Source organism: Hydrogenophaga sp. LT287 (assembly GCF_055702805.1).
In genome coordinates this window covers 1-57,053 of record NZ_JBVPZC010000021.1, presented here as the reverse complement: position 1 = coordinate 57,053, position 57,053 = coordinate 1, and the positions used below count along the sequence as shown (strand labels likewise).

47 protein-coding genes and 1 pseudogene (1 of these 48 running past the window's edge) are annotated in these 57,053 nt (G+C 65.3%); 29 read left to right on the top strand and 19 right to left on the bottom strand.

The features are described from left to right. Positions 1-1,186: the 5' portion of an aminotransferase-like domain-containing protein gene (locus tag AC0GNR_RS14535; protein WP_472901634.1), read on the bottom strand. Its footprint begins 299 nt before the window's first position; the window shows 1,186 of its 1,485 coding nt (coding positions 1-1,186); the start codon lies at positions 1,184-1,186; its stop codon lies off the left edge, out of view. A gap of 159 nt (positions 1,187-1,345) precedes the next feature. Between AC0GNR_RS14535 and AC0GNR_RS14530 the strand changes: the two genes are divergently transcribed. Genes AC0GNR_RS14530 through AC0GNR_RS14505 form a run of 6 tightly spaced genes read left to right on the top strand, consistent with a single transcriptional unit; the run spans position 1,346 to position 6,807 of the window. After that, positions 1,346-2,008 (top strand): LysE family translocator, encoded by a 663-nt coding sequence (locus AC0GNR_RS14530; RefSeq protein WP_472901633.1) that lies wholly within the window; start codon positions 1,346-1,348, stop codon positions 2,006-2,008. Further along, positions 2,005-2,970 (top strand): DMT family transporter, encoded by a 966-nt coding sequence (locus AC0GNR_RS14525; protein ID WP_472901632.1) that lies wholly within the window; start codon positions 2,005-2,007, stop codon positions 2,968-2,970. Before AC0GNR_RS14530 ends, AC0GNR_RS14525 begins: the two co-directional genes overlap by 4 nt. Beyond that, positions 2,967-4,232: an aminotransferase-like domain-containing protein gene (locus tag AC0GNR_RS14520; protein ID WP_472901631.1), complete on the top strand. Its 1,266-nt coding sequence runs from the start codon at positions 2,967-2,969 to the stop codon at positions 4,230-4,232. Before AC0GNR_RS14525 ends, AC0GNR_RS14520 begins: the two co-directional genes overlap by 4 nt. 31 nt (positions 4,233-4,263) lie before the next feature. Next, on the top strand, positions 4,264-5,121 hold the full coding sequence (locus AC0GNR_RS14515; RefSeq protein ID WP_472901630.1) for a PhzF family phenazine biosynthesis protein: 858 nt from the start codon (positions 4,264-4,266) through the stop codon (positions 5,119-5,121). Further along, the gene (locus tag AC0GNR_RS14510) at positions 5,118-5,813 is read left to right on the top strand and encodes a VOC family protein (protein WP_472901629.1); all 696 of its coding nucleotides are present in this window, start codon (positions 5,118-5,120) and stop codon (positions 5,811-5,813) included. Before AC0GNR_RS14515 ends, AC0GNR_RS14510 begins: the two co-directional genes overlap by 4 nt. Before the next feature lie 16 nt (positions 5,814-5,829). Continuing rightward, entirely contained in the window at positions 5,830-6,807 is a 978-nt protein-coding gene (locus AC0GNR_RS14505) for a threonine dehydratase (RefSeq protein ID WP_472901628.1), read from the top strand. 50 nt (positions 6,808-6,857) lie between these two features. Here AC0GNR_RS14505 and AC0GNR_RS14500 read toward each other — a convergent pair whose 3' ends face one another. Beyond that, positions 6,858-9,197 (bottom strand): hybrid sensor histidine kinase/response regulator, encoded by a 2,340-nt coding sequence (locus tag AC0GNR_RS14500; RefSeq protein ID WP_472901627.1) that lies wholly within the window; start codon positions 9,195-9,197, stop codon positions 6,858-6,860. Positions 9,198-9,398: 201 nt separating this feature from the next. On the opposite strand from AC0GNR_RS14500, the gene AC0GNR_RS14495 reads away from it, so the two are divergent. Further along, on the top strand, positions 9,399-10,070 hold the full coding sequence (locus AC0GNR_RS14495) for a histidine phosphatase family protein (protein ID WP_472901626.1): 672 nt from the start codon (positions 9,399-9,401) through the stop codon (positions 10,068-10,070). A 236-nt stretch (positions 10,071-10,306) separates the two neighbouring features. Here the strand turns inward: AC0GNR_RS14495 and AC0GNR_RS14490 are convergent, their stop codons facing one another. Further along, the gene (locus tag AC0GNR_RS14490) at positions 10,307-11,149 is read right to left on the bottom strand and encodes a creatininase family protein (RefSeq protein ID WP_472901625.1); all 843 of its coding nucleotides are present in this window, start codon (positions 11,147-11,149) and stop codon (positions 10,307-10,309) included. A 133-nt stretch (positions 11,150-11,282) separates the two neighbouring features. Between AC0GNR_RS14490 and AC0GNR_RS14485 the strand changes: the two genes are divergently transcribed. Further along, complete coding sequence (locus tag AC0GNR_RS14485; protein WP_472901624.1) at positions 11,283-13,544, top strand: xanthine dehydrogenase family protein molybdopterin-binding subunit; 2,262 nt, start codon at positions 11,283-11,285, stop codon at positions 13,542-13,544. 28 nt (positions 13,545-13,572) lie between these two features. Further along, positions 13,573-14,028, top strand: coding sequence for a (2Fe-2S)-binding protein (locus tag AC0GNR_RS14480; RefSeq protein WP_472901623.1), 456 nt, complete (start codon positions 13,573-13,575; stop codon positions 14,026-14,028). A gap of 6 nt (positions 14,029-14,034) precedes the next feature. Here the strand turns inward: AC0GNR_RS14480 and purT are convergent, their stop codons facing one another. Together purT and asd are read right to left on the bottom strand one after the other, a co-directional pair. Next, positions 14,035-15,261 carry a formate-dependent phosphoribosylglycinamide formyltransferase gene (gene purT, locus AC0GNR_RS14475; protein ID WP_472901622.1) on the bottom strand — a complete coding sequence of 409 codons (1,227 nt, stop codon included), beginning with the start codon at positions 15,259-15,261 and terminating at the stop codon, positions 14,035-14,037. Positions 15,262-15,287: 26 nt separating this feature from the next. Further along, positions 15,288-16,169, bottom strand: a complete 882-nt coding sequence (asd, locus tag AC0GNR_RS14470) for an archaetidylserine decarboxylase (RefSeq protein ID WP_472901621.1) — start codon at positions 16,167-16,169, stop codon at positions 15,288-15,290. A gap of 102 nt (positions 16,170-16,271) precedes the next feature. Between asd and AC0GNR_RS14465 the strand changes: the two genes are divergently transcribed. Continuing rightward, a complete protein-coding gene (locus AC0GNR_RS14465) occupies positions 16,272-17,210 on the top strand; it encodes an ATP-binding cassette domain-containing protein (protein WP_472901620.1) in 939 nt (312 codons plus the stop codon). Between the two features lies 1 nt (position 17,211). Beyond that, positions 17,212-18,042: an ABC transporter permease gene (locus AC0GNR_RS14460; RefSeq protein ID WP_472901619.1), complete on the top strand. Its 831-nt coding sequence runs from the start codon at positions 17,212-17,214 to the stop codon at positions 18,040-18,042. 113 nt (positions 18,043-18,155) lie between these two features. Here AC0GNR_RS14460 and AC0GNR_RS14455 read toward each other — a convergent pair whose 3' ends face one another. The 5 genes from AC0GNR_RS14455 to AC0GNR_RS14435 form a co-directional block, all read right to left on the bottom strand. Beyond that, positions 18,156-18,332, bottom strand: coding sequence for a hypothetical protein (locus AC0GNR_RS14455; protein ID WP_472901618.1), 177 nt, complete (start codon positions 18,330-18,332; stop codon positions 18,156-18,158). A gap of 262 nt (positions 18,333-18,594) precedes the next feature. Beyond that, entirely contained in the window at positions 18,595-19,722 is a 1,128-nt protein-coding gene (locus tag AC0GNR_RS14450) for a YbdK family carboxylate-amine ligase (protein ID WP_472901617.1), read from the bottom strand. 3 nt (positions 19,723-19,725) lie between these two features. Next, a complete protein-coding gene (locus AC0GNR_RS14445) occupies positions 19,726-20,916 on the bottom strand; it encodes a cation:proton antiporter (RefSeq protein WP_472901616.1) in 1,191 nt (396 codons plus the stop codon). A gap of 187 nt (positions 20,917-21,103) precedes the next feature. Further along, a complete protein-coding gene (locus AC0GNR_RS14440) occupies positions 21,104-21,958 on the bottom strand; it encodes a class I SAM-dependent methyltransferase (RefSeq protein WP_472901615.1) in 855 nt (284 codons plus the stop codon). A 14-nt stretch (positions 21,959-21,972) separates the two neighbouring features. Beyond that, entirely contained in the window at positions 21,973-22,404 is a 432-nt protein-coding gene (locus tag AC0GNR_RS14435; protein ID WP_472901614.1) for a potassium channel family protein, read from the bottom strand. 40 nt (positions 22,405-22,444) lie between these two features. On the opposite strand from AC0GNR_RS14435, the gene AC0GNR_RS14430 reads away from it, so the two are divergent. From AC0GNR_RS14430 to AC0GNR_RS14420, 3 genes are all read left to right on the top strand, one after another. Beyond that, positions 22,445-23,488 (top strand): serine/threonine protein kinase, encoded by a 1,044-nt coding sequence (locus tag AC0GNR_RS14430; RefSeq protein WP_472901613.1) that lies wholly within the window; start codon positions 22,445-22,447, stop codon positions 23,486-23,488. Positions 23,489-23,578: 90 nt separating this feature from the next. After that, positions 23,579-24,040, top strand: coding sequence for a MarR family winged helix-turn-helix transcriptional regulator (locus tag AC0GNR_RS14425; protein ID WP_472901612.1), 462 nt, complete (start codon positions 23,579-23,581; stop codon positions 24,038-24,040). 50 nt (positions 24,041-24,090) lie between these two features. After that, positions 24,091-24,507 (top strand): organic hydroperoxide resistance protein, encoded by a 417-nt coding sequence (locus AC0GNR_RS14420; protein WP_472901611.1) that lies wholly within the window; start codon positions 24,091-24,093, stop codon positions 24,505-24,507. 86 nt (positions 24,508-24,593) lie between these two features. Here AC0GNR_RS14420 and AC0GNR_RS14415 read toward each other — a convergent pair. The 5 genes and pseudogenes from AC0GNR_RS14415 to AC0GNR_RS14395 all read right to left on the bottom strand — a co-directional run. Continuing rightward, positions 24,594-24,908, bottom strand: a pseudogene (locus AC0GNR_RS14415) (hypothetical protein); the annotation flags it as partial. A 103-nt stretch (positions 24,909-25,011) separates the two neighbouring features. Beyond that, a complete protein-coding gene (gene htpG / locus AC0GNR_RS14410; RefSeq protein ID WP_472901610.1) occupies positions 25,012-26,961 on the bottom strand; it encodes a molecular chaperone HtpG in 1,950 nt (649 codons plus the stop codon). An 85-nt stretch (positions 26,962-27,046) separates the two neighbouring features. Next, positions 27,047-28,336: an esterase/lipase family protein gene (locus AC0GNR_RS14405; RefSeq protein WP_472901609.1), complete on the bottom strand. Its 1,290-nt coding sequence runs from the start codon at positions 28,334-28,336 to the stop codon at positions 27,047-27,049. A gap of 88 nt (positions 28,337-28,424) precedes the next feature. Further along, entirely contained in the window at positions 28,425-29,738 is a 1,314-nt protein-coding gene (locus tag AC0GNR_RS14400; RefSeq protein WP_472901608.1) for a pseudouridine synthase, read from the bottom strand. A gap of 60 nt (positions 29,739-29,798) precedes the next feature. Beyond that, positions 29,799-30,533, bottom strand: a complete 735-nt coding sequence (locus tag AC0GNR_RS14395) for a Crp/Fnr family transcriptional regulator (RefSeq protein ID WP_472901607.1) — start codon at positions 30,531-30,533, stop codon at positions 29,799-29,801. 189 nt (positions 30,534-30,722) lie between these two features. Between AC0GNR_RS14395 and AC0GNR_RS14390 the strand changes: the two genes are divergently transcribed. The 9 genes from AC0GNR_RS14390 (at position 30,723) to AC0GNR_RS14350 (ending at position 41,779) form a co-directional block, all read left to right on the top strand. Continuing rightward, the gene (locus AC0GNR_RS14390; protein ID WP_472901606.1) at positions 30,723-32,669 is read left to right on the top strand and encodes an AMP-dependent synthetase/ligase; all 1,947 of its coding nucleotides are present in this window, start codon (positions 30,723-30,725) and stop codon (positions 32,667-32,669) included. A 79-nt stretch (positions 32,670-32,748) separates the two neighbouring features. Beyond that, entirely contained in the window at positions 32,749-33,531 is a 783-nt protein-coding gene (locus tag AC0GNR_RS14385) for an ABC transporter ATP-binding protein (RefSeq protein WP_305659599.1), read from the top strand. 16 nt (positions 33,532-33,547) lie between these two features. Further along, positions 33,548-34,477 carry a branched-chain amino acid ABC transporter permease gene (locus tag AC0GNR_RS14380; RefSeq protein WP_472901605.1) on the top strand — a complete coding sequence of 310 codons (930 nt, stop codon included), beginning with the start codon at positions 33,548-33,550 and terminating at the stop codon, positions 34,475-34,477. A 33-nt stretch (positions 34,478-34,510) separates the two neighbouring features. Continuing rightward, positions 34,511-35,587 (top strand): branched-chain amino acid ABC transporter permease, encoded by a 1,077-nt coding sequence (locus tag AC0GNR_RS14375; protein WP_304834907.1) that lies wholly within the window; start codon positions 34,511-34,513, stop codon positions 35,585-35,587. 140 nt (positions 35,588-35,727) lie between these two features. Continuing rightward, positions 35,728-37,065: an ABC transporter substrate-binding protein gene (locus AC0GNR_RS14370; RefSeq protein WP_304834908.1), complete on the top strand. Its 1,338-nt coding sequence runs from the start codon at positions 35,728-35,730 to the stop codon at positions 37,063-37,065. Between the two features lie 103 nt (positions 37,066-37,168). Beyond that, positions 37,169-37,978, top strand: a complete 810-nt coding sequence (locus tag AC0GNR_RS14365; protein WP_304834910.1) for an ABC transporter ATP-binding protein — start codon at positions 37,169-37,171, stop codon at positions 37,976-37,978. A 169-nt stretch (positions 37,979-38,147) separates the two neighbouring features. Beyond that, positions 38,148-39,401: a phenylacetate--CoA ligase family protein gene (locus tag AC0GNR_RS14360; RefSeq protein ID WP_472901604.1), complete on the top strand. Its 1,254-nt coding sequence runs from the start codon at positions 38,148-38,150 to the stop codon at positions 39,399-39,401. Positions 39,402-39,532: 131 nt separating this feature from the next. Then, the gene (locus tag AC0GNR_RS14355) at positions 39,533-40,516 is read left to right on the top strand and encodes a tripartite tricarboxylate transporter substrate-binding protein (protein WP_472901603.1); all 984 of its coding nucleotides are present in this window, start codon (positions 39,533-39,535) and stop codon (positions 40,514-40,516) included. 240 nt (positions 40,517-40,756) lie between these two features. After that, the gene (locus AC0GNR_RS14350; protein ID WP_472901602.1) at positions 40,757-41,779 is read left to right on the top strand and encodes a Bug family tripartite tricarboxylate transporter substrate binding protein; all 1,023 of its coding nucleotides are present in this window, start codon (positions 40,757-40,759) and stop codon (positions 41,777-41,779) included. 21 nt (positions 41,780-41,800) lie between these two features. Here AC0GNR_RS14350 and AC0GNR_RS14345 read toward each other — a convergent pair whose 3' ends face one another. Continuing rightward, positions 41,801-42,127: a DUF1840 domain-containing protein gene (locus AC0GNR_RS14345; protein ID WP_472901601.1), complete on the bottom strand. Its 327-nt coding sequence runs from the start codon at positions 42,125-42,127 to the stop codon at positions 41,801-41,803. Between the two features lie 180 nt (positions 42,128-42,307). Here AC0GNR_RS14345 and AC0GNR_RS14340 point away from each other — a divergent pair, with 180 nt between their 5' ends. From AC0GNR_RS14340 to AC0GNR_RS14315, 6 genes are all read left to right on the top strand, one after another. Next, positions 42,308-44,692 (top strand): bifunctional salicylyl-CoA 5-hydroxylase/oxidoreductase, encoded by a 2,385-nt coding sequence (locus tag AC0GNR_RS14340; protein ID WP_472901600.1) that lies wholly within the window; start codon positions 42,308-42,310, stop codon positions 44,690-44,692. Continuing rightward, positions 44,689-45,183, top strand: a complete 495-nt coding sequence (locus AC0GNR_RS14335) for a MarR family winged helix-turn-helix transcriptional regulator (protein WP_472901599.1) — start codon at positions 44,689-44,691, stop codon at positions 45,181-45,183. Before AC0GNR_RS14340 ends, AC0GNR_RS14335 begins: the two co-directional genes overlap by 4 nt. A 100-nt stretch (positions 45,184-45,283) precedes the next feature. Then, positions 45,284-46,138 (top strand): enoyl-CoA hydratase family protein, encoded by an 855-nt coding sequence (locus tag AC0GNR_RS14330; RefSeq protein ID WP_472901598.1) that lies wholly within the window; start codon positions 45,284-45,286, stop codon positions 46,136-46,138. Position 46,139: 1 nt separating this feature from the next. Further along, a complete protein-coding gene (locus tag AC0GNR_RS14325; protein ID WP_472901597.1) occupies positions 46,140-47,345 on the top strand; it encodes an acyl-CoA dehydrogenase family protein in 1,206 nt (401 codons plus the stop codon). 13 nt (positions 47,346-47,358) lie between these two features. Continuing rightward, complete coding sequence (locus tag AC0GNR_RS14320; protein ID WP_472901596.1) at positions 47,359-49,023, top strand: AMP-binding protein; 1,665 nt, start codon at positions 47,359-47,361, stop codon at positions 49,021-49,023. 6 nt (positions 49,024-49,029) lie between these two features. After that, positions 49,030-49,422 (top strand): RidA family protein, encoded by a 393-nt coding sequence (locus AC0GNR_RS14315; protein ID WP_472901595.1) that lies wholly within the window; start codon positions 49,030-49,032, stop codon positions 49,420-49,422. 100 nt (positions 49,423-49,522) lie between these two features. On the opposite strand, the gene AC0GNR_RS14310 is transcribed toward AC0GNR_RS14315, so the two are convergent. The 3 genes from AC0GNR_RS14310 to AC0GNR_RS14300 all read right to left on the bottom strand — a co-directional run. Then, positions 49,523-50,587, bottom strand: coding sequence for an OmpA family protein (locus tag AC0GNR_RS14310; RefSeq protein WP_472901594.1), 1,065 nt, complete (start codon positions 50,585-50,587; stop codon positions 49,523-49,525). A gap of 92 nt (positions 50,588-50,679) precedes the next feature. Next, positions 50,680-53,967 carry an outer membrane protein gene (locus tag AC0GNR_RS14305; RefSeq protein ID WP_472901593.1) on the bottom strand — a complete coding sequence of 1,096 codons (3,288 nt, stop codon included), beginning with the start codon at positions 53,965-53,967 and terminating at the stop codon, positions 50,680-50,682. Continuing rightward, on the bottom strand, positions 53,964-57,053 hold a 3,090-nt coding region (locus AC0GNR_RS14300), incomplete at its 5' end, for an SdrD B-like domain-containing protein (protein WP_472901592.1). The genes AC0GNR_RS14300 and AC0GNR_RS14305, both read right to left, overlap by 4 nt.

The following is a 57,053-nucleotide window of genomic DNA, read 5'->3' as shown; positions in this document are numbered from 1 at the left end:
GCAGCTGGCCTTGCTCGATGCAGTGCGCCAGCGCGCGCTCCAGCAGGCTGGGCGTGGTGAGCGTGGTCAGCAGCTTGGTGTCCAGCAGGCGTTCCACCCATTCGGCGGGCGCGGCCAGGTAGCCCACCCGCCAGTTGGGCGCCAGGATCTTGGCAAAGCCGCTCACGTAGATGGTGCGCTGCAAACCGTCGAGCACGCTCATGCGGGTGGCGTGCTCGGGGGCAATGTGGCCGTAGGTGTCGTCTTCCACCACGTAAAAGTCGTGCTGCTGGGCCAGCTGCAACACGCGGTGGGCGCTGGCCGGCGACAGGCTGTAACCGGTGGGGTTGTGCAACACACTCACGCTCACAAACAGCTTGGGCGCATGGGCCTCGCAGTAGCGCGCCATCACCGCCAGGTCGGGCCCGGCCGGGCCGCGCGGCACCGGCAGTATGCGCATGCCCATGGCCGCCAGCCGGGCAAATTCCACCGCCCAGCCGGGCTCTTCCACCATCACGCAATCGCCCGGTTTCAGCAGGGTGCGGCTAACAATGTCCAGCGCGTGGGTGGCGCCCACCGAGGTGATGATCTGCTGCGGGCCCACCGGCAGCCCCATACTTTGCAGCCGGTCGGCCAGCACGCGGCGCAGGTGGCCGTCGCCCAGCGGCTCGCCGTAGCGCAGCGAACTGTCGGCCAGCGCCTGCGGGGTGGTGACGCGGCGCACCGCGGCTTGCAGGAAGGTGGACGCCATCCAGTCGGGCGGAAAGGCGCCCATGCCGGGTTGCGGCCGTGAGCCCGCCGGGTGAAACATGCCGCGAATGAGGGCGGCCGCGTTCACAGGGGCCGCCATGCGCACGGGGGGGTCGGCCGCGCCCGCTGCAGCCGCAAGGGCGCCAGATCGCGCGGCGGGGCTCTCGCGCAGCGGCGCTCGGTCGCGCACAAAAAAACCCCGGTTGCGCTGCGCCAGCACCAGGCCCTGGGCCAGCAAGAGGTCGTAGGCCGCCACCACGGTGGACGGGTTCAACCCGTGCTGGGCGGCACACTGGCGCACGCTGGGCAAACGGGCGCCGGGGGCCAGTAGGCGGTCGCGGATGCGGTCGGCAAAGCGGGCCGCCAACTGCTCAGCCAGCGTTTGGGCCGCCGTGCGCGTGAGGGCGGGCGCACTGGCCAAGGCATCGGACGGGGTTGTTTCGGTGTCAGAAAACATGGCGTTGGCGGTGCGGGTGTATGAGCAAAGCAGCTCACACAGTTTATGAACTGAACCCCTGAACTGTATGGCTTGTGTATGGTTTTGAAAGGATAGAGTGTCTGCCATGCGCACACAAGCTTTTTCTACCGTCGAACCGACGCCCGTGCAGGGCCTGGCATGAACGCCGCCGAATTCAGCGCACTGCTGGTGCTGGCCACGGCCACCAGCTTCACACCCGGGCCCAACACCACGCTGTCCACCGCGCTGGCGGCCAACTTCGGACTTCGCCGCGCCATGCGTTTTGTGTGCGCCGTGCCGGTGGGCTGGGGCCTGCTGTTTGCCCTGTGCGCGGGCGGCGTGGGCGCTCTGGTGGTGGCGCTGCCGCTGTTGCGCTGGAGCATTTTGCTCGGCGGCGTTGGCTATTTGCTGTGGCTGGCCTGGCGGCTTTCCGGCAGCCGCAGCCTGAGCGCGGTAAACGCGGCGCGGCTGAACGTGACCTTCACCCAGGGCGTGATGCTGCAATTTTTAAACATCAAGGCCTGGATGCTGGCGCTGTCCATCGTCGCGGGCTGGGTGGCGGGCCGGCCCGACGCGGCCGAGCGCTTCGTGCAGGTGCTGCCGGTGTTGCTGGCCTACGCATTTTTCAGCAACCTCACCTACGCCACGGTGGGCTCGCTGCTGCGCCACTGGCTGGCCGGGCCGGTGGTGGACGGGCAGCCCACCGGCGGGCGGCTGCTGGTGTTCAACCGCTGTATGGCGCTGGCCCTGGTGCTCACCGCGGCCTGGATGCTGAGCACCGGACTGGGCCTGGCAGGCAGCGCCGCTGGAGACTTGCAATGACCACCGGCGTGAGCCTGCTGTCGGTGCAAGACCAGCGCGACCAAACCCTGGGCCTGTGGCTGGGCCTGGTGGGTGTGGTGGTGTTCGCGCTCACCCTGCCCATGACGCGGCTGGCCACCGGCACCGCTGACGCGCCGCAGCTTTCGCCCTGGTTTGTCACCTGGGGCCGCGCGGCACTGGCCGGGGGCTTGTCCATCATCTACTTGCTGGCCACGCGCTCGCCCCTGCCGGCACCGCAGCACCGCAAGCCGCTGGCGCTCTCGCTGCTGGGCAACGCCATTGGCTACCCGCTGCTGCTGGGATGGGCGCTGCGCTACGTCACCGCGAGCCACGCTGCTGTGATCACCGCTTTGCTACCGCTGGCCACCGCTGCTGCTGCGGCTTGGCTGCTGCACCAGCGCGCGCGCCTGGGCTTCTGGCTGTTTGCCGGGCTGGGCAGCCTGCTGGTGGCCGCCTACAGCGTGTTGCGCGCTCTGCAACAAGGGCACGGATTTGGCCTGGCCTGGGCCGACCTGCTGCTGGTGGGCGCCGTGCTGGCGGCTTCGGTGGGTTACGTGGCGGGCGCCAAGGTCACGCCAGCACTGGGCGCCGAGCGGGTGATCAGCTGGGTCTGCGTGATGGCCCTGCCCATCACCGTGCCGGGCGCGCTGCTGACCTGGCCCGAGCAAGCCGTGAACACCTCGGCCTGGCTGGCGCTGGTCTATGTGGGCGTGTTTTCCATGTGGGCCGGTTTTTTTGCCTGGTTTCGCGGCCTGGCGCTGGGCGGCGCGCTGCGGGTGAGCCAGCTGCAGTTGCTGCAACCTTTCGTCAGCATCGTGGCCGCCGTGCCGCTGCTGGGAGAATCACTGGACCTCACCACCCTGGGCTTTGCCCTGGCCGTGGTGGCCACCGTTTTTATGGGGCGCCGCATGGCCGCGCCCGCCACTTCATCAACACCCCAACCCCACAAGGAAGCACCATGAGCCACAGCCCCTGGACCCTGGCCCAGCGCGCCCACAAAATGAACCCGTCGGTCATCCGCGAGATCCTGAAGGTGACCGAAAAGCCCGGCATCATCAGTTTTGCGGGCGGCTTGCCGTCCACCGAAACCTTTCCGGTGGACGCGTTTGCCGAGGCCTGCGAGCGGGTGCTGCACGGCCACGGCCTGGAAAGCGGGCGCGCCTCGCTGCAATACGCCGCCAGCGAGGGCTTTGCGCCGCTGCGCGAGTGGGTGGCGGCCAGCCTGCCTTGGGCGGTGGACCCGGCGCAGGTGCTCATCACCACCGGCAGCCAGCAAGGGCTGGACCTGGTGGGCAAAGTGCTGATTGACGCGGGCAGCCGCGTGCTGGTGGAAACGCCCACCTACCTCGGCGCGCTGCAGGCGTTTTCGCCCATGGAACCGGTCATAGAAGGCGTGGCCAGCGACGAGGGCGGCGTGGACGTGGCCGCGCTGCTGGAACAGCTGGGCGCAGGCGCTGACCACCCCGAAAGCCTGGAGCGCCGGCGCTTGCTGACGCTGGATCTGGACCCGGTGGCCAACCCGCAGGCCGCGCCGCGTTTTCTGTATGTGCTGCCCAACTTCCAGAACCCCACCGGTCGCAGCATGGACCTGGCCCGGCGCCAGGCCCTGGTGGACGCCGCCGCCCGGCTGGGCCTGCCGCTGGTGGAAGACAACCCCTACGGCGACCTGTGGTTTGACCAGCCCCCGCCCACACCGCTGACCGCACTGAACCCCGACGGCTGTATTTACCTGGGTTCGTTTTCCAAAATTCTGGCACCGGGTTTGCGCCTCGGTTTTCTGGTGGCGCCCGCCAGCGTTTACCCCAAGCTGCTGCAAGCCAAGCAAGCGGCCGATCTGCACAGCCCCAGCTTCAACCAGCGCGTGGTGGCCGAGGTCATCAAAGACGGTTTTCTGGAGCGCCACATACCCACCATCCGCGCGCTCAACAAGCGCCAGTGCCACGCCATGCTGGACGCCCTGAAGTCCGAAATGGCCGACCTGGACGTGCAGTGGAACGAGCCCGACGGCGGCATGTTTCTGTGGGTGCGCCTGCCCGAAGGCATGAACGCCATTGAGCTGCTGCCCAAGGCGGTGGAGCAGAACGTGGCCTTTGTGCCAGGCAGCGCGTTTTACGCCGACCACGCCGACCCGCGCACCCTGCGACTGAGCTTCGTCACCGCCAACGTGGAGCAGATTCGCACCGGCATTGCGGCGCTGGCCCGGGCCATCCGCTCCAGCCACTGACCGCAAACGCAACCGCAACTGCAAAACGCCCATGCCACCAACATCCAGACCCTTCAAACAGGTGGACGTGTTCACCGCCACACCCTACCGCGGCAATCCGCTGGCGGTGGTGCTCGGCGGCAGCGGACTCATCACCGAGGCCATGCAGCACTTCACCAACTGGACCAACCTGTCGGAGTGCACCTTTGTGTTGCCGCCCACTCCCGAAGGGCGCGCTGCGGGGGCCGACTACCGCGTCCGCATTTTCTGCCCCGGGCGCGAGCTGCCGTTTGCCGGCCACCCCACGCTGGGCACTTGCCACGCGTGGCTGGAAGCCGGCGGCGTGCCGCAGGCGAAACACGTGGTACAGGAATGCGGCGTGGGCCTGGTGAAGATCCAGCGCGAGGGCGAGCAGCTGGCCTTCGCGGCGCCACCGCTGATCAAAAGCGGCCCATTGGACGAAGCGGATGTGGCGCTGATCGCTCGCGGTCTGGGTGTGGCGCGCAGCGACATCGTGGCGCACAGCTGGTGCGACAACGGGCCGAACTGGCGCGGCGTGATGCTCAAGAGCGCCGAGCAGGTGCTGGCGCTCAAGCCCGATGGGGCGGTGCTGGCCGGGCTGGACATTGGCGTGGTGGGGCCACACCCTGCGGGGTGCGACGCAGCGTTTGAAGTGCGCGCCTTTTTCCCCGGCAACAACGGCTTGTGCGAAGACCCCGTCACCGGCAGCCTGAACGCCGCGCTGGCCCAGTGGCTGATCGGCGCCGGCCTGGCGCCCGAGCGCTACGTGGCCGCGCAGGGCACGGCGCTGGCGCGCGAAGGCCGGGTGTTCATCGAACGCGATGCCCACGGCACCGTCTGGGTCGGTGGCACCAGCGTGACCTGCATCGACGGCACGGTGCGCCTGTGACCGCGCCGCAGCCCCCACAGATCGACCACCTGGTGGTGGCCGCGCGCACGCTGGCTGAAGGCGTGGCCTGGTGCGAGGCCACGCTGGGCGTGGTGCCGGGTCCGGGTGGTGAGCACGCGCTGTTCGGCACCCACAACCGGCTGTTGCGGCTGGCCTGCGCCGAGGCCCCGCGCGCCTACCTGGAAATCATCGCCATCAACCCGCAGGCCACACCCACGCGCCCCGCCGGGCTCAAGCGGTGGTTCGACCTGGACGACCCGGCCCTGCAGGCGCGGCTGGCCGAGCACGGCCCGCAACTGGTGCACTGGGTGGCCAGCGTGCCCGACATTGATGCGGCCAGCGCCGCCCTGCTTGGCCTGGGCATTCACCGCGGCCCGGTGATCGGCGCGTCGCGCCCCACACCCGCCGGCCTGCTGCAATGGCGCATCAGCGTGCGCGACGACGGGCAGCGCCTGTTCGGCGGCGCGTTGCCCACGCTGATTCAGTGGGGCGACACCCACCCGGCCGACGCCATGCCCACCAGCGGGCTCGCGCTGCAAAGCATCACGCTCAGCCACCCCGATGCGACGGAGCTGCAACAGGCGCTTGGCGCCGTCGGGCTGGACACCTTCGCGGTGAAGTCCGGCCCGGCAGGGCTCACCGCGCGCCTCGAGACCCCCCAAGGCCCGCGCCTCCTAAGCTCGACCTTCTGACCCACCGGACCATTGCATGCCCCTCCAGCTGCCCAACCTGCAAGACATCGAAGCCGCCGCCCAGGTGGTCTACCAATCGTTTCAGGCCACACCGCAATACCGCTGGGGCACGCTCAGCCAGCGCCTGGGCACGGACTGCTGGGTGAAGCACGAAAACCACACGCCGGTGGGCGCGTTCAAGATCCGCGGCGGCCTGACGTATTTCGACCAGCTCCGACAACGCGGCGCGATGCCGCGCGAAGTGATCAGCGCCACCCGCGGCAACCACGGCCAAAGCATGGGCTGGGCGGCGCGCGCGCACGGTGTGGCGTGTTCCATCGTGGTACCGCAGGGCAATTCGGCCGAAAAGAACGACGCCATGCGCGCGCTCGGCGTGCAGCTGATCGAGCACGGTGAAGACTTCCAGGCCGCCCGCGAACACGCGATGCACCTGGCCGACGAGCGCGGCGCGCACATGGTGCCGAGCTATCACAAGGACCTGCTGCGCGGCGTGAGCACGTATTGGTGGGAGTTCTTCAAGGCCGTGCCGCAGCTCGATGTGGTTTACGTGCCCATCGGCCAGGGCTCGGGCGCGTGCTCGGCCATCGCAGCCAAGCGGGCGCTGGGGCACCCGGCGCGCATCGTCGGCGTGGTCAGCGCGCACGCCACCACCTACGCCGATTCGATCGCGGCGGGCCGCGTGGTCGAAGCGCCGGTCACCACCGCGCTGGCCGACGGCATGGCCTGCCGCGTGGCCGATGCGGCGGCGCTGGCCGTGCTGATGCCGCATCTGGACCATGTGGTGAAGGTCAGCGACACCGAAGTGGCTCAAGCCATGCGCTGGCTGTTTGCCGACACCCACAACGTGGCCGAGGGCGCTGGAGCCGCGAGTTTCGCGGCCGCGTGGCAGGAACGGGATCGCCTCAAAGGGCAGGTCGTCGGCACCACCCTGTGCGGCGGCAACGTGGACAGCAGCGTGTTCGCCGAGGTCTTGACGAACACGGGCCACCACTGAGGCTCTGAAACTGAAGAACATGACCCCGCCTGCGGTGCGGGGGTAAAAATTTACTTTGGGGCAGCGACCAGCCGCGCCACCACTTCACAAAAGGCTTCCACCGCATCGGTCTTGAACACCACCTCGCGCACGCCGGCGGCCAGGGCCTGGGACTGCAGTTCGTCGGTGATGTAACCCGAGGCCACGGCCACAGGCAGCGCGGGGCTGAGGGCAAGCACGGCCTTGGCCACGTCCAGGCCCGACATGCCGGGCATGTTGTAGTCCGTCATCAGCAGGTCAAAGCCTTCGGGGTTTTCGCGTACTGCGTCGATGGCCTGCGCCTGGTCGGTGAAGGCGGTGACGCGGTACCCGCGGCGCTCCAGCAGGCGGCGCACCAGAAAGACCAGGGTGTCGTCGTCGTCCAGGTACAGAATGTGTCGCGGCGCCGTCGTCGGGGCATCGGCCATGGTGGGGCTCTCCAGGTGGGCGGGTGCGTGAATAGGGGGGCTTGGGTCGATTGTGCCGTGAACCGCTGGGGCGCTGTCCAAAACCCTGGCAGGGTTGTCTTCCCGAGGTGCGTCCTCCACCACGAAAAACAGCGAAAACGTGGTGCCTAGACCCTCCGCACTCTGGACTTCAATGACGCCGCCCAGCGACTCGACAATGCCCAACACCACCGGCAAGCCCAAGCCCGTACCGCTGCCCATGGGCTTGGTGGTGAAAAACGGTTCAAACATGCGGCTGCTCACGGCCTTGCTCATGCCACTGCCGTTGTCCATTACCTGAATGCGCACGGCGCCTCTGCCTTGCTCGGCAGCCTTGAAGGCGAGCTCGGCGGGCAGTGCCGGGTGGCCAAGGGCCAGGGCGTCCACCCGAAATTCAATGCGTCCGGGTCGACCTTGCAGCGCATACACCGCGTTGGTGCCCAGGTTGAGCAGCACCTGCCCCAGCTGGGTGGCGTCTGCCATGACCGGACCTATGCCCGCCGCACAGCACTGCAACAGCTCCACCTGCGGCGGGATGGCGGCACGCAGCAAGCTGCACGACTCGGCCACCACGTCGGCCACTTGCACCGGCTGGCGCACCATGGGCTGCTGGCGGCTGAAGGCCAGAATCTGCCGCACCAGTTCGCGCCCGCGCCGGGCTGCGGTACTGATCTCGTGCAGGCTTTCGCGCGCGGGAGCGTCGGCCACCAGGTCTTGGCGCGCCAGGTCGGCGTTGCCCAGGATGGCGGCCAAAATATTGTTGAAGTCGTGCGCCACACCGCCGGCCAGCGTGCCGAGGGCTTCCATTTTTTGCGACTGCGAGAGCTGGCTTTGCAGCGCCTTTTGCTGCTCCTGCGCGGCGCGCAGGGAAGAAATGTCCACAAACGTGAGCACCACGTGGCGCAAGCCCCCATGGGCGTCGTTTTCAGGGTGGGCATTGCACAGCGCCCAGCGCACGGGCTCGCCCTCGCCCACCGAAATGCCCAGCACCACACCGCGCAACGGCTGGCCGGTGGCCAGCACCCGTTCAAACGGCATTTCGTGGCGGCGCATGGGCTGGCCGTCTTCGCCCACCATGGTCCAGCGCGGCCCAATGGGTTCGGGCAACGCCGGGTTGGCACCGCCCTCGCCCCAACCCAGAAAGCAGCGCGCCGCGCCGTTGATGTGGGACAGGGTGCTGTCGGGCCGGAACACCATGACACCCGCGCTGAGGTTTTCCACCAGAGCGCGGGAATCGGCCTCCCGGATCTGCAACTCCTGGCGGGCCTGGTCGCCGTCGCGCCGCAATCGGTACGCCACCAAGGCGCTGAACAGCACTGCACGCAACAGTTTGGAGAGCAACAACGCAAACAAAAAAGCGGGTGCAACGAGATTCAGGGAAACCCCTTGCGAGCGCAGCGCCATGACCACCACCGCCACCCCGAGTACACCGAGCAACACGCATTCCAGCGCAATCAACAGCTTGAGCATCTGCAGCTCGGGCACACGGCGCTGCGGGTCGCTGCGGGCGATGTCACGCACCGCCAGCAGGCCGACCGCGATCACTGTGACCGAAAACAGCACCTGGCGCCCGGCCACCGAATTCCACACGCTGAACAGCCACACGTTGGCCACGAGCAAGCCCGCCAGACCCGCGATCACCCAGCCCAGCGGCCTGGGCAGCCCCAGGTAACTTCGCAAACCCAGCCAGGTAAAGGCCGCCCCGGCGCACATCACCGTGTTGGCGACGCTGATTGAGAAGAGGTCGTGTCCGTCCGCCCGCAACCAGAGCCCCAAAGAACCCACCATGGTCAGCACCGCCGACGAGGCCCACCAACCCGGCCCACCAATGGCGGGGTAGCGGCGCATGAGCGCAAAGAACGCCACCGCAATCAGCAAGTCCACCGCCAGCCGAACGGCCAAGAGGGTCAGCAAATCAAGCGGCATGGGACAAAGTAACGGCGATCATGATCGTGCATTGAATCACAGGGCTTGGACCGATACCCGCACAAAAGCGCCACAAAGCCCCGCGAGTTCCGCCAACCGCACCCGGCAACGAAGCCTGCAGACGCCTGCGCGACTGCACCGGCGCACGCCAGTCGCTGCGGCGACAAAGCACCGCCACAGCCAGCCCACAGAATGCCGCCCATGGGAACCCTCTACCTTGTGCGCCACGGCCAGGCCTCGTTTGGTGCCGACGACTACGACCAGCTCAGCCCGCTGGGCCAGCGCCAGAGCCTGCAACTGGGCCGCTACTGGGCCGAGCGCGGCGTGCGGTTTGACGCCGTGATCACCGGCACCCTGCGCCGCCATGCCCAGACCTGGGCCGGCATTGCCGAGGGGCTGGGCCACAACACCGAGGCGCTGAGCTGGCCCGGTCTGAACGAATACGACAGCCACGCCGTGATCCACACCGTGCACCCGCACCCGCTGCAAAAGCCCGACACACCCGAGCTGTACCGGCACCACTTCCGGCTGCTGCGCGACGGCCTGGCGCAGTGGATGGCAGGCACCGTGAGCCCGCAAGGCATGCCCAGCTACACCGACTTCGTACACGGCATCACGAGCGCGCTGGACCATGTGCGCGCGCAGCACCACGACCACAAGGTGCTCATCGTGTCCAGCGGCGGGCCTATTGCCACGGCCGTGGGCCATGTGCTGGGGCTGAGCCCAGAGGGCACGATTGAGCTGAACATGCGCATCCGCAACAGCGCGGTGACCGAATTTCAGTTCAACCCCAAGCGCCACACGCTGCTGACCTACAACACTTTGCCGCACCTGGACGCGCCGGCCTTTGCCGACTGGGTCACTTATGCATGACCCCCTGCGCCGCTGACGCGGCTTCCCCCGAGGGGGACGCACCTGGTGGCCCGGCGAAGCCGGTTCCACGGGTGCCCTGGGTGGGGACACGCGCTCCGGTAGCGTATGCAAAGCCCCTGCGCCGCTGACGCGGCTTCCCCCAAGGGGGACGCACCTGGTGGCCCGGCGGAATCGGCTACACGGGTGCCCTGGGTGGATTCACACGGTCCGCAAGCGTGGCAGGTCTCTTTCGCCGCTCAGCTGAAGGCGGTTTTGTCGCTCAGCGTGTCCGGCGGCAGCTGGTCGATCTCGCTGAGCAACTGCGCCAGCGCGCGGCCGGCAGCGTCGAGCACGGCCCTGCCTTTCTCGGCCGTGGCGGCGGCGGCGTTGCCCACCGCGCCGTTGGCGTTGTAGTCTTGCATTTGCCAGCCCAGCTTGGCGCTTTTGCCGTTGCCCAAAATGGGGAAGCGCTCGGCCCGGTCTTGCGAGGTGGACCGAAAATACTCGGCCTGCGCCATGCGAACGCGCGCGGGCGCCAGCGCCAGCATCATCGACGTTTCAATGTCGCCCGCATGAATCCCAAACCGGTGCTCTTCGGCGCTGAACAGGGCGGTCACGTCTTGCCCGTCGGGGCTGCGCAGCGGCAGGTTGAACCAGTTCACGCTGTAGACCAGCATGCCCAGGCGGGCCCGCAGGTCGCGCGCCACCAGATCCATGGCGCCCACCTGGCCACCGTGGGCGTTGAACAGCACCAGTTTGTTCACCCCACTGGCGGCCACACACTCGCCCAACTCGGTCCACACGCGCAACACAGTTTCCGCCTTGAGCGTGAGGGTGCCAGCAAACCGGGCGTGTTCCGGGCTGAAACCCACCGCCTGGGTGGGCAAAAACAGCGCGGGCAGATCGGGTGCCAGATGCGGCAGCGCGGCAGCCATCACGCCGTTGACCAGGTCGGTGTCCACCGACAGCGGCAGGTGCGGGCCGTGCTGTTCGGTGGCGGCCACAGGCAGCACAGCAATGGCGCGGCGGGTGTCCAACGCCGAAAAATCGGCGGTGGTGAGATCGGACCAATAACGGGCTTGAGCGTGCATGGCTGGCATCTTACGCGCGAGGTTTCAGCGCACGCAGGTGGCAGCATCGCAACAATCCCTGTAGGCTCGTGGCCCAGCCGCCTTGGCAGGCACGACCGCCTGGCCCATGCGCCGCACCCACACCCCGCCCACACACCAACCCATGACCACCACCCGTAGAAAATTCATTTTGAGCAGCTTGGCGGCCACCGGCGCGCTGGTGCTGGGCTGGGCCGTGCTGCCACCGCGCCAGCGCCTGCTCACCGACGACCCCCTGCCGCTGCAAGAAGGGCAAGCGGCCTTCAATGGCTGGGTCAAGATCGCGGCGGATGGCACCGTCACGGTGATCATGAGCAAAAGCGAAATGGGCCAGGGCGTGCTGACCTCGCTGTCCATGCTGCTGGCCGACGAACTCGATGCCGACTGGATCCGCGTCACGACCGAGATGGCGCCCATCGACAAGATTTACAACAACATCAGCGCGGTGGTGGACGGCTTGCCGTTTCACCCCGACAGCCAGGGCTTGGTGCGCCGTGCAGCCAGCCACCTCACGGCCAAGGTGGTGAGCCATGTGGGCGTGATGATGACGGGCGGCTCGTCCAGCGTGAAAGACCTCTGGCTGCCCATGCGAGAAGCCGGCGCTGCTGCACGCCAGATGCTGCTGGCAGCGGCGGCGCAGCAGTGGGGCGTGGCGCTGGCCGACTGCCGCACCGAGCGCGGCCAGGTGCTCGGCCCCAGCGGCCAAATTGCGGACTACGGCTCGCTCGTGGCTGCGGCCGCGTTGGTTCCTGTGCCGTCCAGCATCCGGCTGAAAACGCCCGCTGAATTCAAACTCATTGGCCAGCCCATGCACCGGCTGGACAGCCAGGCCAAGATCACGGGCAGCGGGCAATTTGGCATGGACGTGCTACCAGCCGGCCTGCTGTATGCCGCCGTCACCATGTGCCCCACGCTGGGTGGGCGTGTGGCCCGGTTTGACGCTGCCGCCGCCAGCGCAGCGCCCGGCGTGCGCCAGGTGCTGGCGGTGGAGCCGCTGCACGGCGGCACCGGCGGTGTGGCGGTGATCGCCGGCCGGCCGTGGCAGGCCCAGCGCGCACTGGCCGCGGTCGACATCACCTGGGAGCACGGCGCCCTGGCCGGTTTCAACAGCGCCGACGTGATGACCCAGCTGGCCCAGACGCTGGACAGCGGTGCCAAGGGCTTCAGCTACTTCAGCACCGGGGACGTGGACGCGGCACTGCAAGGAGCGGCCCGCACCGTGAGCGCCGAGTACCGCGCGCCCTACCTGGCGCACGCCACCATGGAGCCCATGAACTGCACCGTGCTGCTCAAAGACGGCCAGGCCACGGTGTGGGTGTCCACGCAGGTGCCCAGCATGGCCCGCGACGCGGTGGCGAGCGTGCTGGGCCTGAAACCCGAAGCCGTGACGGTCAACGTGATGCTGCTCGGCGGTGGCTTCGGCCGCCGGCTGGAAGTGGACTTCATTGCCCAGGCCGCGGCCATCGCGCGCGCAGCCGAGGGCTCGCCGGTGCAAACCGTGTGGTCGCGCGAACAGGACATGCAGCACGACTTTTACCGCCCGGCCTGCGTGTCGCGCTTCACCGCCGGGCTGAGCGCCCAAGACCAGTTGCTGGCCTGGAAAAACACCTCGGCGGGCCAGGCCATCATGCCGCAGGTGCTCAAGCGCCAGTTTGGTCTGCCCGGTGGCGGCCCCGACAAAACCAGCGCCGAAGGCGCCTTTGACCAGCCCTACGAATGGCCCGCCGCGCGCATTGCCCACGAGGCGGTGGACCTGCCGCTGCAAGTGGGTTTCTGGCGTGCCGTGGGGCATTCGCACCAGGCGTTTTTCAAAGAGTGCTTTCTGGACGAAGTGGCCCACGCCGCCCAAGCCGACCCGGTGGCCTTTCGGGCCAGCTTGCTGCAGCAGCATCCGCGCCACCTGGCGGTGCTGCAAAAGGTGGCCAGCCTGAGCGGCTGGGGCCAGCCCGCCGCGCCAGGGCGCGCGCGCGGTGTGGCGCTGCACGAGTCGTTTGGCTCGGTGGTGGCGCAAGTGGCCGAGGTGTCCGTGCGGGCCGACAACAGCATCCAGGTGCACCGCGTGTGGTGCGCCATCGACTGCGGCACGCCGGTGAACCCGCAGCTGATCGTGCAGCAACTGGAAAGCGCCATCGTCTTTGGTCTCTCTGCTGCGCTGTACGGGCAGATCGACATCGTCAACGGCCAGGCGCAAGCCAGCAACTTCCACGACCAGGCCGCGCTGCGCATGCACGAATGCCCAGCCGTGGCATGCGCGGTGATGCCCAGCACCGAACCACCCGAGGGCGTGGGCGAGCCGGGCCTGCCGCCGATTGCGCCCGCCGTGGCCAACGCCCTGTTTGCCCTCACCGGCCAGCGCCTTCGCAGCCTGCCGCTGCGGCTGGCCTGAACACTCACCCGCACACCAGAACCCCACCATGACCCCCATTGAACTCAACGGCCAGCCCACCCAGGTGGATGTGGAACCCGACGCACCTTTGCTGTGGGTGCTGCGCGCCGAACTGCAACTCACCGGCACCAAATTTGGCTGCGGCATGGCGCTGTGCGGCGCCTGCACCGTGCACCTGGACGGCGTGCCCACCCGCTCGTGCGTGACGCCGCTGGGCAGCGCGGCGGGCAAGTCGGTCACCACCATTGAAGGGCTGCAAGGCCCGGTGGCCGACGCGCTGCGCGCAGCCTGGACCGCGCTGGACGTGGTGCAGTGCGGCTACTGCCAGAGCGGCCAACTGATGCAAGCCCACGCCTTGCTCACCACCCACCCGCAACCCACCGACGAGCAGATTGACGACGCCATGAGCGGCATCATCTGCCGCTGCGGCACCTACCCGCGCGTGCGGGCGGCCATCCACCAGGCGGCGGGGCGCAAGGCCTGAGTCGCGTCAGGCCGTGCGCGGCTTGACTTTGCTGGCCGCCAGCTTGGCCTGTGTCCGCGCCACGTCCACGTCGGCGTCGTGCACCAGCGCCACACCCATGCGGCGCTTGGTGAAACTCTCGGGTTTGCCAAACAGGCGCACCTCGCTGTTGGGCACGCGCAAGGCGTCGTCCACGCCGTCAAACACGATGCCGTGCGCGTCCACCCCGCCGTAAATGACGGCGCTGGCGCCCGGGCTCTTCAGCGCCGTGCTCACCGGCAAGCCCAAAATGGCGCGGGCGTGCAGCTCAAATTCGTTTTGCCACTGGGTGATCATGGTCACCATGCCGGTGTCGTGCGGGCGCGGGCTCACCTCGCTGAACCACACCCGGTCGCCCTTCACGAACAGCTCCACCCCATACAAGCCCAAGCCCGAGGGCTGGCCATCGTGGCCCACGCCGAGGTTGTCGGTAATGGCCTTGGCCACCCGGCGCGACTCGGCCAGCGCGGCCGGTGTCATGGGGTGCGGCTGCCAGCTTTCCACGTAGTCACCGCTCACCTGCACATGGCCAATGGGGTCGCAAAAATGCGTTTCAATTTCGCCGTTGGCCCCCATGGCACGCACGGTCAGCTGGGTGATTTCGTAATCGAAATCCACAAAGCCTTCCACGATGATGCGGCCCGGCCCCACCCGGCCGCCGGCCATGGCGTAGTCCCAGGCCTTTTGCACATCGGCCGGTCCGTCGATCTTGCTCTGGCCTTTTCCGCTGCTGCTCATGACCGGCTTGACGATGCAGGGGTAGCCAATACCCGCGTCAATGGCCGCCTGCAGCTCTGGCAGAGAATCGCAAAACTGGTACGGGCTGGTGGGCAAACCCAGCGTTTCAGCGGCCAGGCGGCGAATGCCCTCGCGGTCCATCGTCAGGCGGGCCGCCCGTGCGGTGGGCACCACGCGCACCACGCCCGCCGCCTCCAGCGCTTGCAGCACCGGCGTGGCAATGGCCTCAATTTCGGGCACCACCAGGTGCGGGCGCTCGGCTTCAATCAGCGCTTGCAGTTGCGCCGGGTCGCTCATGGTGATGGTGCGCGCATGGTGGGCCACCTGCTGGCCGGGCGCGTGGTCGTAACGGTCGACCGCGATGGTCTCCACACCCAGGCGCTGCAGGGCAATCAACACTTCTTTGCCCAGCTCGCCCGAGCCCAGCAGCATGACCCGGGTGGCCGAAGGTGACAGAGGGGTTCCGATGGTGGTCATGGCCATTCCTTGAAGCTAAAAAAATATCAATTCGCTGGTGTGGCTTGCAGCGCCCGGCCCATGGCCTCGCCCATGCGCACACCCTGCCCCGCCATCCACTGCGGGTTGAAGTCGATGGTGTCTTTGGGCCACAGCATGACAACCGTGGAGCCCAGCAAAAAGGTACCCATTTCTTCGCCACGGTGCAGGCGGAACACCTGGTCGTCGTAAGTCCATTCGCGCACCTTGCCCGGGCGCGGCGGGTTCACCACGCCATGCCACACCGTGGCCATGCTGCCCACAATGGTGGCACCCACCAGCGCCAGCACAAACGGCCGGGTGTCCTGGCTGCCGCGGCCACCGTGCGGCACGTCAAACACACACACCACGCGCTCGTTGCGCGCAAACAGCCCCGGCACGCCGCGCGCCGTGGCCGGGTTCACCGAAAACAGCTCGCCGGGCACATGGATCATGCGCCGCAGCCGCGCTTCAGCCGGCATGTGAATGCGGTGGTAGTCCTTAGGGCTCAGGTAAATGGTGGCAAATGCGCCGTCGTCAAACTGCGCCGCCAGTTCGGCATCGCCACCCACCAGCGCCTGCGTGCTGTAGTGGTGGCCCTTGGCCTGAAAGATCTGGTCACGCTGAATCGGCCCGTACTGGCTGATCGCGCCATCCACCGGACACACAAAGTCGGCCCGAGCCAAAGGGCGCACGCCGGGCTTGAGCGAGCGGGTGAAAAATTCGTTGAACGTGGCGTAGCTGCGCGGGTCCGAATTGGCCGCCTCGGCCATGTTCACCCCATAGCGCCGGATGAACCAGGGAATGACATTGCGCACCCACCACGAAGCCCGCGAATTGGCGCACCAGCCGGCAAACACGGTCAGCGCGCGTTTGGGCAGCAGGTATTGGAGAAAAACAGCGAAAGACATGGGCAGAGGCCAGGGCCAAAACAAGAGATGCCGCATTATCCCAGCCATCGAAGAGCGACGCACTGGCCATAATCGGACCACCCAAACCGCCCTCAAAGCCCCGTGACAACCCCTCTTTTCACCTGCCAGCACCTCGTCAAACGCTACGGCAACGCCACGGTGGTGGACGATCTGTCGTTTGACATTGAACCGGGCGAGTGCCTGGGCGTGATCGGACCCAATGGTGCCGGCAAAACCACCACCATCCGCATGTGTCTGGGGCTGACGGCGCCCGACGCTGGACAGATCACCGCCTTTGGTGGCCTGGACATGCCGCGCGATGCGCTGGCCATCAAGGCGCAGCTGGGCGTGGTGAGCCAGATGGACACGCTGGACCCGGACTTCAGCTGTGCGGAGAACCTGCTGGTTTATGGCCGCTATTTCGGCATGAGTGCCGCGCAGATTCGCCCGCGCATCCCGGAGCTGCTCGAATTCGCCGCCCTGGCGCACAAGGCCGACGCCAAGCCCGGCGAGCTGTCAGGCGGCATGAAACGCCGGCTGAGTCTGGCGCGGGCGCTGGTGAACGACCCGCGCCTGCTGATGCTGGACGAGCCCACCACCGGACTGGACCCGCAGGCCCGCCACCTGATGTGGGAGCGGCTGCAGTTGCTGTTGCAACAGGGCAAGAGCATTTTGCTCACCACGCACTTCATGGACGAGGCCGAGCGCCTGTGCTCGCGCTTGCTGGTGCTGGACCACGGCCGCAAGATTGCCGAGGGGCGCCCGCGCGAGCTGATTGCGCAGCACCTGGAGCCCGACGTGGTGGAGGTGTATGGCAACGGGGCGCTGGCGCTGGCCCGCGACGAGGCGCACGCCAGCTTGCGCGGCCTGGCCGCGCGGGTCGAGGTGAGCGGTGAAACCGTGTTTTTCTACACCGCCCAAGCGCTGCCGCTGCTGGCGGCGCTGGGTGCCCGCCCCCAGCTGCGCACCCTGCACCGCCCGGCCAACCTGGAGGACCTGTTTTTGAAATTGACCGGCCGCCAGATCCGAGAGGAAGGCTGATATGAACAACCCTGTGGCGTCTGCCCCCTTGTCTCACTGGGCGCTGCCGCGCCTCTCGGCGCGCTGGTGGCCGGTGTTTCTGCGCAATTTGCTGGTGTGGAAAAAGCTCGCCATCCCCAGCCTGGTGGGCAACATTGCCGAGCCGCTGATGTGGCTGGTGGCGTTTGGCTACGGCATGGGGGCGCTGGTGGGGCAAGTCACCATCAACACACCGCAGGGCGCGGTGGCCGTGCCTTACATCTTGTTTTTAGCCAGCGGCAGCATTTGCATGAGCGCCATGAACGCGGCGAGCTTTGAGGCGCTGTATTCGGCCTTCTCGCGCATGCATGTGCAAAAAACCTGGGACGGCATCATGAACGCGCCGGTGAGCCTGGACGACGTGGTGCTGGCCGAAATGCTGTGGGCCGGCTTCAAGGCGCTGTTTTCGGTCACGGCCATCATGCTGGTGATGCTGGCGCTGGGCATCAGCCACAGCTCCAAGCTGCTGCTGGCGTGGCCGGTGCTGCTGGGCGTGGGTGTCACGTTTTCGTGCATTGCCCTGGTGTTCAACGCACTGGCCAAGGGCTACGACTTTTTCACCTACTACTTCACGCTGTTCCTCACGCCCATGATGTTTCTCTCGGGGGTGTTCTTTCCGAGGGAGCAACTGCCGGGGGTCGTGCGGACCATTTCAGACTGGCTGCCGCTGACGAATGCGGTGGAGCTGGTGCGCCCGCTTTTCATGGACCAATGGCCAGACAAGCCATGGCTGCATGCTGCGGTGCTGGTCTTTTATGCGGTAGCCGCCTTTTGGCTGGCCTTGGCATTGACGAGAAAACGCTTCGCCAAATAAACCTCTGGGGCGCGGGCTTCGCTCAAGAGCGCTGCGAAACCGGCTTTGCTGTGCCGCCAGCGTGGCCCCCTTGAAGGGCTTCGCGTGCAGCGCGGCGGGGGTGGGCCTTCAGGTCAGTGCACCGCGTGCAGCGCTGGCTGGGCGTCTGCGTAAAACTCGCTGCCGCTGTCCATGAAGTCATCCGCGTCAATCACGGCATCGAAGTCCAGCATCTGGCCGTGGGTCTTGGGAATCAGGGGCTTGTCCAGCGGGCTGGCAAATACGCTGGCGCAGGCCGCGTAGGTTGGCACTGCCTTCCATGGCGCTGATCACGGCCTCAGGGTCGAGCATGAGAACGAAGGGGTTGAGGCGGCTTTGGGTGGAGTTCATGGCGGGGTCCTGTTCAGAGAGAGGGGGACAAAACAAACTGTTTGTCCATGTGTCAAACTGTATTCAACCCGTTTCAAAACGTTAAGTCGGCGCACCGCCATTCGTTCTGTAAGAAGTTGCCTGACAAGCCCTCAGAAGGACCGGAAACACCCCGCTTTTCTGCGCTGTGTTCCCGCCAAACGCTCACACCGGTCCGCTGCGCAAGGCTTCCACGCTGGCACGCACCACGCCTTCCACACTGCCGCTCTGGGCAAACTGCTTGCGCAGGTAGCTGGCGTGGTTGCCATCGCGCGCGGCGGTGCGTTCAATCTCGTCCAGCGCCGCTTGGGAGTTCAGGGCCTCGGCGTGTGGACCCAGGTGGCGCAGGGTCGCCAAAATATCTTCGCGAATGCTGATTTGCTCGCGCGATTTGGGGTTCACCATCATGCCGTCGAGCCCGAAGCGGCAGGCCTGGAAACGGTTGTAGGTGTAGACGAGGTAATCGTCTTCTTCGGGCGGTGGTTCGCTGCGTTCCAGCAAATGGCGGCACAGCGCCTGCAGGTAACAGGCAAGACCAGCGGCGCGCTCCACAGTCAGCGGCGTGTCGCACACGCGCAGCTCAATGGTGCCGTACTCCGGCTTGGGCCGGATGTCCCAGTAAAAGTCTTTCATGGACTTCACCACCCCGGTGGACTCCATTTTGGTGAAGTACACGTTGGCAAATTCTTCCCAGCTGAGCATGAAGGGTGCACGCCCGCTCAGGGGGAAGGCAAACACCGAATTCAGGCGCGCCGAGTCAAACAACGTGTCCACGCCCTGCGAGAAGGGCGATGAAGCAGACAGGGCGATGAAATGCGGCACGTAGCGGTTGAGCGAATGCAGCAAAAACAGCGCTTCGTCGGGGCTGGCGCAGCCAATGTGCACATGCTGGCCGAACACGGTGAACTGCTTGGCCAGATAACCGTACAGGCCCGAAAGCTCCTGAAAGCGCGGTTTGGAAAAAATGCGCTGCTCAAACCAGCGCTGAAACGGGTGCGTGCCACCGCCTGCGATCTCGATGTTGAGCCGGTCTCCGGCCTTCAGCAGCGTGTCGCGGATCTCGCGCAACTGGGCCAGCAGAGGGCCATGCTCGGTCTGGATGTCAGTGGCAATCTCGATCATGCTCTGGGTCATCTCGGGCGTGACCACGCCCGGGAAGGGCTTGCGCCGCAGCAGTTCCAGCAAGTCGTTGGCGCTGCTCGACAGGTCCATGTCGTAGGTGTTGACGAGCTGCAGTTCCAGCTCGACACCCATGGTGAGCGATTTCGATGCTTTGAATGTTTCCAGTGGCATGGCTCAGCCCTCTTTCGTCACATGGGTTTCCTGGGCCGCCATCAGGGCGCGCTGCGTCACCACCGGGCCCAGCAGCTCTTGCACCAGCATCATGCCGGCCATGGCCGAGAGCACCTGCACCGCCGGGTCAAAGCCGTAGAGCCGACTTTGCTCCAGCAACAGAATGGCGAAAGCCGACATGGGCGTGAGCGCCAGACCGGTCAGCAAGCCCTTGCGCTCGGTGATGCCGGAAAGCCGTGCTGCCGCCAGGCTGCAGCCCACCTTGGAGGCGGCGCGCACCACAATGAGCAAGACGCCCAGCAGTGCGCCAGTGCCTACATCGGCCCAGTCCAGCAGCGAGGCGATGTAGACAAACAAAAACACCGAGAGCAGGTCGCCGGCCGTGCCAAAGTCGCGCTGCGCATTGGTCAGGTGCACACGGCGCTCGCGCGCCACAATGCCGAAGGTGAGCGCCGCCAGCAAAGGCGAGAGTTTGAGCCCATAGGACATGGTGGTGAGCAGCAGCACCGCCAGTGCAAACACCACGGTGACACTGCGCTCGTGCGTGCCATGCTGGCGCAGCAGCCAGGGCACCGCCACGCCCAGCAAGGCGCCCACGGCCACCGACGTGGCCAGCACATGGATGCTGCCAAAGGCGGCCAGCGCCAGGTCACCCGAGGTGCTGAGGTACCAGTAACCCACCACCAGCTTGAGCGCCAGCACCGACATGAGGCAATTGATGGCGCACAGGTGCAGCACCCGCTCCGTCACCTGACCGGCACTTCGCAGCTCGTTGGCCACCCGAACAATGCCGGCGGGCGAAGCCGAGATGGACAACGCCGCGATGATGAGGCGCACGTCGATCGCCAGGTCAAACCAGCCGGTGACGGTGTAGATCAACCCAAACGTGACGATGGATTCGACCACCCCCAGCAAGAACACCCAGGGGTTGTGGCGAAACCAGCGCAGGTTGATGCGGTAGCCCAGTTCAAACAGCACCAGGGAGAGCGCGACGTTGGCCAGGAACGGCAGGCCTGGCACATCGCCGGTGAGGCCGGGCAGGTTCAGCAGACCGCCAAGCAGCCCCACCGCCACGTAACTGGAAACGCGCGGTATGCGCCACAACGCGTAGCAGCGCTCGGCCAGAAACCAGGCCAGCAGCAGCACCAGCGGCCAGGCCATGGACTGAAAGAGAAAAGAAAAATCGGTCACCATGGACAGGTTCTCCTGGTTGGAAGCCTGGGTACAAATGCCGCGCGCTGCGGCCAGGCCGCGCACGAAACCAACAGGCTAACCGGCATCAGCGGGACGCTGACTTGAACACCGGGGAACGGCGGCACATGGTGCCGCCACGAAGAGCGCCAGACGACGGAGGCCTGACGGCGCACAGCGACTGAGAGCTTCAGACCGCGAAACGCTGCGTGAGTTCATGCAAATTCAAGGTTTCAAGCACCTGCAACAGGCGCTCACGGGACCGGTCACGGGTGCCGGACCGGTCGTCGGTCATTCTACGGGCCAGTATCAGCTCGTTTTTCATCGAATGCTCCCACCCCACCAGTTCAGTCACCGTGACGCTGTAGCCATGCGCCTCCAACTGCAGGCAGCGCAACACGTTGGTGATCTGGCTGCCAAATTCGCGTGTGTGCAGCGGGTGGCGCCACAGCTCGGCCAGCGGCGTGCGCGACAGGCTCAGCGCCTTGTGCTGGCGCATCACGCCGGCCACCTCGGCCTGGCAACACGGAACCAGCACCATGTGGCGCGCCTGCTTGGCCAGGCCAAAGGCAATGGCGTCGTCGGTGGCGGTATCGCAGGCGTGCAGCGCCGTCACCACGTCGATGGTGGCAGGCAGTTCGCGGTGGGTCAGCGCCTGCTGCACCGTCGTGGCCAGAAAGGCCATACGGTCAAAGCCCAGGCGCAGGGCCAGCGCGCGCGACTTGTCCACCAGCTCGGCGCGCGCTTCCACGCCGTAGACGTGGCCCACCGGTTTGTCTTTGAAAAACAGGTCGTACAGGATGAAGCCCAGGTAGGACTTGCCCGCGCCGTGGTCGGCCAGCGTCACGTCGCCCCGCGCTTTCAACACCTCGGCCAGCAAGGGCTCAATGAACTGAACCAGGTGGTAGACCTGCTTGAGCTTGCGCCGCGTGTCCTGGTTGAGCTTGCCTTCTCGGGTCAGGATATGCAGCTCTTTCAGCAGCTCGACCGACTGGCCCGCGCGCAGTTCGGGCAACTGTTCCTGAAGGGTCTTTTCGGATTTCACGGATTTCACAGATTTCACAAAGGGGCCTGTTGTTTGGGGGGCGGCGAAGTCTGGTCCAGACGGGCCTGAACGAGGCGAATCTGTTCGCGCAGCAAACGGATCTCGTGCATCAGATCGTGTTGAATCTGACGCTCCTCTTCCTCCACTTCGCGTTCCACGAAGATGGCCGCCAGCGATGCCGTCACCATCGACAACACCGCCAGTCCCACAAGGACCACCAGCACGGAAAACATGCGCCCCGTGGAGGTGCGAGGCACCACATCACCATAACCCACGGTGGCCGCCGTGGTGAACGACAGCCACAGGCCGTCTTGCAGCGTCTCGATGCCCGGCTCCAGCGCCCAAAACCCCACACCGCCCAGCAGCAAAATCACCAGGCAGAGGGCCAGCGAATACCAGAGTCCCCGGCGCATCAGATGCAGCCGGCGTTGTTTCAAGCGTTTCATGCCGCGATTCTGGCACGCCGGCGCAGGCCACAATCGGCACATGACCCAACCGCTCAGCAACCACTCGCACCCCTACACCGCCCTCACACCCGACGTGGTGCAGGACGCCTTGGCCAGCATCGGCCTGTGGGGCGACGGTCGCCTGGCTGCGCTCAACAGCTTTGAAAACCGGGTTTACCAGATTTACCTGGAAACACCCCATGACGGCTTCGACCAGGTGGTGGCGAAGTTTTACCGGCCCGAACGCTGGAGCGACGCGCAGATTGCCGAAGAACACGCCTTTGCCGCCGAACTGGTGAGCGCCGAGATACCGGCGGTCCCGCCGCTGGTGGTGAACGGCGCCACGCTGCACCACTTTGGCGGTTTTGCGTTTGCGGTGAGCCCGCGCCGCGGTGGGCGCCGCCCCGAGCTGGACGACTTTGAGGTGCTGGAATGGATTGGCCGCTTTCTGGCGCGCATCCACACGGTGGGCGCGGCGCGTCCCTTTGTGGCCCGCCCGGCGCTGGACGTGGCCGCATTTGCACACGAGCCACGCGACTGGCTGCTCAAGCACCACATGGTGGCGCCCGAAGTGCAAACCGCCTGGTCCGCCGCGCTGGAGGAGGCTCTGGCGCTGATCGAGACGCACCCCGTGCTGCGCGCCCATGAGCCGGGCTGCGAAGACGGCATCCAGCGCCTGCGCCTGCATGGCGACTGCCACCCCGGCAACATCTTGTGGACGCCAGCCGACCTGCCCGGTGCCGGCCCGCATTTTGTGGACCTCGACGACGCGCGGACCGGCCCGGCGGTGCAAGACCTGTGGATGCTGCTCAGCGGCGACCGCCGCCAGCAAACCCAGCAGCTCGGTGCGCTGGTAGACGGCTACGAACAGTTCCGCACGTTTGACCGGCGCGAGCTGGCGCTGATCGAACCGTTGCGCACGCTGCGCCTGATCCACTACAGCGCCTGGCTCGCCCGCCGCTGGGACGACCCGGCCTTCCCCATCAACTTTCCCTGGTTCGGCAGCCGCGACTACTGGCAGGGCCAGGTGGACATGCTGGTGGAGCAAATTGAAGAGATGCAGGGCGAGCCGCTGATGGTGTGACCTGCGCCGCGCTTCCATGAAGCCTTGTCCGGCCCATGGTTATTCGCAATTAAATTGCACACAATTTAATTGCCCTCTACAGTTCAACCCATGGTCACACGCCACACCCCTGACACCGCCCTCTCCGACCAAGCCCTGCGGCTCGACAACCAGCTCTGCTTTGCGCTGTATTCGGCATCGCTGGCCATGACCAAAATCTACAAGCCGCTGCTCGACGAACTGGGCCTCACCTACCCGCAGTACCTGGTCTTGCTGGTGCTCTGGGAACAGGACGGCGTGACCGTGTCCGAGCTGGGCGAACGGCTCAGCCTCGATTCCGGCACGCTGACGCCGCTGCTCAAGCGCCTGGAGGCGGCGGGCCTGGTGTCGCGGCTGCGCGATGCGGTCGATGAGCGCCGCGTGCTGATCCGCCTCACGGCCGAGGGGCGGCAACTCAAGACCCGCGCCCGGCGCATTCCTGGCTGCGTGCTGCAGGTCTCGCAGTGCGAAGTGTCCGAGGCCGTGGCGCTCACCCGCCAGGTGCAGGCGCTGCGCAAGCGCCTCATGGCCTAACCCCATTTTTCACCCCGCTTCAACGAAGCAACCCACCACCAAGGAACCCCATGGCCTCCCTCGACAAAGTTCTCTACACCGCCCGCACCCACACCACCGGGGGCCGCGACGGCGCATCCCGGTCCGACGACGGCCGCCTGGTCGTGACGCACACGCCGCCCGGCGCACCTGGCAATGGCACCAACCCCGAACAGCTGTTCGCCGCCGGTTACTCGGCCTGTTTCATCGGTGCCATCAAGGCCGTGGCAGGCCAGATGAAGCTGGCCGTGCCGGCCGATGTGGCCGTGGACGCCGAAGTGGATCTGGGCCCCGTAGGCCAGGCCTACGGCATCGCCGCGCGCCTGACGGTGCACCTGCCCGGCATGGACCGCACCCAGGCCCAGGCGCTGGTGGACACCGCGCACCAGGTCTGCCCCTATTCCAGTGCGACCCGCGGCAACATCGATGTGACGATCACGCTGGCCTGATTCGCCACCCCAAAGCAAAGGCCCACCCAGGGCAACCCGGGTGGGCCTTTGTGCGGAACCGCGCAGCGCGCTGCCTATTTCTTTTCGTTGGGGTCGTAGACGGTGGTGCTGGTGCCCACGCCCACACCCACTTGAGCGTTGCTGTTGCCGATGGGGGTGCTCACCCCTACGCCGGCGCCGGCGTTCACCCGCCCGTCCTGGTTGACCCCCACGCCCACGCCGACCGGGCCCACGCTGGTGCCCACACCCAGGTTGACCCCGCCCGAACCCACGCCAACCCCGATCGAGAACGGTCCGACCGGAATGCCGATGCCGACGCCCATGGACGAACAGCCGGCCAGCAGGGCACTGACGGCGAGCGTGACCGCCAGCAAGTGGCGCGAATAAGGAACATTTTTCATGGAAAGGCCTTCGTAAAACGGCACGGGTGATTCTGGTGTGATTCAGGCGAACACTCAGAAGTGCCCGCCGTCACAGCCCGTTACCCCTGCGCCGCGTCCCACATCACACCAGCAGCGCGTTGACGCGCTTCACATACGCGGCCGGGTCTTCAGGCAACCCCCCTTCGGCCAGCAGCGCCTGGTCAAACAAAATGTGCGCCAGATCGTCAAAGTGCGCGCTGCCGTCGAGCTTTTTCACCAGCGCGTGCTCGGCGTTCACCTCCAGAATAGGCTTCACATCGGGTGCCTGCTGGCCAGCCTGCTTGAGCATGCGGGCGAGCTGCGTGCTCATGCCGTGGTCTTCCACCACCAGGCAGGCGGGCGAGTCCACCAAACGGGTGGTCACGCGCACGTCCTGCGCCTTGTCTTTCAGCGCTTCCTTCAGCTTGTCCAGCACGGGTTTGAAGGTTTCGGCGGCGGCTTCGGCGGCCTTCTTCTCTTCTTCGTCCTGCAGCTTACCCAGGTCGACCGCGCCCTTGGCCACGCTCTGCAGCGGCGTGCCGTCGAATTCGTGCAGGTGCGACAGCGCCCACTCGTCGACCCGGTCGGCCATCAGCAGCACCTCGATGCCCTTTTTCTTGAACACCTCCAGCTGCGGGCTGCTCTTGGCAGCGGCAATGCTGTCGGCGGTGATGTAGTAGATGGCCTCCTGGCCTTCCTTCATGCGCGCCTTGTAGTCGGCAAAGCCCACGGCCACGGCGTCGCTGGCGGTGCTGGCAAAGCGCAACAGCTTCGCGATCTTGTCGCGGTTAGCGAAGTCTTCACCCAAGCCTTCCTTCAGCACCGAGCCAAATTCGGCGTAAAACGCGCTGTACTTGCCCGCGTCCTTCTCAGCTGCAGCTTTGTCCTCAGCGCTCACCACGTCGGTCACGCCGTCGGCGCCCTCTTCGGCTTTGGGCGCCACGTCTTTTTTGGCCAGGTCTTCCAGCATGGCCAGCACGCGGCGGGTGTTGCCTTCGCGAATGGCTTTCACGTCGCGGCTTTCCTGCAGCAGTTCGCGGCTCACGTTGAGCGGCAAATCAGCCGAATCGACCACGCCCTTGACCCAGCGCAGGTACGAAGGCATCAGCGCCTCGGCCTCGTCCATGATGAACACGCGCTTGACGTACAGCTTGATGCCCGACTTGCGATCGCGGTTCCACAGGTCCACCGGCGCTTTGGCCGGAATGTAGAGCAGCTGCGTGTATTCGGTGCTGCCTTCCACGCGGTTGTGGCTCCAGGCCAGCGGCGCGTCCTGGTCGTAGCTGAGGTTTTTGTAAAACTCGGCGTACTGCTCGTCAGAAATGTCTTTCTTGCTGCGCGCCCACAGCGCGTTGGCCGAGTTCACGGCCTCCCACGCGTCTTGCTGCACATACTCGCTCTTCTCGGCGTCCCACTCTTCCTTCTGCATCAGGATGGGCAGGCTGATGTGGTCCGAGTATTTGCCAATAATCTGTTTGAGCTTCCAGTGGCTCAGGTACTCGCTCTTGTCCTCGCGCAGGTGCAAGATGATGCTAGTGCCCCGGGCGGCGCGCTCAATGGCTTCCACCTCAAAGTCGCCGGTGCCGCCGCTGGTCCAGCGCACGCCTTCGGCTGCGGGCAGGCCGGCGCGGCGGCTTTCCACCACGATCTGGTCGGCCACGATGAAGCCCGAATAAAAGCCCACGCCAAACTGGCCAATCAGCTGCGCGTCCTGCTTCTGGTCACCGCTGAGGTGGCTCATGAAGTCTTTGGTGCCGCTCTTGGCAATGGTGCCCAGGTGCTCCACCGCTTCGGCCAGGCTCATGCCAATGCCGTTGTCGGTGATGGTGATCGTCTTGGCGTCTTTGTCGAACGCCACGCGCACGTCCAAGTTCGGCGCGTCTTCAAACAACGCGGCGTTGTTCAGGCCTTCAAAACGCAGCTTGTCGCAAGCGTCCGAGGCGTTGGACACCAGCTCGCGCAAAAAAATGTCGGGGTTGGAGTACAGCGAATGGGTGACGAGGTGCAGCAGTTGCGACACCTCGGCCTGGAATGACAGGGTTTGTTTGCTCATGGAACCAATAGAAGTTTGAAAAACACAGACGCGCTCACATCAGAGCGCCCACGCAAGGCGTGAATTATGGGCGGGGCGGGGTTTTTCAAGCCCCGGCGTCGGGCACGGGGCGCAACCACGCCAACACCTGCGCTGCCACCTCGCGGCTTGACAGCAGGTCCAGGTGGCCGGTGCGGTAGGCCAGGTACTGGCTTTCGCGGGCAAACACCAGGCGCCGGGCTGGCTCGTCGTGCTGGCCCAGCGCGCTGTTCAGCGGCACCAGGCCGTCGCCCATCAGCCGGTCGCCCATCAGCCGGTCGGCCAGCAGACCGCGTTTGGGCGCCAGCGTTGCGGCCACGGCGAAGCAGGCCACCCCTTCGGGCAAAGGCAGCGGGGTGCGGTGGTCGTCGGGCGAGGCAAAGCGGTCGCGGCCCTGCCAGTCGGCGTCCAGCACATGGCCGTGGCGCAGGTCTGTGATGCCGGCGCTGCGGATCTTGCCCAGCTTGGCAAACGGCAGCGTGTGGGGCGAAGACGCCAGCAGCAAGTCCACGCCGTGGCCCGCGCGCTCCAGCGGCGCGCCGTGGTGCGGCGTGCCCAGAAACACCAGCTCGCGCAACAGTGCCGGCCAGCGCTGGCCTGCCTCGCGCGCGGACTGCACGGCCGAACGCGCCACCAGCCCGCCCATGCTGTGGCCCACGATGGTGATGCGTTCCAGCGGCACCGGCCAGGCCGCCACCAGCTGCTCCAGTTGCCGGGCCAGTTCATGGCCATTGGTGGAGGTGTGCAAACCGCTGTTGTAGCGCAGGTAAACCGGCGTGCAGTCCAGCGCCTGCGCGAGAAACTCGCCGTGGTCGTGCCCGCTACGCTGCCATTGCGTGTCGCTCATGCACAGGCCGTGCGCCAGCAACAGCAGGTGGGGGCTGGGCTGGCCCAGCTGCGCCTTCAGCGCGGCAGGCGCCAGCGGCAACACCTGCCCGCCTTGGCGCAGCTCCATACGCTGGGCCAGCGGGTTGCCAAAGCTCTGCAAGCGGTCACCCAGCACCCCGTTGAGCGCAGCCAGCACCGCCTCGCGCTCGGGCGAAGCGTTCGGGTGCGTGGCAGGGTCGTCCACCAGCGGCAGCAGCAGGGCCAACGCCCCGTCCAGCCCGTGGCCCACGATGTGCGCCACACCGCGAATGCCCCGGTAAATCTGCCCGGTGAGGCCACTGGCCTGCCCGGCCGAAGCCCCAGCCGAAAACCCCAGCCGCCGCAGCACCGACTGGTGCACCCCCTCGGTGATGTTGATCACACCCTGCGTGGCCTGCGAAGCCAACTGGGCAGCACCCCGCAAATCAGACGGGCGCACATGGCGCAGCACGGCGCGCTTGGGGGTCTTGGGTGGGGTGGGGGTGGTCATGAAGCATTGTGGCCGGGGTCAGAACGCAGCAATTGGGGCCGCACTCTATGCCCCGTTTCAATGCGAGCGCAAAGTCTCGCCCACTGGCTCAAGCAAACGACTCCCCCGCCCCCAGATACCGCCACTGCCCCACCGGCAAATTCCCCAGCACCACGTTGCCAATGCGGATGCGCTTGAGGCCCACCACGTGCAGGCCCACCTGTTCGCACATGCGGCGGATCTGGCGTTTCTTGCCTTCGGTGAGGATGAAACACAACTGCTCCGGGTTCATCCAGTTCACTTGTGCGGGTTTCAGCGGTTGGTCGTCCAGGCTCAGGCCGCGGCGCAGCAGGGCCAGCTTATCGGCGGGAAAGGCGGCTTGCACGTTTTGCGTGACGACGCCAGCGCCTTGCGGGCCGCTGGGCGCGTAGTGCACACGCACCAGGTATTCCTTTTCAATGCCGCTGTTTTCACCAATGAGGGTGCGGGCCACGCGGCCGTCTTGCGTGAGCACGAGCAGGCCCACGGAGTCGATGTCGAGCCGGCCGCAGGGCGCCAGGGCACGGGTGTGCTCGGGGGCGAAGCGGCGGCTGTCGGCGGGGTGGCGGGCATCGCCGCGCCACTGGCTGGGCGCGCCAATGAGGGTGGCGGCGGCTTCGTGGCCGTCTTCAGGCTGGCCGCTCACATAGCCCATGGGCTTGTGCAGCAAGATGGTGACTTGCCCGGCTTGCTGGTGGCGGGCCTGGGGCAACACGTCGACCTTGGCGTCGGGCGCCACGGGCATGCCCATGACGGCGGGTTCGCCGTTGACCAGCACCCAGCCGCGGGCAATCCATTCGTCGGCCTCGCGGCGCGAGCACAGGCCGAGGTCGGCCATGCGTTTGTTCAGGCGGATTTCACCGCGCACGTTGCCGACACGGGCAAGGTCGGGCCGGTGCGGCTGCACCGGACGCGGTGCGTTGGACGGGCCACGCGCAGCGCGGTCGCCGTAGGGTGCGTCGCGCGGATCGCGCGGGTTGCCATAGGGGTCGCTGCGGCCGGGGCGGTCACCCTGGCGGGGGTTGGGGCGTTCGCTCCAGCCGCGCTCGTCACCGCGCGGGCCAGCCGGCGGGCGCCCATAGGCATTGGGTTGCTCGGCCCGGCCGCGTGGGTCTTGCCGCATGTCTGGGCGGGGGCCTTGGCGACCATCGTTGCGCTCTTCCCAGCTGCGCTCACGCCGGTCTGGCGGGGGCGCACCGCGCGGGCCGCCGGCTCGCTCGGGCGCTGCACGGGGGGGCTTGGGCGCGGACGCGGACACGCTTTTGGCGCGGGCCGGGCCAGGTGGGCGCACGGGCGCGCGGCGCGGGGCATAGGGGTCACTGGGCGGCTTGGGGGCAGCGCCCGGGTTGAGCTTGAGGGTGCGGGCAGGTTTGTCGGTCGTCATGGGGGGGATCATCCCAGATGAATGGGTGAATGAAAAAGGAATTGCGCAGGAGAAAGACGCTTAACCCGGCTCCAGCTCGCCCGAACGCAGCGCGGCCAGGTCGAGCACGCGCAGGCCGCCGTATTCGACGCGTATCCAGCCTTTGACCGACAGCGTGGACAGGGCTTCGTTGACCCGCTGGCGCGACAGCCCCACCAGATAAGCCAACTCTTGCTGGGTGATGCGCAGGATGCCATCGACGTTGGGCGAGAGCAGCGGGTGAAACAGGGCTGCGAGGTTGCGTGCCACACGCAGGTCGGGGTTGTTGATGCGGTCGATTTCGCGTGCGGCGATGAACTGACCCAAGCGCTCGTTGAGCTGGTTCATCACGAATCGGTTGAACCCGATGGAGTGGTCCAGCAGCCAGTGAAACGTGTCCACCGGCACGCCGGCCACGCGACACTTGCGCAGCGCCTGTACGTTGTATCGGTAAGGCTCGCGCTTGAGCACGGTGCCCTCGCCAAACCAGCCACCGGGCGCGAGGCCGGTGAAGGTGATGGCGAAGCCCTGAGACTCGTCGTTGTTCATCTTCAGCAGCCCGTCCACCAGGCCAAACCAGTAGGTTGCCGAGCGCCCGAAGCGGATGACGTAGTCGCCCGCCAGTGCTTCGGTCACCACCAGGCTTTCCACTGCACGTTCGCGCTCGGCAGGGCCCAGACTGGGTAACCAGGGGATTTGCGCCAGCTCGGCTTCGGTGGGCGGACGGGCCCGCTCACGCAGCACAGAGCCTTGGCGACCGGAGGGGAAAAATGACATGGCGCAGACCTGGATGTTCGACGGCACTAAGGGAAAGTCCCAAGGGGGATGACCCATTGATTGTCGTCGTACCGACAACATAACGTCAAACATCGGCCTAACATCCGCTCCAGATTGACTTGAACGCGGTGCGACCGAATCGATCCAGAGGTGCTCTGGACAGGTCCCCGGACACCAGGAGACGTTGCCATGCAAAACACTTTCCCCAGGCTGCTGCTGGAACACGCCCAGCGCCGCCCCGACGCACCCGCCATGCGCGAAAAGGAATACGGCATCTGGCAAACCACCTCCTGGGCGGCCATGGCCAAGCTGGTGGAAGCCATTGCCTGCGGCCTGCACCAGGCCGGCTTGCAGCGGGGCGAGCATATGGTGGTGATTGGTGCCAACCGCCCCCGCCTGTACGCCACCATGCTGGCCGCGCAGGCCATTGGCGCCATTCCGGTGCCGCTGTACCAGGATGCAGTGGGCGCCGAATGCGTGTTCCCCATCAACAACGCCGACATCCGGTTTGCTGTGGTGGAAGACCAGGAGCAGGTCGACAAGATGCTGGAGATTCGCGACCGCTGCCCGCAGCTTTCGCATGTGTATTACGACGACCCGCGCGGCCTGCGCAAGTACGACGAACCCGGTCTGGGCGCCCTGGAAGAACTGGTGGCTGCCGGCATGGCCTACGCCAAGATCCATCCCGAGCTGTTTCGTGAACAGGTGGACATGGCCCAGCCCGACGACGTGGCGGCCATGTTTTTCACCAGCGGCACCACCGGCAACCCCAAGGGCGTGGTGCATACGCACAACACGCTGATCGACCGCGCTGCGGTGGGCACGCGCTTTGACAAGCTCACCGAAAAAGACGAGGTGCTGGCCTACCTGCCACCGGCCTGGATTGGCCAGAACATCTTCAGCTACGCGCAGTGGCTGGTGGCCGGCTATGTGGTGAACTGCCCGGAGTCGGGCGCCACCGTCACCATCGACCTGAAAGAAGTGGGGCCCACCTACTACTTCGCGCCACCCCGGGTGTTTGAAGGTTTGCTCACCACGGTGATGATCCGCATGGAAGATGCGGGCGCCCTCAAACGCAAAATGTTCCACACCTTCATGGACGTGGCGCGCCGCGTGGGTCCCGACAAGCTCGACGGCAAACCCGTGGGTCTGGTTGATTCGGTGAAATACGCGCTGGGCAACCTGTTTGTGTACGGCCCGCTGCGCAACAGCCTGGGCATGAGCCGGGTGCGGGTGGCCTACACGGCCGGCGAGGCCATTGGCCCCGACCTGTTCAGCTTCTACCGTTCCATCGGCATCAACCTGAAACAGCTTTACGGCTCCACCGAAACGGCGGTGTTTGTGTGCCTGCAGCCCGACCACGAAGCCCGCGCCGACACGGTGGGCGTGCCCTGCGAAGGCGTGGAAATCAAGCTGAGCGAGACCGGTGAGATTTTGGTGAAGTCGCCCGGCTTGCTGAAGGAATACTACAAAAACCCGGCCGCCACGGCCGAGGTGCTGACCGCCGACGGCTGGTACCACACCAGCGACGCGGGCTTCATCGACGCGTCGGGTCACCTGAAGATCATCGACCGCGTGAAAGACGTGGGCCGCATCAAGGGCGGTATGTTTGACAACGCCATGTTTGCGCCCAAGTACGTAGAGAACAAGCTCAAGTTCTTCTCGTACATCAAGGAAGCCGTGGCCTACGGCGACCAGCGCGAAAAGGTGTGCATCATGGTCAACATTGACATGGAAGCCGTGGGCAACTGGGCCGAACGCCGCAACCTGCCCTACGCCGGTTACACCGACCTGGCCCAGAAGCCCGAGGTGTACGAACTGATTCGCGACTGCGTGGAAAAGGTCAACGCCGACCTGAGCCGTGACGAGCTGCTGGCCGGTAGCCAGATCAGCCGCTTCCTGGTGCTGCACAAAGAACTGGACGCCGACGACGGTGAACTCACCCGCACCAACAAGGTTCGCCGCGGCTTCATTGCAGACAAGTACAACGTGTTGATCGACGCGCTGTACGGCGGCAAGACCGAGCAATACATCGAAACCCAGGTGAAGTTTGAAGACGGCCGCACCGGCAGCGTGAGCGCCACGCTGAAGGTGAGCGACGCCAAGACCTTTGCCCCTGTGAAAGCCGCAGCATGAACAACGCCGGACCGCTCCAAGTTGTGCAGACCCCCTCGGGGGGAAGCGCCGTACATGAAATGACAAGCGTGGGGGTCAAATGACCAAAAAAATCGGCGACGTCATTCTCGACGTCCAGAACATCAGCCTGCGCTTTGGTGGCGTGAAGGCGCTGACCGACATTTCCTTCAATGTGAAGGAACACGAAGTGCGCGCCATCATCGGCCCCAACGGCGCCGGCAAAAGCTCCATGCTCAACTGCATCAACGGCGTCTACACGCCGCAAGAAGGCAGCATCAGCTTTCGCGGCCAGACCTTCAAGCACATGAACAGCCGCCAGGTGGCCGAGATGGGCATTGCCCGCACGTTCCAGAACCTGGCGCTGTTCAAGGGCATGAGCGTGATCGACAACATCATGACCGGGCGCAACCTGCGCATCAAAAGCAACCTGTTTCTGCAGGCGCTGCGCATTGGCCCGGCCCAGCGTGAAGAAGAAGAGCACCGCGAATACGTCGAACAGATCATCGACTTCCTGGAAATTCAGGCCTTTCGCAAAACGCCGGTGGGCCAACTGCCCTACGGCCTGCAAAAACGGGTCGACTTGGGTCGTGCGCTGGCCATGGAGCCCAAAGTGCTGCTGCTGGACGAGCCCATGGCCGGCATGAACATGGAAGAGAAGCAGGACATGAGCCGCTTCATCCTGGACGTGAACGACGAGTTCGGCACCACCATCGTGCTGATCGAACACGACATGGGCGTGGTGATGGACATTTCTGACCGCGTCGTGGTGCTCGACTACGGCAAGAAGATCGGTGACGGCACCCCGGAAGAGGTGCGCAGCAACGAAGAAGTCATCAGCGCGTACCTCGGTACGAGCCACTGAACACGGAGACAACAAGATGGCATTCTTTTTAGAAGCACTGCTGGGCGGCCTGATGGCCGGCATGCTGTATTCACTGGTCGCGTTGGGCTTTGTACTGATCTACAAAGCCTCGGGCGTCTTCAACTTCGCCCAAGGCGCCATGGTGCTGTTTGCGGCGCTGGCCATGGCCCGATTCTCCGAATGGATTCCACAGTGGCTGGGGCTGGACAACAAGTTTCTCGGCAATGTGCTGGCGTTCGCTGTGGCGGCTGCCTGCATGTTTGTGCTGGCCTGGCTGATTGAGCGGTTTGTGCTGCGCCACCTGGTGAACCAGGAAGGTGTGACGCTGCTGATGGCCACGCTGGGTATCACCTACTTCATCGATGGTCTGGGCCAGACCATCTTTGGCAGCGACATTTACCAGATCGACGTGGGCATGCCCAAAGACCCGATCTTCCTGCTCGAAGGCACGTTTGAAGGTGGCGTGCTGGTGAACCTGGAAGATGTTTATGCGGCTTGTGTCGCCGCTCTGCTGGTGGTGGTTCTGTCGCTGTTCTTCCAGAAGACAGGTACCGGCCGCGCGCTGCGTGCGGTGGCCGACGACCACCAGGCGGCGCAGTCCATTGGTATTCCGCTCAACCGCATCTGGGTCATCGTGTGGTTTGTGGCCGGCATCACCGCGCTGGTGGCCGGCATCATCTGGGGCTCCAAGATGGGGGTGCAGTTTTCGCTCACCACGGTCGCCCTGCGTGCCCTGCCCGTCATCATTTTGGGCGGCCTCACCTCGGTACCTGGCGCCATCATCGGTGGACTGATCATCGGTGTGGGCGAAAAGCTCTCCGAGGTCTACCTGGGCCCTTATGTGGGCGGCGGCATCGAGATCTGGTTTGCGTACGTACTGGCGCTGGTGTTCCTGTTGTTCCGGCCCCAGGGCTTGTTCGGCGAGAAGATCATCGACCGCGTCTGACCCCACAACAAAAATACAGAAAGGGTTCACACCATGTTCTATCGTGAAAACGGTCAGTTCAAGACCTCGTACCGCGCCGACCAGCAGATCTTTCCGATCGCTCAAGACCGCTGGGCCATTCTGGCGCTCATCGCCTTTGCCTTCATCGGCGTGCCGTTCCTGGTCGACGAATACATGTTCCGCGCCATCCTGATCCCGTTCCTGATCCTGGCGCTGGCTGCGCTGGGGGTGAACATTCTGGTGGGGTATTGCGGCCAGATTTCGCTGGGCTCGGGCGCCTTCATGGCGGTGGGCGCCTACATGGCCTACAACACCTACATCCGCATTGACGGCATGCCACTGATCGTGGCGCTGCTCGCTGGTGGTTTCTTTGCCACGCTGGTGGGCATGTTCTTCGGCATTCCCAGCTTGCGGGTCAAGGGGTTGTACCTGGCGGTAGCCACGCTGGCCGCTCAGTTCTTCTGTGACTGGGCCTTCCTGCGCATCGGTTGGTTCACCAACAACACCGCGTCAGGCTCGGTTTCGGTGTCCAACCTGAGTGTGCTGGGCTGGCGCATCGACACCCCGGTCGAAAAATACCTGTTCTGCCTGGCCTTTCTGGTGGTGTTTGGCTTGCTCGCGAAAAACCTGGTGCGCTCGGCCATTGGCCGCGAATGGATGGCTATCCGCGACATGGACGTGGCGGCTGCGGTGATCGGCATTCGTCCCATGTACGCGAAGCTCAGCGCGTTTGCGGTCAGCTCTTTCATCATCGGCGTGGCCGGTGGCCTGTGGGGTTTTGTCCACCTGGGTTCTTGGGAGCCGGCTGCTTTCTCCATTGACCGCTCATTCCAGTTGCTCTTCATGGTGATCATCGGCGGCATGGGCTCCATCATGGGCAGCTTCTTTGGCGCGGCGTTCATCGTGATCCTGCCCATTTTCCTGAACCAGTTCCTGCCTTGGGCGGGTGGGTTGCTGGGAATGTCGATTTCCACGGCCGCGATCTCGCACACCGAATTCATGGTGTTCGGCGCGCTGATCGTGTGGTTCCTCATCGTTGAGCCCCACGGCCTGGCCAAGTTGTGGAGCGTAGCGAAACAGAAGTTGCGGTTGTGGCCGTTCCCGCACTGACGTCAACGGGCTGGCGAGCCTGGCGTATGGGGGTGAATCCCGATGGGGTCATTCCCGATGCGCTTCGGCCGCAAACGCGTTGAACTGACAGGTCACTGTGCTTTGTGTGTGTGTTTGATTTTTCTTAGGAGACAAGCGTGATGAAACTTCGCAATCTGGTTCTTTCTGCATCTGTGGCCTGCATGGGCATGTCGGCCGCGCTAGTGGCGCCGTCCGCCATGGCGCAGGCCAAGGAACAGTTCTTCCCCTCGCTGGTGTATCGCACGGGTGCCTACGCGCCCAACGGCGTGCCCTTTGCCAACGGCTACGCCGACTACCTCAAGCTCACCAACGCGCGCGGTGGTATCAACGGCGTGAAAGTGTCGTTTGAAGAATGCGAAACCGGCTACGCCACCGACCGCGGCGTGGAGTGCTACGAGCGCCTGAAAGGCAAAAACGGCGGCGCCACGGTGTTCCAGCCGCTGTCCACCGGCATCACGTTTGCCCTGACCGAAAAAGCGCCCATCGACAAGATCCCGCTGATCACCGCTGGCTACGGCCGCAGTGAGTCGGCCGACGGTGGCGTGTTCAAGTGGAACTTCCCGATTGCCGGCACCTATTGGGTGGCCGCAGACGTGATCATCCAGCACATCGGCAAGAAAGAAGGCGGCCTCGACAAGCTCAAGGGCAAGAAAATTGCGCTGGTGTACCACGACAGCCCGTTCGGTAAAGAGCCTATTCCGGTGCTGCAAGAGCGCGCTGCGATGCACGGCTTCCAGCTCAGCCTGCTGCCCGTGACGCACCCTGGTGTGGAGCAAAAATCCACCTGGCTGCAGATCCGCCGCGACCGCCCCGACTACGTCATCAACTGGGGCTGGGGCGTGATGAACTCCACCCTGTTGAAGGAAGCACAGGCCACAGGCTACCCACGCGAGAAGATCTACGGCGTGTGGTGGGCTGGTGCCGAGCCTGACGTGAAAGACGTGGGCATGGGCGCCAAGGGCTACAACGCCATCACCATGCAGCACGGCACCGAAAAAGGTTCGGCCATTGCCAAGGAGATCCTGGCCAAACTGCACGACAAGGGCCAGGGCACCGGTCCCAAAGACGAAGTGGGCGAAGTGCTTTACATGCGCGGTCTGATCAGCGCGATGTTTGCCGTGGAAGGTGTGCGCCAGGCGCAAGAGAAGTACGGCAAGGGCAAGTGGATTTCTCCCGAGCAGGCTCGCTGGGGTTTTGAAAACCTGAACCTGACCCAGGCCAAACTGGACGCGCTGGGCTTCAAGGGCGTGCTGCGTCCCGTGTCTACCTCGTGCCAAGACCACATGGGCGCCAACTGGGCCCGCATCCACACGTGGGATGGCGCCAAGTGGAACTTCAGCAGCGACTGGTACCAGGCCGATGAGCAGCTCCTGAAGCCGATGGTGAAAAAGGCCGCTGACGCCTACGCCGCCGAGAAGAAGCTGACGCGCCGCACCCCGGCCGACTGCCAGTCCTGATAGGACCCCTGCCCTGCCCGCCCCGGGCAGGGCGCGGCCCTCACGGGCCGCCAGCCGACAGGGCTGCACCGCAGCCTTGTCGATTGGTCAAAGGAAAATGCACATGGAACCCACCAAATCCGTACTCAACGTCAATGGCATCGAGGTCATCTACAACCACGTGATCCTGGTGCTCAAGGGCGTTTCGCTCAACGTGCCCGAAGGCAAAATCGCGGCGGTGCTGGGCGGCAACGGCGCCGGCAAAACCACCACGCTGCGCGCCATCTCCAACCTGCTCAAGGCTGAGCGCGGCGAGGTCACCAAGGGCAGCATTGAGCTGCGCGGCGAGCGCATTGAAAACCTCACGCCGGCCGATCTGGTGAACCGGGGCGTGGTGCAGGTCATGGAAGGCCGGCACTGCTTTGCCCACCTGACCATTGAAGAAAACCTGATGACGGGCTCTTACACCCGCACCGACAAGGCGGAGATCGCGCGCAACCTGGAGAAGGTTTACAACTATTTCCCGCGCCTGAAAACACGCCGCACCAGCCAGGCGGCCTACACCTCGGGCGGTGAGCAGCAGATGTGCGCCATTGGCCGTGCGCTCATGACCAACCCGAGCGTGATGCTGCTTGACGAGCCGTCCATGGGCCTGGCGCCGCAAATCGTGGAAGAGGTGTTCGAGATCGTGAAAGACCTCAACACCAAAGAAAAGGTGACCTTCCTGATCGCCGAGCAAAACACCAACATGGCGCTGAAGTACGCCGACTACGGCTACATCATGGAAAGCGGCCGCATCGTGATGGACGGGCTGGCTTCTGACCTGCGCAACAACGAAGACGTGAAAGAGTTTTACCTGGGCATGGGCGGCGGCGAGCGCAAGTCGTTCAAAGACGTGAAGAGCTACAAGCGGCGCAAGCGCTGGCTTGCTTAATACCCCCGCGCCGCCTACAGCGTCACCCCCTCAAGGGGGCAACGATGGCGGCCCGGCGAAGCCGGTTCTGCGGCGTTCTTGGTTTAAGGCATTGCAGCTGTCCGGTTAAGCCCTTTCTGTGACGCTCTTGGTTTGAGATAGCTCTACCCCACCTTTTGTGGTTTTGAATATGACCGATTTTTTTGACGCTCTGGAAACCCGTTCGCCGGCTGAGCGTGAAGCAGCGCAAATGGCGGCGCTGCCGACCCAGATCGCACACGCTCAGGCGAACAGCGCGGCCATGGCCGAGATTCTTCGCGGTGTGGACGCATCCACGGTGAACAGCCGCGCTGCGCTGGCGCAGCTGCCCGTCACGCGCAAAAGCGAGCTGCTGGATCGCCAGAAAGCCCTGCGCGCTGCGGGCGGCGATGCATTTGGTGGTTTTTCAGCGCTGGTGCGCGGGCCCCGCATGTCCCGCATTTTTGCCAGCCCAGGCCCCATCTATGAACCCGAAGGCCACACGGCCGATTACTGGCGCACTGGGCGGGCTTTGTACGCGGCGGGTTTTCGCTCGGGTGAGCTGGTGCACAACAGCTTCAGCTACCACATGACGCCGGGCGCTTTCATTCTGGAAGCGGGCGCACACGCGGTGGGCTGCACCGTGTTTCCGGCCGGCACCGGCCAGACCGAACAGCAGCTCGAAGCCGTGCTGGACCTCAAACCCAACGGCTACACCGGCACACCCAGCTTTCTGCGCATCTTGCTCGAAAAGGCCAAGGAAGCCGGCGCCAACATCGCATGCCTGACCAAGGCGTCGGTGGGCGGTGAAGCCTGTCCGCCCAGCCTGACGGCCTGGTTCAAGGAACAAGGTGTGGACGTGTACCAGACCTACGCCACAGCCGACCTGGGCCTGGTAGCTTACGAGACCAGCGCGCGCCAAGGCCTGGTGCTCGAAGAAGGCGTGATGGTGGAAATTGTGCGCCCGGGCACCGGCGACCCCGTGCCCGAGGGCGAGGTGGGCGAGCTGGTGGTGACCACGCTCAACCCCGCGTACCCACTGATCCGCTTCGGCACCGGTGACCTTTCTGCCATCTTGCCCGGCACCTGCCCCACCGGGCGCACCGCGCCGCGCATCAAAGGCTGGATGGGCCGCGCCGACCAGACCACCAAGATCAAAGGCATGTTCGTGCACCCCTCGCAGGTGGCCGACATTGCGCGGCGCTTCCCGCAGGTGGGCAAGGCCCGCTTAGTGGTCAGCGGTGAAATGGCCAACGACTCCATGTGTCTTCAGGTGGAGGCGGCCGAAGCCCTGGATGGACTGGGCGCACAAATTGAGGCGGCCATGCGGGATGTCACCAAGCTGCGCGGCACAGTGCAAGTGGTCAGCCCGGGCACCCTGCCGAACGACGGCAAGGTGATTGAAGACGCGCGCAGCTACCAGTAGGCGCACGACAGACACACCAATGGGGGATGAATCAGGGTTTCCCCTCATTCCCGGCTAAGTATTTACCGCGATTTCCTGATGGTTTTGAAGGGCTAACATAGTCCTGTGACCAACCTTTCAGGAACATCTGCATGAAAAAGATCTTTGCTCTGGCCTTGACGGCTGCCGTGTCGGTGAGCGTTTTCGCCCAAGAATTTCCAGCGAAACCCATCACCATCGTGGTGCCTTTTGCCGCAGGCGGCCCCACCGACCTGGTGGCCCGCCAATTGGCCGAAGCCATGCGCAAGCCGCTGGGCGGGGTCAGCATTGTGGTGGAAAACGCGGCCGGCGCAGGAGGCACCATTGGCGCCACCAAAGTGGCCCGCGCGGCACCCGATGGTCACACGCTGCTGGTCTGGCACATTGGCATGGCCGCCACCGCCGGCCTGTACCGCAAGCTGCCCTACAAGCCGCTGGAAGACTTTGAGTACCTGGGCATGATCAACGATGTGCCCATGACGCTGCTGGGCTCGCCCAAGCTGCCAGCCAATACCTACCGCGATTTTGAAGCCTACATCCGCGCCAATGGTGGCAAGCTCAACCTGGCCCACGCGGGCCTGGGTTCGGCCTCGCACCTGTGCGGTCTGATGTGGCAATCGGCTGTCAAGCTGGACAAGTCCATGACCACCATTGCCTACCGTGGCACCGGCCCGGCCATGAACGATCTGATCGGCGGCCAGGTGGACGTGATGTGCGACCAGACCACCAACACCACCAGCCAGATTGAAGGCGGTCGCGTGAAGGCGTTTGCGGTGACCACGGCCAAGCCGCTGTCGGGCCACAAACTGCTCAAAGACTACCCATCGCTGCAAGAGATGGGCCTGAAAGGCTTCAACCTGACCATCTGGCACGGCATGTACGCGCCCAAGGGCACGCCAGCGGCCGTGACCAAGAAGATCAACGATGCGTTGCTGGTGGCACTGAAAGACCCCGAATTCATCAAGCGCCAGGAAGCGCTGGGCGCACTGGTGGCCAACGACGCCCGCGTGACGCCCGCTGGTCACAAGGCTTTCGTGGCGGCTGAGATCACGAAGCTGAAATCCGTTATTGACGCAGCCGGCCAGTTCGCAGACTAAGCGGACCCCCGGCAGCAACCCATGCCCCTTGCGGGTGGGGTTGCTCTGCCCCACAAGCCGCCTTCGGGCGGCTTTTTCATGGGGGGGGTGTCACACAAGGGCGCCACCCTGTCGCGGGTCCACCGTAAACTGACTCGAGGGGGCCTTGGGCCTCCCAGGTTGCAGTCCGGGCTGCCCCGCATGGCATGACGGGCAAACGGGCACTGCGGACACACACCGACACCCCACATGGAGACCCGCATGAACACATCCCCATCTCGTCCCAGCACCACACGACGCGCCAGCGTGCTGGCAATGGCGGCCATGATCGCCGGCCTGGGCTGGAATGGCAGCGTAGCCGCTCAGGCAGCCTGGCCCAGCAAACCGGTGCGCATCGTGGTGCCCTTTGCGCCCGGTGGCACCACCGACCTGCTTGCCCGCGCGCTGTCGCCCGAACTGAGCAAGGCCTTTGGGCAGAGCTTCGTGGTCGACAACCGGGGCGGTGCGGGCGGCAACATTGGGGCCGACATGGTGGCGAAGTCGGCCGGCGACGGCTACACCTTGCTGATGGGCACGGTGGGCACCCACGGTATCAACAAGTCGCTTTACGCCAGCCTGCCTTACGACCCGCAAAAAGACTTTGCGCCGATCACCCTGGTGGCCGCGGTGCCCAACGTGATGGTGATGAACGCCAAACGGGCGCAAGCGCTGGGCATCAACACCGTGGCCGACTTCATCCGTTACGCGAAAGCCAACCCGGGCAAGCTGAACATGGCGTCCAGCGGCAACGGCACGTCGATTCACCTGGCGGGCGAGCTGTTCAAAGCGCGCACCGGCATCTTCATGACCCACATCCCCTACCGGGGCTCGGGCCCTGCCATGAGCGACATGCTGGCGGGCAACACCGACGTGATGTTTGACAACCTGCCCTCCGCCATGCCGCACATCCAGTCGGGCAGCTTGAAGGCGTTTGCCGTGACCAGCGCGGTGCGCTCGGCCGCCTTGCCCGACTTGCCCACGGTGGCCGAGGCCGCCGGGTTGGCGGGTTTTGAAGCGAGTTCCTGGTTTGGCCTGCTGGCGCCAGCGGGTACGCCAGCCGACACCGTGAACCGCATTCAGCAAGCGGTGGCCAAGGCCCTGAATGTGCCCGCCATCAAAGAGCGACTGACCGCCCAGGGCGCCATTCCCAGCGGCGACACGCCTCAGGCTTTCAGCGGCCTGATTGCGGCTGAAATAGCCAAATGGGCGCCGGTGGTGAAGGCGTCGGGCGCGCGGGTGGACTGACGCCCGCACCGCGGAAGGGCGCTACACGCCCCAGACGATTTCGACCCCGGCCTGCTCGCAGCGCTGCAGCATCTCGATGAACGGCGCGCAGCGCAGGCGCAGGCTCACCACGTCGAATTCGGGGGGCACATCGCCTTTGGCTGCGGCCTCTTCCTTCAGGCGTTTTTGCTCTGCCTCTTCGTGCTCCACCGCGTCGCGCAGGGCTTGCACGGCTGGCGCCATCTGCTCGGGCAAGATGATGCCGGGACCGCTGGGGTCTTTACCCAGGATCTCCAGCACGCGCTCACCAGTGGGTTCCAACATCACCAGGTCGCCGGTTTCACGCGATTTGAATCGGTACAAAGACATGTTGTTCTCCTTGGTCTAAAAACCCATTCTTGCATCAAAGCCAGCCAACACACACGGGTTGGATCAATGCGGCTTCGTTTGCCGCTGCTGCGCAGCAAAACCCCAGGCACATCGAACAGAAGCAGTTGAGCAGGGTTTTCCCGATTGGCGGCATTTGTTTCATGTCTAAACTAATTAGACATGAACACCTCCATTTCAGCGCTGCGGCGCATCCTGTGCATCGGTGGCGGCCCGGCGGGTCTGTACTTTGCGTTGCTGATGAAACGGCGCGACCCCTCGCTCACGGTCACCGTGGTCGAGCGCAACCGCCCGTTTGACACCTTTGGCTGGGGCGTGGTGTTTTCCGACCAGACGCTGCAGAACCTGAAAAAGGCCGACCCGGAATCGGCCCAGCAAATGGCCGACGCGTTCAACCACTGGGACGACATCGAGGTGTTTTACAAGGGTGGCCGGGTGCGCTCCACCGGCCACGGCTTCATCGGCATCGGCCGCAAGCGCCTGCTCAACATCCTGCAGGAACGCTGCCTGGCGCTGGGTGTTCAGCTCGTTTTTGAAACCGATGTGACCGATGACCAGGCACTCGCGCAGCAGTACAACGCCGACATCGTGATCGCCAGCGACGGCCTGAACAGCCGCATCCGCACGCGCTACGAAAGCACCTTCCAGCCCGACATCGACACGCGCCTGTGCCGTTTCGTGTGGCTCGGCACGAAGAAGACCTTCGACGCGTTCACCTTCGCCTTCGAACAGACCGAACACGGCTGGTTCCAGGCGCACGCCTACAAGTTCGACGACGACACCTCGACCTTCATCGTCGAGACGCCCGAGCACGTCTGGAAGGCACACGGCCTTGAAGACATGAGCCAGGAAGACGGCGTGGCCTTTTGCGAAAAGCTGTTCGCGACCTACCTGGACGGGAATGCGCTCATCAGCAACGCCAAGCACCTGCGCGGCTCGGCCAACTGGATCCGGTTTCCGCGCGTGATCTGCAACACCTGGGTGCACTGGCAGGACATCGCAGGGAAACAGACCCCCATCGTGCTCATGGGCGACGCCGCCCACACCGCCCACTTCTCCATCGGCAGCGGCACCAAGCTGGCGCTGGAAGACGCGATCGACCTGGCCGACGAGTTCACGAAGCACGCGGGCGCTGACATGGCCGCCGTGTTACGGGGCTACGAAGCGCGCCGCAGCGTGGAGGTGCTGAAAATCCAAAATGCGGCGCGCAATTCCACCGAATGGTTTGAAAACGTGGACCGCTACACCGGCATGGACGTTGAGCAGTTCAGCTACTCGCTGCTCACGCGCAGCCAGCGCATCAGCCACGAAAACCTGCGCCTGCGCGATCCAAAATGGCTGGAAGGCTACGAGCGCTGGCTGGAAGCACAAGCCCGGCCCGGCACCGCACCCAAAAAGCACCCCACACCGCCCATGTTGCTGCCGCTGAAGGTGCGCAGCGTGGAACTGAAAAACCGCATCGTCGTCTCGCCCATGGCGCAGTACAAGGCACAAGACGGCGTGGTGGGCGACTGGCACCTGATGCACCTGGGCGCGCGCGCTGTGGGTGGCGCGGCGCTGGTGATGGTGGAGATGACCAGCCCGACGCCGGAGGGCCGCATCACCCCGGGTTGCCCCGGGTTGTGGAACGACGCACAGCAAGCCGCCTTTCAGCGCATCGTGGACTTTGCGCACCAGCAGAGCAGCGCCAAAATCGGCATCCAGATCGGCCACAGCGGCCCCAAGGGATCGACCCAGCTGGGCTGGGAGGCCATTGACGAGCCTTTGGCACACGGCAACTGGCCGCTGCTCTCGGCCAGCGCCGTGCCCTATGGCGAACAAAACCAGGTGCCCAAGGCCATGACCCGCACCGACATGGACGCGATGACCGCTGCGTTCGTGGCATCCACCCAACGCGCCGCAGCTGCGGGCTTTGACTGGCTGGAGCTGCACGCTGCGCACGGCTACCTGCTCTCGGCCTTCATCTGCCCGCTGAGCAACCAGCGCACCGATGCCTACGGCGGCTCGCTGGAAAACCGCTGCCGCTACCCACTGGAAGTGTTCAGCGCCATGCGCGCCGCGTGGCCGGCCGACAAACCCATGAGCGTGCGCATCTCGGCGCACGACTGGGCACCCGGCGGCAACACCGACGACGATGCGGTGGCCATGGCCCGCCTGTTCAAGGCCGCAGGCTGCGACGTGATCGACGTGTCGTCCGGGCAAACCACCCGCCAGGCCAAGCCGGTGTACGGCCGCATGTACCAGACGCCCTTTGCCGACCGGGTGCGCAACGAAGCCGGCATATTGACCATGGCGGTCGGTGCCATTTCGGAAGCCGACCACGCCAACAGCATCATCGGCGCAGGCCGTGCTGACCTGTGCGCGGTGGCCCGGCCGCACCTGGCCAACCCGGCCTGGACCCTCCATGAGGCGGCCAAGCTCCAGACCCGCGCCATTGACTGGCCGCGCCCCTACGAGAGCGGGCGCGACCAGCTCTACCGCGAGATCGCCCGCCAGCAAAGCCTGCAGGCGGGCCCCAACAGACCAGACCCAGCGGAGGCCGCATGAACGCCGACCCCACCCTCGACCTGGAAGCCCGTGCCCACAGCGAACACGCCCACGAACTGCGGCTGTGGTTGCGCCTGCTCACCTGCTCACAGCTGATTGAAAAACGGGTGCGCACCGGCCTGCGCGAACAGTTCGACACCACGCTGCCGCGCTTTGACCTCATGGCCCAGCTGGAACGCCACCCCGAGGGGCTGAAGATGAAAGAGCTGTCGCACCGGCTCATGGTCACCGGCGGCAACGTCACCGGCATCACCGACCAGCTGGTGGCCGAGGGCCTGGTCGAACGCATGGCCGTGGAAGGCGACCGCCGGGCCTTTCTGGTGCGACTCACGCCCGAGGGCCGCAGCGCCTTCGAACACATGGCCACGCAACACGAGCAGTGGATCGTCGAAGCCTTCGATGGTCTTGCTCCGCGAGACCTCGACCAACTGCACAAGCTGCTCGGCAAGGTCAAGCAACACCAACTCGACATCAACCGAGGTATCGAATGACCCCCCTGCGCCGCTTCGCGTCTTCCCCCCAAGAGGGATGGCAAAGCCAGTTCCGCGGTGCGCCTCGCCAAAACCTGCACACCCACAACGCCCCCCGCCCATGAAACACCCCATCCCCGACCACAACCCCATGCGCGGCCAATACAGCGCCATGGCCGACACCCAGCCCAAGCACTTCGGCCTGAGCGTTGCCGACGGCGTGGCCACCGTCACGCTGAACCGACCCGAGCGCAAAAACCCGCTCACCTTCGACTCTTACGCCGAGCTGCGCGACTGGTTCCTGAACCTGCAAAAGGCCACCGACATCAAGGCCGTGGTGCTCACCGGCGCGGGGGACAACTTTTGCTCCGGCGGTGATGTGCACGAGATCATTGGCCCGCTCACCCAAATGACCATGCCCGAGCTGCTGGCCTTCACCCGCATGACGGGCGCGCTGGTGAGCGCCATGCGCGCCTGCCCGCAGCCCATCGTGGCCGCGCTGGACGGTGTGTGTGCCGGTGCCGGCGCCATGATGGCGCTGGCCAGCGATCTGCGCCTGGGCACGCCGGCGGCCACGGTGGCTTTTCTGTTTACCCGCGTGGGCCTGGCCGGCGCCGACATGGGCGCCTGCGCCCTGCTGCCGCGCATGATCGGCCAGGGCCGCGCGAGCGAACTGCTGTTCACCGGCCGCGCCATGACCGCTCCAGAAGGCCACGCCTGGGGCTTCTTCAACGCGCTGCACGAGAGCGGCGCCCTGCTGCCTGCGGCGCACAAGCTGGCCGCGCAACTGGCCCAAGGGCCTACGTTCGCCCACGGCATGACCAAGACCATGCTGCACCAGGAATGGGCCATGACGCTGGACCAGGCCATCGAAGCCGAGGCGCAGGCCCAGGCCATCTGCATGCAGACGCAGGACTTCCGACGCGCCTACGAGGCCTTCGCAGCGAAGCAGCGCCCGCAGTTCCAGGGAGACTGACATGGTCGCCTTCGAACACCCCCACCCGCACGGCGCACTGGCGCCCACCGCACACCTCGAACTGCCCTTCTTTGACGACGCGCACCGCGCTCTGGCCAACGGCCTGGTGGCTTGGGCGCGTGAGCAGCGCGTGGACGAAACCGACGACCGCGCCGCCTGCAAGGACTGGGTGCAGCGCCTGGGCGCCGCCGGCTGGCTGCGCTACTGCGTGCCCGAAGCGCACGGCGGGGCGCTGCCCGCGCTGGACTCGCGCGCACTGGTGATCCTGCGCGAAACCCTGGCCTTCCATTCACCGCTGGCCGACTTCGCTTTCGCCATGCAAGGGCTGGGCAGCGGTGCCATCACGCTCGCGGGCACGCGAGCGCAGCAATCGGCCTACCTGCGTGCCGTGGCCAACGGCGAGAAGATCGCAGCCTTTGCCTTGAGCGAGCCGGACGCGGGCTCTGACGTGGCCGCCATGGCCCTGCGCGCCACGCCCACCGCCAACGGCTGGCAACTCAACGGCCAGAAGACCTGGATCAGCAACGGCGGCATGGCGGACTTTTACCTGGTGTTCGCAAAGACCGATCCCGACGCTGGCGCACGCGGCATCAGCGCTTTCATCGTGGACGCCAGCGCAACAGGCCTGGACGCTAGCGCGCACATCCAGGTGATGGCTCCGCACCCGCTGGCCACACTCACCTTCAACGGTTGCGCCATCGGCCAGGACGCGCTGGTCGGTACGGTCAACGGCGGCTTCAAGCTCGCCATGCAGACACTGGACATATTCCGCGCATCGGTGGCCGCCGCCGCACTGGGCATGGCCCGCCGCGCGTTTGCGGAAGCGGTGGCGCACGCCAAGAGCCGCAAGATGTTTGGCCAGACCCTGGCCGACTTCCAGCTCACCCAGGCGCGGCTGGGCGAGATGAGCGCGCTGATCGACGCCGCGGCCATGCTCACCTACCGCGCGGCCTGGCAACGCGACTGCAGCAGCATCAGTGGCGCGGGCACGCCCGCCTACACCGCCGCGGCGGCCAGCGCCAAGCTCACCGCCACCGAAAACGCGCAGAAGGTCATCGACATGGCCCTGCAACTGTTTGGCGGCCGCGGCGTGCAGGTGGGCAGCGTGATCGAGCACCTGTACCGCGACATCCGCTCGCTGCGCATTTACGAGGGCGCGAGCGAAGTGCAGCTGCTCATCCTCGGCAAACACGCCTTGAAGACCTGACACGGAGACCGCCATGGCCCCACACCGCTCCGCCCAATCCGATCGCTTCGTACACGACCTGCTTCCTCCTCAAGAACAGTGGCCCGAGCTGCGCTACGACCTGCCCGAGTTGCAGACGCTGCCCGAACAGCTCAACCTGGTGCAGGCGCTGTTTGACCGCGCGCAAGCCCTCGGCCATGCCGACCGGCCGTTCCTGCGCAGCGATGAGCGCACGCTCAGCTACGCGCAGGCCCGTGCCGAGGTCAACCGCATCGCCAACGTGCTGGCGCAGATGGGTCTCCAGCCCGGCAACCGCGTGCTGCTGCGCGGCGGCAATTCGGTGGCCATGGCGCTGGCCTGGCTGGCCGTGGTGCAGTCGGGTCTGGTGGCGGTGGCCACCATGCCGCTGCTGCGCGCCACCGAACTCAAAGCCATCATCGACAAAGCCCAACCGTCTGCTGCGCTGTGCGACGTGAAGCTGCAAGACGAGCTCACGGCCGCGCTGGCGCTGAGTCCGCACACGGCGAGCCTGCCCTTGCTGGTGTTCAACACCAGCGGCCCTGCTGCGCAGCCCGAGCGGTCGCTCGAAGCCATGGCGCAGCACGCCAGCGACACCGTAGCGCCCTGCCCCACCGGAGCCGACGACATCGCCCTGCTGGCTTTCACCTCTGGCACCACCGGCAGCCCAAAAGTGGCGGTACACACCCACCGCGATGTGCTCGCCGCCTGCGAAACCTGGCCGCGCCACGTGCTGCGCGCAACACCCGACGACATCGTCATGGGCTCGCCGCCGCTGGCTTTCACCTTTGGCCTGGGCGGCCTGCTGGTGTTCCCCATGTGGGCCGGCGCATCGGTGTATTTCCCCAGCATCCCCTACACACCCGAAGCCATGGTGCAGCTGATTGGCCGCGTGGGCGCCACCATTTGCTACACCGCCCCCACGTTTTACCGGCAGATGGCGCCGTTTGCCCAAGCCCATGGCATCGGGCGGCTGCGTATCAGCGTGAGCGCTGGCGAAGGCCTGCCCGACGCCACCCGCCAGCTCTGGAAGAGCGCCACCGGGCTGGAGATGCTGGACGGCATAGGCGCCACCGAAATGTTTCACATCTTCATATCCTCGCCACCCGAGGCGGTGCGCCGGGGTGCGGTGGGCACCGTGGTGCCGGGTTACCAGGCCAAGATCGTCAACGAAGCGGGTGAGACGCTGCCACCCGGCAGCGTGGGCCGCCTGGCGGTGAAAGGCCCCACTGGCTGCCGTTACCTGGACGACCCGCGCCAGGCCAACTACGTGCAGGACGGCTGGAACTTTCCGGGCGACGCCTTCAGCCAGGACGCCGACGGCTACTTCTTCTACCAGGCCCGCACCGACGACATGATCATCACCGCCGGCTATAACGTGGCGGGGCCCGAGGTAGAGGCAGCGCTGCTGCAACACCCGGCCGTGGCCGAGTGTGGCGTGGTGGGCCGACCCGACGACGAGCGCGGCATGATCGTTGCGGCTTACGTGGTGCTCAAGGCCGGCGAGGCAGACGACGCCGCGCAAACCAAGGTGCTGCAAGACCATGTGAAGCACACGCTGGCGCCCTACAAATATCCCCGCGACGTGGTGTTTGTGCACCAACTTCCCCGCACCGAGACCGGCAAGCTGCAGCGCTTTGCGCTGCGCAAACTGGCCACCGAATCCATCAAGCCCACCTGAACAACCATGAAACACCTGCAACCGCCCGGCTGGGCCACCCCCAAGGGTTACGCCAACGGCGTGGCCGCTCGCGGCACGCTGATTTTTGTGGGCGGCCAGATTGGCTGGAACAGCGCACAACAGTTTGAGAGCGACGACTTCATCGCCCAGACCCGGCAGGCGCTGGCCAACATACACGCCGTGCTGGCCTGCGCTGGCGCCGGCCCCGAACACATGGTGCGCATGACCTGGTACATCGTGGACCGGGTGGAATACAACGCCCGGCTGCGCGAGTTGGGCGCGGTGTACCGCGATGTGATGGGCAAGCACTTCCCCTCCATGACCTGCGTGGAAGTGAGCGCGCTGGTGGAAGACCGGGCCAAGGTCGAGATTGAAGTGACCGCCGTACTGCCCGATTGAATTTGCTGAAACCGGCTTAAAAGCTGGACCGTTGTCTTAAAAAAACCGCCACCGGTTGGCACCGTGGCGGTTTTCGTTATTGGTGCCAGCGCAGACGGGTTTATTTCACACCCAGCACTTCAATCGTCACGCGGCGGTTGGGCTGCAAACACACCACTTGCTTTGCCTTGGGTGGCTGCGTGCTGCACTCGACCACCGGCTCGCGCTTGCCGCGCCCCGCGGTTGCCGACTTGTCTGCCTTGACGCCCATGCTTTCCAGGTAAGCGCGCACAGTGTTGGCGCGCTGCAGCGACAGCGCGTCGTTGTGCGCATCGGTGCCCCAGCGGTCGGTGTGGCCGGTGTAGCTGATGGACTCAATGGTGCGGTATTGCTTGAAGCGCTCGGCCACTTCGCGCAAACGCTCCAGGCCACCGGGCAACAGGTCGTCACGGCCGGACTTGTCAAACTTGAACAGCGCGTCGCCCAGCAACGTGACGCTTTCTTTTTGCACCACGGGCGCCGCAACGGGCGCGGGAACGGGAGCTGGCGCAGGCACCGGGGCGGCCACCACCACGGGCGGTTTGCAGCTGGCCGCTTCTTCGCCCGCGCGGCGCACCGCGTCTTCGGCCATGGCCACATGTGGCGTGGCCTGGCGCCAGCCGGTTTGCTGCTCGGCATGGCCTGCGCGCACCAGGCGCACCTCGGCACAGGCCACAGTGCGTGCGTTGCAGCTCAGGGTGGCAGCATTGGCCTTGAAGCCACTCAGCCTGGCCCACAAGTCATCGCGCAGCTTGGTGCTGTTGGCCACCAGCGGGGTGTCCAGGCCAGCCTGGGCGTTCTTGTCCGCTTCCAGTGCCTGCACGATCTTCACCGACTCCACCAGCGAAGCGTCCACATAACCCGAGCGGTCGTTTTCGTGGTACTGGGTCTTGGCGGTGTCGAGCCAGCACTGGGCCTTGGCCAGGGCGTAGTTGTTGTGCGGCACACCCGCTTCGTTGAGCGCGCGCAGGCGCTGCTGCACCACTTCCATGGTTTTGCGGTCGCCCAAAATGCGCGCGTCGGTGATGCGCGCCGCCTGGGGCGCGAGACCACTGCTCTGTGCGGCCGGAACGGCATCCGACACGCTGGCACAGCCTGCCAGGGTGAGCACGGACAGCAGAAGGGGAGCGGTGATGTGTGTACGCATAGCGGTGTGGATCGCTTCGGTTCGTTGGCCCACCGAACGGCGGGCCTTCGGAGAGGAGGGTGAAAGGGGCTTGTTCATGTTCCAGGCGCTGGTCAGGGTGCCGAACCGGCCGGGGTGAGTGTCTTGTTGGCACCGGCATCTTTGCCACGGAACAGGTCTTCGTCGAACTTGTAGCGCATGCCCAGGACCCAGCCACGGTTGGTGTATTCGCTGCCGGAGAGGTCTTTGTCGGTGAAGCCGCGCCAGTTGTAGCCCAGCGTCACCCACAGGTTGTCCATCATGACGTAGCCCACCTCAAGCCCGTAAGCGTACTGACGCGCGCCCTCGCTGCCTTGCAGCACATTGAAGAGTCCACCCACCGACCAGCGGTTGGTGATGTCGTAGGTGACGCGCGTGCCCACCAGCGAGGCACTGTAGTCGTCGCGCACCGAACCCAGCAGCAGCTCGTTGACGCGCTTGTGAGCAAACCGGCCCGACACCCACCAGGGGCGGCTGGGGTGGTAGTTGGCACGCAGGCTGACGATGCTGACGTCCCGATCCAGCGCTTCGGCGCCAGCGGTGTATTCGCTGCGCTGCTCCAGCAGGCCCAGCGCGTCAAAGCGGTTGCTGTCGGCTGGCCGGTAGGCAAAGCCCACCTGGAACCGGTTTTGGCGCGAGTCACCGCCAGCTGCGGTGCGCGGGCTGACCTGGTTGAAGTAGTCGCGCGCCAGCAGCGTCCAGTCGCGGTCAAGCTTGCGCGCCACACCCAGCGTCACCAGGTGGTTGGTGTTGTCGGCGTCCTGGCGCCATTCCACACGGCCGGACGACTTCCAGAGCTCGCTGCCGGTGTATTCCAGGCCCGCAGCCAGGGCGGTGGCGTTGCCATTGGAAGCCGTGAGCCGCTCGGCATTGGTCACCAGACGCAAACCGTCGCCCAGCACCCAGCCATTGCGCAGACCCACGGCGGCCTGAATGTCCTTGCCCGACTCGGCGTCGCGCAGGCGGTATTCGCTGTAGAGCGAGCCGTCCTGCATGTATTGGGTGTCCACGCCGAAGGCGAACGCACTGGCGGCATCGCCCACGCCCAGGCCATAGGCGCCACCGAATTCACGCGAGCGCTCGTAGCGGCCGTACAGACGGGTTTTGTCGGCCACACGCCAATCGGCACCCACGCGGTACAGGTTGGTGCCGTCGGTGCCCAGTTCTCGCTGCAACTCACCACTGAGGGTGAGCGATTCGGTCATTTTGTAGGCCGCCCGGCCATAGACAGACGTGCGGTCCAGGTCTTCGGGCGCTGCCGCGGCGACACCGGTGATGGGCGAACACACCACGGGGCGCCCCGTGGCGGGGTCAATGGCCTGGTTGCCCACCTGGTTGATGCCAAAACCGCTGTTGTAACCCGTGGCCCCGGTGGTGGCAGCGGTGTCACTCGAACACACACTGCTGCTCAGGCTGGACAGGCTGGCTGCACTTTCTTTCACCGCGCGAACGCCACCGCCCACGGTCAGTCGGTCCGTCACACGGTAGTCGGCGCCCAGCGCCAGCGCCTGCGTCGCGTTGTCCACGCCGGCGCGGGTCAGCGTCGGGTCGAGCTGGTCTTGCGAGCGCAGGTATTCGGCGTTCACCGTCAGGGCATCACCCGCCTTGTAAGCCGCCGAAGCGCCCAGCTCGGTGCGCCCGCCGGTGATGCCGGCCGCGCTGTTGTTGAAATCTTCGCTGGCTCGGGCCGCATAGGCGCGCGCACGCAGCTGCTCGTCGGCATGGCGAATTTCAATACGTGCCGCACCGCCGCTGACCTCGCCGCTCTTGCCATCAAAGTTGTTGCTGGTGTTGACGTTGAAGCCACTGGCGCCATCGTTCACCACGCTGCGGGTACGGGCCAGCTCTGCAACCACCTCGGTTTTTTCGCTCAGCTTCAGCTGCAAACTGGCACCCACCACGGAATAAGGCGCCTCGGGGTTTTCGTCTTTGGCGGCGGCCACACCCAGCGTCAAGCGATCGGTCAAAGCCAGTTTCAGGTCACCGCCGTACACCAGGAAGCTTTCTCCGCCCTGGTCCACTTCGTACGTGACCCGGATGGACACCGGGTTGAGCTGGTCGTCAAAGCTCGGCACGGGGGAGCGGAACAGGATCTGGCCACTGAAGGGTTCGAACGCGTAGTCGCTGCCACGGTCCAGTGCTGTGGCCTTGAGGATGCTGGTGGGCTGATTGCGGTCGCGCACCAGAATCTCTATCTTCTCGGAACCCGTGACACCGTTGGGATTGGACACCGTGTACGGCCCCGAGACGCCGCGCGCCGGGAACTCGTCAATGACCTGGCGCAGGGTGTCTTGCGCCGCAAAGGCGTTGGCGGTGACGCGCCCTTCTTCGTAGCGACCGCTCAGGCCGGCGAGCGATCGGCTGTACTGGCTGAGGCGCCGGGCCGGGTTGCTGTCGGTGGTGGTGTAGTCACCGTACAGCACAAAGCTGCGGTTGCGATCGACCCGCACGTACAGCTTTTCAGAACTCTGCGCATCCACGCCACGGATGCTGGCGTCGCCATACACCGGGTAGAAGGCGTTGGGGTCTACTTCCTGAAACAGCTGGCGATCGGTGTCTTTGTCCGTGTCGTAGGCCAGGGTCAGCAGGTACTCGCCTTTGATCTTGCCTTTGAGGTAAATCGCAGCACGGGCACCCGCGCGGGTTTTCCCACCGCTGAACTCTTTGGTGAATCCTTTGAGCTCGGTGTCAAACGCGTCGTCTTCGCGCACCGGCACGATCTGGCTGGGGTCAAATTTGTCTGAGCGCAGACGACCTTCAATCAGGCCCACCGCAATCATGTCGCGCAGTTCTGGCACGTAACGCAGCGTCAGCTGCTCGGTGGTGCCTTTCACGGAAACCCGCAGCACAACCGCCTCGGGTTTGTACGGCGCCATCAGTTTGAAGCGCAAAATGCCGCCGCTCACGGTGGCCTGAACACCAGGGGTGATACGGTCGATATCACCACGGTCGGCACCCGACTCAGGCGTCGTTCGCCCGGGCAACAACACGCGTGCGCCACCGCTCACCTCAATCGTCACATCCACTTCATCGGTCACCAACTGACCGTCTTTGTCCTTCAGGGTCACCACCACGTCGTTGAAACCCACACCGTCTGCGGGCAGGTTGTCTGCGGCCGCCTGGACTTGAATGGTTTCAACCGGCGAGTCGAGCCGCTGCAAGAACGATGTGAACGGACGCGGACCAATGGTCGCCTGACCGCCCGTGGCAAACAGGCCAGTGGTATCTGCCACGTCAGCACTGGTGGTGTTGTCGGCAGGCTGAGAGTAAGCGGCGGATGCCAGCAGGGCAGCCGCGAGGGCCACAGGGGTCTTGTTGATCACTTGATTCAAACGCCGTTTCTGGTTAGCGAAGGCCTTCATTTCACAGCCCTCCCCTGGCCGGACGTGCTCACACTGTCCTGGCGTATCGCGGGCAAGATCTGCTGCGCTGGCATTTCGCCCCCCGGCTGAAGCTTGTGGTCGGCGCCCTTCTCCACTTCCGGCGCCAGGATGCTGCCCTGGGCGCGGCGGGCCTTGATCTGGTCCATGACATCCACCGAGCAAGATCCCTCGATGAAGTCGGCACGGGCCATCTCACCGCCCTTCATGTCCACAAACAGGCTGTTGCCATCCCCCGCGTTGCGGTTGCTCGAAGGCAACATGCGTGCGCCTTTGGGCAGTGTGCTGCGGTCGACCTTGATCACGTGGGTTTGCGGCTTGACACCACACATGCTGTACTTGCCTTCGCTGTCGGTCACCACATAAGAACCGTCCAGCATCACCAGCCGAACGCCCGGAATCCCGATTTCGCGGCTACCGCCCACGTTGTTCTGCACATGGTTGCCGTCGCAGTCCACATAGACTTTGCCCACGATGCAGCCCTCGTTGCTGAACACGCCGCCTTGCACATTGACTTTGAAGGCCGCCGTGTTGGAGCGCACCGAACCCGATGGACCACTGAACACAGCCACGGCGCGGTTGGTTCCGTCACCCTGCTGCGAGCCCACACCCAGGCGCACGAAGTAGCTGAACTCGACCGACGTGTTGGCTGCGATGTCTCCCAAGTTGAAGACAAGCGAGCGTGTCGGTGCACCGGCGGGATCCGCAATCGCTACCGAGCCCAGCCGCGCCGTACCAGGAATGTAACGGAAGCCTGCGGGCAGTGTGTCCTCTACGCGGACCGCAGGAATGACCACAGCACTGGTGTTGAGCACGCGGATGGTGTATAGCAACGAATCGCCAAGCTCCGCCACCGTTTTGTCGCCCACTTTGCTCACAAGCAACACGCCAGCGCTCAGAGGGTCCAGAGGAATGTGGTTGTTGACCACGCCCTTGCGGTTGTTCGCCAAGTCAAATTCCAGGAAGTACTGGGTACCTGAACTTCCCACGGCGGCAGGCATTGTGACGGACGCGCTCGGTGGTATGCGATTTGGCTGAATCGCCACTTCCTCGCCGCCGTCACCCAGCGGCGGTTGGAACACACCACCCGCCAGGATGGCTCCCTCTGCAGGCAACCCCGGCGCCACGCCCGGCGAAGCCAGGCTGAAAGCCGGCACGGGCAGGTAGCCCGCTGGAGCCACCACGCTCAGACGGTAGCGCCCCGCAGGCGCTCCGGGCAACAAATCAAACCGGTAGTGACCATCGGCAGCCGTCGTCATCGAGGATGCGCCCTGCACCAACAATGCTCCATCAACCGGTTGGCCATCGGGGCCGATCAGCGTGATGACAGCACCCGCTACCGTTTGCCGCGTCACAGCGTCGTAAATGCGGCCACTCGGGTCGATCGGGAGGTTCTGCTCCACCACGTTGTCACCCGCGTAAAGCGTCACATTGTTGATCGCTCCAGCCACGATCACGCCCCCTGTCACCACGTTGTTGGTGGTACCTGTAGAAGCATTGCCACCTTCGGTCGCCGTAGCCTGGTTAAAGGGCGTACTCACCACCACTTCGCCCGCAGGATTCATGAAGCGAACCGAATAATCGGTACCAGGAATCTGGTCGGCGATCCGGTAAGTGCCATCGGCCTGCGTCACGGTAGTTGCCACCACGACAGGCGAACCAGAATTGCTTTGAAGCAACTCAACACGGTAGCCCGGCAAGGGTACATCGATGCCCGACTCAAAGGTGACAGTGGCACCGTTGCCGTTGGCATCCAGCCAAACACGACCCGACAACGACGCATTGGGCACCGTAGATCGAACGTCACTGTTGTTGGCCAGGTTGCTGTCGGGCACGCTGGAATCGGTGATGGTGGCCGTCACGGTCGCACCCGTGCTCGTCAGCGGCACGCTGATCACCACGCTCTCGGTCTGACCCGGGGCCAACGTGTTCACCAGGGTCGTGGTCGCGCCGTTGATCACCACCGTGGTGGTGAAGGTGGTCGTGGTATTCCCCAAATTGAACAAGTTGACGCTCGTGCTCACGGATGTACCTATCGCACCTCCGGGTATGGCATTGACCAGCACACCCGGGTCGGCAAACAGCGGGGTGAGTTGTTCACCACCGGCCTGGTTGTCCACGTCGGTGTTGTTCGCCGTGTTGCTCTCGGGCGTGGCTGTGGCCACCGTGCTGGTGACTTCCAGCACCGTGCCCAGCGTGCTCGGCACGGTGGTGGTGAAGGTGCGCGTGACGCTCGCTCCCGGGGCCAGGTTGCCCACGGTGTAGGTCAGCACCTGCCCGTTGGACAGCGTGACCGTGCCCACCACGGCGCTGGCGGTCGTGCCCGCCGCAGCGCTGTTGGTGAACACCACCGTGCCCGTGACCACCGTGCCCGCTGGCGCATTCTCTGGCAGGTCCACTTGTGTGCTGACGTCGGCAAACAGGGCGCCGGCCGTGGCCGTGCTGGTGTTGTTGGCCGGGTTGCTGTCAGGCACGCTGGCGCCGGTGACGCTGGCGGTCACGGTCGCGCCGGTGGTCGTCAGCGCCACGCTGATGGGCGCGCTGGTCGTGGTGCTGTTGGGCGCCAGGGTGACGGTCGTCAGGGTCTGGGTCACACCGTTGACCACCACCACGGGAGTGAAGGTCACGGTGGTGCTGCCGTTGTTGGACAGGGTCACGGTCGTCGTGACGGTGCTGCCCGGCGTGCCCGCAGGAATCTCGTTGACGCTCACACCCGGGTCGGCAAACAGCGGGGTGAGTTGTTCACCACCGGCCTGGTTGTCCACGTCGGTGTTGTTCGCCGTGTTGCTCTCGGGCGTGGCTGTGGCCACCGTGCTGGTGACTTCCAGCACCGTGCCCAGCGTGCTCGGCACGGTGGTGGTGAAGGTGCGCGTGACGCTCGCTCCCGGGGCCAGGTTGCCCACGGTGTAGGTCAGCACCTGCCCGTTGGACAGCGTGACCGTGCCCACCACGGCGCTGGCGGTCGTGCCCGCCGCAGCGCTGTTGGTGAACACCACCGTGCCCGTGACCACCGTGCCCGCTGGCGCATTCTCTGGCAGGTCCACTTGTGTGCTGACGTCGGCAAACAG

What these genes read in the sequence shown, in the direction of transcription:
- AC0GNR_RS14485 (WP_472901624.1), top strand. Translation starts at nt 11,283, where the DNA reads ATGACCACCACCCGTAGAAAATTCATTTTGAGCAGCTTGGCGGCCACC.
- AC0GNR_RS14310 (WP_472901594.1), bottom strand. Translation starts at nt 50,587, where the DNA reads ATGCGTACACACATCACCGCTCCCCTTCTGCTGTCCGTGCTCACCCTG.
- AC0GNR_RS14350 (WP_472901602.1), top strand. Translation starts at nt 40,757, where the DNA reads ATGAACACATCCCCATCTCGTCCCAGCACCACACGACGCGCCAGCGTG.
- AC0GNR_RS14320 (WP_472901596.1), top strand. Translation starts at nt 47,359, where the DNA reads ATGGCCCCACACCGCTCCGCCCAATCCGATCGCTTCGTACACGACCTG.
- AC0GNR_RS14355 (WP_472901603.1), top strand. Translation starts at nt 39,533, where the DNA reads ATGAAAAAGATCTTTGCTCTGGCCTTGACGGCTGCCGTGTCGGTGAGC.
- AC0GNR_RS14530 (WP_472901633.1), top strand. Translation starts at nt 1,346, where the DNA reads ATGAACGCCGCCGAATTCAGCGCACTGCTGGTGCTGGCCACGGCCACC.
- AC0GNR_RS14405 (WP_472901609.1), bottom strand. Translation starts at nt 28,336, where the DNA reads ATGACCACCCCCACCCCACCCAAGACCCCCAAGCGCGCCGTGCTGCGC.
- AC0GNR_RS14490 (WP_472901625.1), bottom strand. Translation starts at nt 11,149, where the DNA reads ATGCCAGCCATGCACGCTCAAGCCCGTTATTGGTCCGATCTCACCACC.
- purT (WP_472901622.1), bottom strand. Translation starts at nt 15,261, where the DNA reads ATGACCACCATCGGAACCCCTCTGTCACCTTCGGCCACCCGGGTCATG.
- AC0GNR_RS14375 (WP_304834907.1), top strand. Translation starts at nt 34,511, where the DNA reads ATGTTCTATCGTGAAAACGGTCAGTTCAAGACCTCGTACCGCGCCGAC.
- AC0GNR_RS14505 (WP_472901628.1), top strand. Translation starts at nt 5,830, where the DNA reads ATGCCCCTCCAGCTGCCCAACCTGCAAGACATCGAAGCCGCCGCCCAG.
- AC0GNR_RS14390 (WP_472901606.1), top strand. Translation starts at nt 30,723, where the DNA reads ATGCAAAACACTTTCCCCAGGCTGCTGCTGGAACACGCCCAGCGCCGC.
- AC0GNR_RS14315 (WP_472901595.1), top strand. Translation starts at nt 49,030, where the DNA reads ATGAAACACCTGCAACCGCCCGGCTGGGCCACCCCCAAGGGTTACGCC.
- AC0GNR_RS14400 (WP_472901608.1), bottom strand. Translation starts at nt 29,738, where the DNA reads ATGACGACCGACAAACCTGCCCGCACCCTCAAGCTCAACCCGGGCGCT.
- AC0GNR_RS14305 (WP_472901593.1), bottom strand. Translation starts at nt 53,967, where the DNA reads ATGAAGGCCTTCGCTAACCAGAAACGGCGTTTGAATCAAGTGATCAAC.
- AC0GNR_RS14525 (WP_472901632.1), top strand. Translation starts at nt 2,005, where the DNA reads ATGACCACCGGCGTGAGCCTGCTGTCGGTGCAAGACCAGCGCGACCAA.
- AC0GNR_RS14520 (WP_472901631.1), top strand. Translation starts at nt 2,967, where the DNA reads ATGAGCCACAGCCCCTGGACCCTGGCCCAGCGCGCCCACAAAATGAAC.
- htpG (WP_472901610.1), bottom strand. Translation starts at nt 26,961, where the DNA reads ATGAGCAAACAAACCCTGTCATTCCAGGCCGAGGTGTCGCAACTGCTG.
- AC0GNR_RS14395 (WP_472901607.1), bottom strand. Translation starts at nt 30,533, where the DNA reads ATGTCATTTTTCCCCTCCGGTCGCCAAGGCTCTGTGCTGCGTGAGCGG.
- AC0GNR_RS14435 (WP_472901614.1), bottom strand. Translation starts at nt 22,404, where the DNA reads ATGAAACGCTTGAAACAACGCCGGCTGCATCTGATGCGCCGGGGACTC.
- AC0GNR_RS14360 (WP_472901604.1), top strand. Translation starts at nt 38,148, where the DNA reads ATGACCGATTTTTTTGACGCTCTGGAAACCCGTTCGCCGGCTGAGCGT.
- AC0GNR_RS14345 (WP_472901601.1), bottom strand. Translation starts at nt 42,127, where the DNA reads ATGTCTTTGTACCGATTCAAATCGCGTGAAACCGGCGACCTGGTGATG.
- AC0GNR_RS14515 (WP_472901630.1), top strand. Translation starts at nt 4,264, where the DNA reads ATGCCACCAACATCCAGACCCTTCAAACAGGTGGACGTGTTCACCGCC.
- AC0GNR_RS14480 (WP_472901623.1), top strand. Translation starts at nt 13,573, where the DNA reads ATGACCCCCATTGAACTCAACGGCCAGCCCACCCAGGTGGATGTGGAA.
- AC0GNR_RS14445 (WP_472901616.1), bottom strand. Translation starts at nt 20,916, where the DNA reads ATGGTGACCGATTTTTCTTTTCTCTTTCAGTCCATGGCCTGGCCGCTG.
- AC0GNR_RS14340 (WP_472901600.1), top strand. Translation starts at nt 42,308, where the DNA reads ATGAACACCTCCATTTCAGCGCTGCGGCGCATCCTGTGCATCGGTGGC.
- AC0GNR_RS14495 (WP_472901626.1), top strand. Translation starts at nt 9,399, where the DNA reads ATGGGAACCCTCTACCTTGTGCGCCACGGCCAGGCCTCGTTTGGTGCC.
- AC0GNR_RS14430 (WP_472901613.1), top strand. Translation starts at nt 22,445, where the DNA reads ATGACCCAACCGCTCAGCAACCACTCGCACCCCTACACCGCCCTCACA.
- AC0GNR_RS14425 (WP_472901612.1), top strand. Translation starts at nt 23,579, where the DNA reads ATGGTCACACGCCACACCCCTGACACCGCCCTCTCCGACCAAGCCCTG.
- AC0GNR_RS14380 (WP_472901605.1), top strand. Translation starts at nt 33,548, where the DNA reads ATGGCATTCTTTTTAGAAGCACTGCTGGGCGGCCTGATGGCCGGCATG.
- AC0GNR_RS14450 (WP_472901617.1), bottom strand. Translation starts at nt 19,722, where the DNA reads ATGCCACTGGAAACATTCAAAGCATCGAAATCGCTCACCATGGGTGTC.
- AC0GNR_RS14385 (WP_305659599.1), top strand. Translation starts at nt 32,749, where the DNA reads ATGACCAAAAAAATCGGCGACGTCATTCTCGACGTCCAGAACATCAGC.
- AC0GNR_RS14335 (WP_472901599.1), top strand. Translation starts at nt 44,689, where the DNA reads ATGAACGCCGACCCCACCCTCGACCTGGAAGCCCGTGCCCACAGCGAA.
- AC0GNR_RS14330 (WP_472901598.1), top strand. Translation starts at nt 45,284, where the DNA reads ATGAAACACCCCATCCCCGACCACAACCCCATGCGCGGCCAATACAGC.
- asd (WP_472901621.1), bottom strand. Translation starts at nt 16,169, where the DNA reads ATGTCTTTCGCTGTTTTTCTCCAATACCTGCTGCCCAAACGCGCGCTG.
- AC0GNR_RS14325 (WP_472901597.1), top strand. Translation starts at nt 46,140, where the DNA reads ATGGTCGCCTTCGAACACCCCCACCCGCACGGCGCACTGGCGCCCACC.
- AC0GNR_RS14365 (WP_304834910.1), top strand. Translation starts at nt 37,169, where the DNA reads ATGGAACCCACCAAATCCGTACTCAACGTCAATGGCATCGAGGTCATC.
- AC0GNR_RS14460 (WP_472901619.1), top strand. Translation starts at nt 17,212, where the DNA reads ATGAACAACCCTGTGGCGTCTGCCCCCTTGTCTCACTGGGCGCTGCCG.
- AC0GNR_RS14500 (WP_472901627.1), bottom strand. Translation starts at nt 9,197, where the DNA reads ATGCCGCTTGATTTGCTGACCCTCTTGGCCGTTCGGCTGGCGGTGGAC.
- AC0GNR_RS14370 (WP_304834908.1), top strand. Translation starts at nt 35,728, where the DNA reads ATGAAACTTCGCAATCTGGTTCTTTCTGCATCTGTGGCCTGCATGGGC.
- AC0GNR_RS14420 (WP_472901611.1), top strand. Translation starts at nt 24,091, where the DNA reads ATGGCCTCCCTCGACAAAGTTCTCTACACCGCCCGCACCCACACCACC.